The organism is Thermococcus profundus, from assembly GCF_002214585.1.
GTDB lineage: Archaea > Methanobacteriota_B > Thermococci > Thermococcales > Thermococcaceae > Thermococcus > Thermococcus profundus.
The window spans coordinates 170,663-224,080 of sequence record NZ_CP014862.1; the positions used below are offsets into that span (position 1 = coordinate 170,663).

Below are 53,418 nucleotides of genomic sequence, written 5' to 3' on the forward strand. Positions count from 1 at the left end.
TTTATGAAGACGACGATGTCCTTGGGGGCGCTCCGGTAGTGGAAGTCGTAGGTGAAGACATAGCTCCCGTTAAGATACCTCCCCTCCATCCATCCGGAGGGAGGCAGGTTCTTCAGTCTCCCGTACCACTCCGGCGGCATCCCTCTGGGATTTTTGTCCCAGTAGGCGAGGTTGCCCCAGTTCTTGATGTCCTCCCCTTTCAGCGTGTAGGGGCCTATTATTGATGCCAGAGTGTAAAAGAGCACTATAGCAACCGCCGCTTTGATCTTCCACGGGATCCCTGGAGGTTTACTCATGAACCTCCCTCCTTGGGTCGAGGTGGAGGTAGAGGGCCTCAAGAACCGTTGAGTTTATGAAGTAGAGGAAGGCCATCACAAAGGCCACGAAGAAAACCTCGTTTCCATGGAACTGGAATTCAGGTATCGTCGGAATCCCAAACTCGTTGTTTTCGTACGTGACCGTTACTGCCTGAGTCAGAACCCACCCGATACCAGGAACATCGAAGAGCTTCTCCACTGCCATGGCGTTTATCATGAGGTTGAGGAAGTTGTAGCTTGTGAAGGTTAGAAAAGAGGGGAGGACGGTTCTCAAGAGCTTCTTCATTATCCTCCTGTCCGGAAGCCCTTTGAGGAGATCCGCGAAGAAGTGATCCTCGTTGGATTCCCTCTTAACGAGGTTTCGGACGTTGAATGCGTAGACCACGACGTTGGAGAGGGTTAGGGCCAGCACTGGTATGAGGAGGGCACCTAGGTACGTGAGAATAGTAACTCCACCGTGCCGCTTGGCCTCTATGATGTAGCTGGAGTAGTTTATGGAACCTATGTCCCACTTCCACCAGAGGGTCCACAGGAACAGGAGCGACCAGAACCAGGCGGGAACACCTGAAAACAGGGGGGCCAAAGTTGAAAGAATTCTGTCCGACCATCCACCTCTGTACCCGGCTCGAAGACCCCAGTATAGGCCGAATACGAATACCAGCGCCATTGTGAGTGTCAGAAGTGCGAGGGTGAATCCCACCTCCCTAAGGGCATAATCCCTCCTCCGGCCCGTGAACGAGTTCCAGACGAAATGGAAATACCTATCAACGCGGGATTCCAGGGTTTCCTTCTTTTGGGGGGCCATCGTAAGGTTGTCCAGTTCCGAAGGGAGGTCGATGGTGGAGTTCTCCTCTTTAGGAGCTTCCATCGCCGAGATCTTCTCCTCTGCCTCGGCCACGACGGCGGCTGTGAGGAGGAGTGAGATGATTATGAGTGCTAGGTTGGTAGCTATGCTCCTCAGGAGCCTCATAATCCTCCCTGCTGTGGTGTCTCAAAAATTTCTTATAAACTTTCTGGGTAATTTATGCATCAAGGGAAATTATAAAAATTGGAACTTAAAGTTTTGTTTTCTCCCTCTTCACTGCGGGCGCGACGTCCCTTCCAACACGTTTTGCGCTGAACAGCGTCAGCGGATCCATCGTTCTGTACACTGCCAGCTGACAGCCGCTTATCCTCACGTCGATGTACTCCTTGGCCTCCATCGCTGCCTTGAGGAAATCCCTCACACTCTCGGCCCTCTCAAAGTCCAACCCTGCCCTCTTCAGCCTCTCGACGTTGAGCTCGTGGATAGTCAGCGGCTGGAGCATCATCTCGTCAACACTTAGGGAGGCGGCAAGTTCCGCTATTTTTGGGATGTCCTCGTCGTTTATCCCCGGCATGAAGATCGTCCTCACGACCGAGCGGACTGACTTGTCCCCTCCAACTATTCGGAGAGCATTGACAACGGCCTCGAACGTGTCGGCGTTGGTTATCTTCAGGTGCTTCTCCCTGCTCGCGGCGTCAAGGCTTATCATCACGAGGTCGAAGTCGAGCTTCCTCCACAGCTCCTCGGTCAGTAGGGATCCGTTGGTCTGGAGGTCTAACCTTGCATTCGGAAACCTCTCGCGGAGCATCCTGTTAACCTCGACTATGCGCGGGCTTATGAGCGGCTCCCCATACTGGGAGACGGTTATCGCGTAAGGGTTTTCCCAGCCGTAGTAGCCCGGCTTCGGGGCCTTTCCGAGCTTTACCGCTACATTGGAGTAGCAGAAGATGCAGTCGTGGTTGCAGGCAGGAGTCAGCTCGTAGCTCGGATGATGAACGGGGTTTGGATTGCTCAGATCGAGCCCCTGACAGCCCTGACAGTGGGTTGGGAACTTCAGATCCATCACGAACTCCTTAAGGACCCTCGCCTCCCTGTTCTCGAGTATCTGGGGCTCGACCCCCATGCTCCTCGCGAAGTCTTCCCACCTCATCTTTATCCCCATTTTCTCACCGCCCTCCACTCGGAAAACCCTTTTAAAAGGTTGGCTGGACTAATCTGCCCATAGCTCTTTTGAGAACAGTGACGAAAAACGTTAAAATACGCTGAAAGCTACAACCTCACAGGGGATAATTATGGGGAAGGTCATTACGGTCTCTGTGCCCGATTGGGTCGATGAGAGGAAGTTCCGGGAGGCATTCCTGCGGGCGCTGTTGGAAAGCTCACCGGAGAAGGTGAGTATCGATGAGTTGAGGAAGCTCATGGGAATCTCTGAAACGGAGGAGAGCATTGAAATACCCGCGGAAATCGGGAGGATCCGTGAAAAAGACAAAAGGCGGTTGGAATGGTTGTCGTAGATACAAACGTGGTCATTGATCGGATTAGAAATAAGGAGGGCATAACCGAGGCAATAACCGGGGTTACCTTTGTTGAATTCCCTCAGATCGCCAGGTATTCGCGCTTTAATGGGGAGGTTCTATTTCCTACCCTCGACGACTTTCTCTTGGCTCACCAACTTCAGGAGAGGCTCCTTAAAAGGGGCGAACCTCGTGGATTCGCTGATCTCTTAATCGCGGCAATCTGCATAAATCGCGGGGAAGAACTGATAACACGCGATTCTGACTTTATAGCGATAGCTGAGGTCTCAAATCTGAAGCTGATTCTCTTAGAAAAGTGATGCCAAAGTTAGAGAGGTGAGTTGGATGTTCCTCTACACTGAAAACTTCGACGAACAGAAGGGGAAGGCGATGGAGGGCCTGATGAAGGCGCTCGAAGAGGACAAGGTCGATCATGACATAATCCCGCTCCTGGAGAAGATAAACGCACTTCCCAACTACTTCACGACCTCCTCCTGCTCGGGAAGGATTTCAGTTATGGAGATGCCGTACTTCGGGGACAAGGTGAACTCCGTCTGGCTCGGCAAGTGGCACAGGGAAGTGAGCGTTGAGGAAGTCCTTGAGGCCGTTGGAAAGCATCGCTCTGGCCAGCTCTGGTTTTTGGTCAGAAGTCCGATCCTCCACGTTGGAGCTAGAACTCTCGAAGATGCCGTGAAGCTGTTAAACCTCGCGATAGACCTCGGCTTCAAGTACTCCAACATAAAGAGCGTGAGCCACAAGAAGCTGGTAGTTGAGATACGCTCAACTGAGAGGATGGACGTTCCGCTTGGGGAGAACGGAGTTCTCTGGGTCGATGAGGCCTACATTGAGAGAATCGTTAAAATCGCGAACGCACAGGTCAGAAGGTTTAAGGGAAAGCTGAAGAGGCTTGAAGAGGAGATTAAAAGGCTATCAGAACTTTAAAAATTGTTTCAGTTCTTCAAACTCTTCAAGCAGATAAAAGGCAGTTATACCGGCCCTTCTACTGTTTTTGATCATAACTCTATCGTTTGAAACAAGAACGCTGCCGGTAAGTATGGCAGTTGCTATATAGTAGGCATCAACAGCCCTAGGGTGGATGTTCTCCGCAACATAAACTGCTAGATTAAACAGTTCACCTTCGCTCTTGACGTTAAACTCTTCTATGAGTGAGAGCAGGATTTGGTAATCAATTTTAATGCCGAGTCGTCTTGCTATGGAGAGAACCTCCACTATGAAAATCCTTGGAACGTAAACGGGTTTTCCTTCGATGGTTCTAAAGAACTCAATCGCTAGATTTCGACGCTCTGGATTTCTCTCGAAAAGTGCATCTATCAAAACGTTCGCATCAACCACTATCATCTTCTGTCCTCCTCAAGGAGCTTTGAGGGGTTTTGGAATTTTGGAAGGGTTTTGCCGAGCTCTTCAAGCCTCTGAATGAAGTTCTTTGTGAGGACTTTCTCTTTAACGACTATGACAACCTTCTCTTTGTCCTTGAGGTGGGGCTTTTTGAGGGGTTTAAAAACACCGTTCTCGTAAACTGCCTCTATCTCCTCCATCATACCACCATCATGAATTGGGGTTTTGGAACTTAAAAACGTCGTGTAGTCATAAAGTCAAATATTCCAACCTTCACACTTCAAATCCCTTGAACCTCCAGAGGAGAAGTGCCCCAAAGACCGACCAGAAAAGCGAAATCAGGAAAGCTTCTCCCCCTCCCTCAGTCATCAGCCTGGCCGCGCTCACCGTTGGGAGAAGGTTCATCAGGGCAGCGAGCTTTTCCGGGAGAACTCTGGCAGGATAGTAAACCGGTGGAAAGACCGTTAGGACCGTAACGGTTAGGTTAGAGAGTCTCATAATGGTGAGCGGCTCCTTTGTCTTGACTCCCATGAGAAAGCCCATCCCGATACCCCAGAGCCAGAGCGAGACTATTCCAAACAGCATCTTCGGTACCTCTTCCAATCCAAGGTGCCATGAGAGGAGGAACATTAGAAGCAGGACGTAAGGAAAGGCTGGAGTGCTCATGCCGATGGATATCCCCAGGGCCTTCCTCCAGTTTTCTCCGGGAAGGGACATTATTATGTCGTAGAACTTCGAGCGGGCCTTCATTCCAACCAGCTCGATGGAGAGGTCAGCTATCCCGACGCCGGCTATGAAGCTCACGATCGCTCCCGCGAGCGCCCTGTCAAGGAACCTCCCGCCGCTCACGACGTAGACGATGAAGATGAACGAGAGTGGCTGAAGGGCAAAGCTCACCAGCGCGAACTTTCCTTTGGTTAGAGCCCTCGCGTAGTACTCAACCAGCGCCATCATCGATACCACCGACCAGGAAGACGTCCTCTATCGTTACCCCCTCCCTCCTGAAGGGCACCCGAAGCTCCTCAAGCTTCCCGATGATTTCCTTCTCCTCCGCTTTGGAGCGCGCGTAGATGTAGGCCTTCCTTCCGGCCCTCCTCAGGGTAAAACCCTCAAGTGAAACGTCCTCAAAGGCGACGATCTTCGAGGTGAACTTCCTCAGATAGTCCCGCGCTATCTCCTCAGGCTTGCCGTCGGCAACTACCTTCCCCGCTTTGAGTAGGAGCACCCGGTCGCAGACGCTCGATATCTCGTTGAGGTAGTGGCTTGTGAGGATTATCGTGGCTTCTTCGGCCCTTTCTCTAAGCATCTCCCACAGCTTGAGCCTGTTCTGGACGTCGAGGCCGACGGTAGGTTCATCAAGGAAGTAGAGCGGAACCTCCGCCGAGAGAACCATAGCTAGAAGGGCCCTCCTGACCATGCCGCCAGAGAGGGTTGAAAAGAGCTCATCAGCATAGGTTATCCCGAAGGCTTCCATTGCTTCATCAGCCTTCTTCATGGCTTCCCTCTTTGAGAGACCGCGCATCCGGAGGTAGTGGTAGACGTAATCTCTCGGCGTGAGCGTGTAGAAGTGGGCCCTGACGTCCTGGGGCAGGAGTGCAAAGAGCTCCCTGGCTTTCTCGGGTTCTCTCCCGAAGAGCTCAACGTTGCCAGAGTCCGGTCTCAAAAGCCCCGTTAGGATTCTAATCAGGGTCGTCTTCCCAGCGCCGTTGGGACCGATTATTCCTACTATTCCGGGCCCCTCTATAGAGAAGGAAACGCCGTCAAGGGCGCGCTTTGAGTTGAAGGATTTTGAAAGGTTAGTTGCTTTGATCGGGAGCATACGTGGGGTTTAGATGAATCCAGATAAAAAAGTTTTTTTTTCAAAAAATTTTGAAATTCACTTTTAGCCGCATTCCCCCAAAGTCACGTTGGCTTCTGCCTCAAGCCTTCCCCTCCATACCGGCTTGCTTGTATCTACCTTTACGTCCCTTGTGTCGTAGAGGACGAGGAGCGTGTACGTTCCATTCTCCGTAGTCCAGAACTGAGTGTTGAGGGTGAAGGTTTTCTCTAGGGAATCCCCTGCCTTTAAAACTGCTACATCTTGATCCTTCAGGGGGAGATAGGTCGGCTCTGGCCCCCGGTACTCCAGCTCACTTCCATTTTCGTCGTAGAGCTTGAAATGGAGCGTAATCATGCTTATGGGCTTGAGGACAAGTACCGTGTTGTTTCCGACGTTGGTTATTACAACAGTGACTTTGAACCACCCGGAGGCGCAGTCCGGGGCTTTGAGCTCCAGCGAGAGGTTCCCGAAGGGTGAAGCGTCTTCCGGGAAAGTGATCCCTCCGCTTGAGGAGGTCGTCATGCTGCTAGTGTTTTCAGTACTCGAAGTTGTGGGAGAGGTCCCCTTCTCCTCAATGCAGCCTGAGGAAAGAACAGCCAAAATGATGATAAAAGCCGCAAGGGCCTTCTTCTTCAAGAAGATCCCTCCTATCCAAATCTCCCGTTTTGGGATTCGTGGGGTGTCTTTAGTTTCGTAAACTTTCCGTCAATACCTGTAACTGACATTTTTGAAGACCTCATCCTTGGATGAATACCCAACCACGACGGGCTTTCCGTCGAGTTTTGTCTTTGTGGACCTCAGGTAGTACCATTCATTTGGCACCCACACGGTAACGAACACTGCCCTGTCGCTTATGGTGAGAGCGACCATGCTTTCGGGGACGCCTTTGACGCTCCCCCTGAAGGAGTAGATGGGTCTGTCCGTGGCTCCCGGGGCTAGAGTGCTGGTGTCACGGGTTAAGACCAGCTCGAACTTTCTTCCCCTTATCTCGAGAGTTACCGATCCAGTCTCGGCTTTCGCTAGGAGATCGTCTAAATCAACAGCGTAGAGAGAATACCCCTTAAGTCCCTTTGTAGTTGCTTGAAAGCTCAGGTCAGATGTCAATCCTGGTATCTCCGAGGGGTTTACTGTAAGCGGATATATGTCGCCGTGCTGTTGAGGGCTACCGGAGTTAATACTGAGGACCGCGGGGGCCATGAGAAGGGCTGTAAAAACCAGAACTATGGTTATCTTTTTTAGCATCTATATCCCCCCTTGAGGAATGTTGTATAATCATTGTCATTAATGGCATATCAACTTTTCGGTTTCTCAATATTGAACTTGACCGTAGAAAACAATGCTTACGTTTAGCTGGAGCAGGTTGGGGAGATCTGAGAAGAATTGAGATAAGCCGTAGATAAGAGATAAAAGAGCGAAAATTAGGGATTAGAGACTTCAGTCGAGGTCGCTTCCGAAGTCGTTGCTTCCTCCGCCCTCGCCGCCCTTGTCCTTCTCGAGCTTGCTGGCGGCGATGACGTCGTCGATTCTGAGGATCATTATAGCTGCTTCGCTGGCGCTCTTGATGGCCTGCTTGGTCACCCTGACCGGAGCTATAACTCCGCGCTCCATCATGTCGGCTGGCTCGCCCTCGAAGACGTCGACACCGACGGTCGGTCCCTTCTCCTTGTGGGCGGCGATGACCTTCACGAGGGTCTCGATCGGGTCGAGACCGGCGTTCTCGGCGAGCGTCCTCGGGATGACCTTGAGGGCCTCTGCGAAGTTCTCTATGGCGAGAGCCTCCTTGCCGCCGACCTCCTTGGCGTACTCGTCGAGCTTGATGCTGAGCTCGATCTCCGGAGCACCGCCAGCTGCCACGATCTTGCCGTCCTCGACGATGTCCTTGACGACCTTGACGGCATCCTCGAGGGCCCTCTCAACCTCGTCAACGACGTGCTCGGTACCGCCGCGGATGAGTATGGTTACCGCCTTCGGGTTCTTGCAGCCCTCAACGAAGATCATGTTCTCGCCAGCTACTTTCCTCTGCTCGACGAGCTCGGCCTCACCGAGGTCCTCCGGGGTGAGGTCGCGGACGTTGGTGACGATCTTGGCTCCGGTGGCCTTGGCGAGCTTCTCCATGTCGCTCTTCTTGACCCTTCTAACGGCCATTATGCCGTACTTGGCGAGGTAGTGCTGGGCAAGGTCATCAATACCCTTCTGGACGAACACGACGTTAGCTCCAACCTCCTTGATCTTGTCGACCATCTCGCGGAGCATCCTCTCCTCCTGCTCGAGGAAGGCCTGGAGCTGGTCCGGGCTGGTGATCCTGATCTCGGCGTCGGTTTCGGTCTCCTTAACCTCAAGGGCCTCGTTGATGAGGGCGATCTTAGCCCCCTCGACCCTCTTGGGCATGCCTGGGTGGACGACCTCCTTGTCGATGACGACACCCTTGATGAGCTGAGTGTCGCTGACGGCACCGCCTTCCTTCTTCTCGAACTTGATGTTGTCGAGGTCGACCTTGTAGCGGCCGTCGACCTTCTCGGCGACCTGCTTGACGGCCTCAACGGCTATCTCAGCCAGGTACTCCCTCTCCTCCTCGGCGGCCTTTCCGGTGATTGAGGTGACGGCGGCCTTCTTGAGGATCTCCTTGTCCTCCACGTCAACCTCCTTGGCTATCTCGTCGAGGATTTCCTGGGCCTTCTCTGCTGCGAGAGCGTATCCCTTGATGACGATGCTCGGGTGGATGTTCTGGTCGAGTAACTCCTCAGCCTTCCTGAGGAGCTCGCCAGCGATAACAACGGCAGTAGTAGTACCATCACCAGCCTCCTTGTCCTGAGTCTTAGCAACCTCAACCATCATCTTAGCAGCAGGGTGCTGGATGTCCATCTCGTCGAGTATTGTGGCACCGTCGTTGGTGATGACGATGTCGCCGAGGCTGTCGACGAGCATTTTGTCCATTCCCTTTGGACCGAGGGTGGTTCTAACGGTCTCGGCTATGATCCTAGCGGCAAGAATGTTGAGCCTCTGGGCGTCCCTACCAACGTACCTCTGAGTCCCCTCAGGCAGAATAACAACCGGCTGGCCTGCAAGCTGGGCCATCTCCCCTCACCCCCCTTTTCATCTTTTTTTAGGTGGGGAAATGTTTTAGTTACAATTAGTGTTTCCGGGGAATGGTTCCTTTGCTCTATTTATAAAGTTTTCGGTGGATGTACCTACTCTGAGAAATCGTTCACGTGGACCTTAATCCCAATTTCTGTTAGTTTTTCTTTGAGCTTTTCTACCTCTTCTCCGGGCCAGCAGTGCTCAGAGCACCATGCACCATCTCTTGGGCTGGTTAAAGGTGCGCCCACCAGAGGGTTAAGGACAACGTAAAAGTCCGTTCTTACATGTTTCAGACCCTCTTCTATCCACGGCCACTGCTCGAACCCTCTGGCCACTGGTATTCTGAGCTCCAAGGGGATACCATAATCAGAAACCAAGTCAAGACCTCTAAGGAAAAGCTCCCAGAGATGCTTCGAGGCTTCTTGAGGAAGTCCATAGAGCTCCTGGGGTGGGGCCTTCAGGTCGGTCGCTATGTGGTCAACGAATTCGGCTTTTAGGAGTCTCTCCATGGGGCCTACAAGAGTGAGGTTGGTGTTCAGGCTGATCGGGAGGAGTTCCTCGGATTCTGCGAGCAGGGATGAGAGCTCAGCCCACTGCATCAGGGGCTCGCCGCCGGTTATGTGGAAGTAGTCCACGAGGAATGAGCTTGAAGATAGCTCATCCAGTAATGTCACTCTATCGAGGGGGAGGCAATCCCTACCTTCCGCTACCCGCCAGTTGTGGCAGAATGGGCACTTCAGGTTGCAGCCGCAGAGCCAGAGGGTAAAGGTCACCTTTCCGTGTACATCGACCATGCTGACAGTCTTCCAGCCACTTGTGAGCATTGAATCACCTCCAAAAAAGGAATAAGGACATCAGGAAGAGTAGTGTCTCCTGCTCCAGAACTCCCTCTTTCTGTAGGGGTTCCAGTTCTTGAGTGGGCGGTAGTAGCCAATGATCCTACTCCAGATCTCAACGTCTTCGCTTCCGCAGTAAAGGCAAGCCGTGTGGAGTCCTGTTGAGGATCTTCCGCAGGCATTGCAGACAGTTATTGCCGGTGTGTAGCTCCAGTAGACGAGCTTGGTCCTTAGGAGCCTCTTTGTGAGCTTCGCTAGTGCTTCAGGATCGGGTTCCTCTCCGAGGAAGATGTGCATCATGACCCCACCGGTGAAGCTCCCCTGAACTTCTTCTTCGATCCTTATCCTGTCGGCTAGCTCAATCGGACCGTAGTAGGGGGCGATGCTCGTTGAGTATATGGGATTCTCAGGGTCGTCGAGGTAGTCCTTCAGCTCCGGGAACTCGCGCAGGTCCTTGATGGCGAGCTTTGCAGCGGCGCTCTCTCCTGGGACTTCCTCAACGTTCCACGGCGTTCCATTCTCCCTCATCCACTCCCTCGCTTTTTCAACCGCGAACTCCACCATTCTCTTCATCAGCTTCGCGGCCTTTGTCCACTCTGACCTTGAGCCTTCCCTCCACAGATCAGGCTCGTTGAGGTATATGGCGGCCGCCTCCGGGAGGCCGAGAATTCCGATGGTGTTGAAGTGGCTGGACGGGAACTCCTCCAGATAAGTGTGTATCATACTGTACATCTCGCGGTAGTTCGTTAGTAGCCTTACGTATCTCTCTCTGAACCAGTCTGTGGTTTTCCTGACGGTTTCGAGAAGGTTAGCGTACTCCTCCCAGAACTTATCGTCATCCCCTGCCTTCAGTGCCAGCCGTGGCAGGTTCACGGTTGTGACGTTCACTGAACCCGTTATATCTGGCATCGCCCAGAGGCCTCCAAAGCGCTGCCTCTCAAGCCGCTCCATGACCTCTTCCTCGGCGCTCTTGGAGGAAGCGCTGAATGCAAAGGCGAACTCCCTCTTGTCTATGTTTATCCTGCAACACATCGAGTAGCTCGCATCTGGATCAACTACGTTTGTGTTGAGCCAGTAGAAGCTCCCCCTCTTAGCCGCCGTGTTGAAAACTGCCTCGAACACCTCAGGATCGTTCCAGAGCATCTTGGCGGTTCCCATTATTGTTGGTATCGGGAATGTGAATGGCTGACCCTTCGCATCCCCTTCCCTGAGTACATCGATTAAAGCCAAGAAGAACTCCTTGGCTTCCCTCTCGTAATCTCCGAGCGGTTCCACTTCCCTCCCATCATAAACCGCCATATCCCCGGTGAGCATCTCCTTGGGGGCATCAAGCGTCACCGTGAAGTTGGTGAACGGCGTCTGCATCCCGACCCTGCTCGGGTAGTTGAGATTGTAGACGAGCCTCTGAACCTGCTGGCGTATCTTCTCCCTGCTTAGGCCGTCCCTTCTTATGAAAGGTCCCGCGTACCACTCAACGCTAGACAGGGCTTGGGCGCCGCTAAAGTAGTGCTGCATAGTGATTAAATAGTTCGCTATGTGGTCAACGTATGTGTCGAAGTGCCTCGCTGGCCTTGACGTTATTGTGGGCGTTCTCAGACCCTTCTTTAACATCCTCGATGTGCTGTGGCCGGTACAGTATGGTATGTAGATGCTGTAAGGGAGTTTATGAATGTAGATGTCACCTGAGAAATGTGCTTTTCTCCCATTCTCCGGAACTAGAGTGACGCTCTCCTTCAGGGCTTCTTCCATAACGTAGGCAAAGAACCCCGTTGGACCAGGGTAGCGATTGGCGTTTTCAAGTACATCCAGGCTTTCCCAGCCTGCGTATTCACGGATAATATCTTTTTTAACGGTCTCCATTTTCAACACCTGGATAATTTATCCAATTGGAATGAACGAGAGTGTGGTTATAACTGTTGCCATTGGATGAATGGTCACCTCTGCAAAAACAATGTCTTTATATGGATAAATTGTTCACTAAGTTCAGTTAATTACTGTTTGTTGTGCAACTTAAAATGACCAAGAGATATTCTTATCAGACAAATTACGCCAAAATTTTGGTATCTATTCAATATTGATTCTAAATATTTTGGCGAAATGTCCCTAGTTTATAAAGCATAGCTTTTTAACCCCTCTTCTGAGATAGGCCCGGTGGTCAAGAATGAGTGAAATGAAATTCGAATGGGAAAATGCACTCAAAGAGAAAGACTGTGAGAAGCTCCTTGAGCTCTTTGACGATTACTTTGACTCCATAGAGGACGAGGAGACCCTCAGGAAGGAGCTGGAGAGGGTGAAAGAGGTTGCCGTTGAGTGCGAAGACCCCTACGACCTGGCCCATGAGATAGCCCACGTCTACGCGTACCTCGACGATATCGATGGAGGTATAGAGCTCTACAAGAAACTCGTCGAGCTGAAGAAAGACGATCCGGAGGAATATGCAACGGCGCTATACTACCTCGCCGACGCATACGAGCACTTTGGAATGCCCGAGAAGGCTATAGAGACATATCAGAAGCTCCTCCAGCATGAAGAGAACGTCCTGAAGAACGAGAAGGAGATAGGCCTTACCCTTGCCAACTTGGCCGTCAACTACGACGAGCTTGGAGAGACTGAGAAGGCGGTAGAGCTGATGGAGCGCGCTAGGGAGATTTTTGAGCGCCTTAACGACGAGAAGAACCATATGATAAGCCTCCTTGATCTTGCCCACTTTAAGTACGAGCTGGGCGAATACGACGAGGCCGAGGCCCTGATAAAAGAAGTCCTCAGGAGCCCGAGGGACGACGAGGTTGAGATAAACGCCAGGCTTATTGAGGCCGAGATATGGGCGGGCAGGGAAGAGTACGGGAGGGCGTTTAAGGCGCTCCGCGATGCCCTGATAAAGGCGATAAACGTGAACGACGACATCTTTGGGCTGGTTTTTGATACCCTCGTTGACTTCATCGAGGGGCTCTTCAATGAGGGCTCCTACAACGTCGTTGCGGAGAACATGAAGGCCTTTAAGGAGCTCTTTGAGGACGATACCGCGTACTTTTTCGAGGCAATAGCAGAGTTAGCACGCTGGAAGGCTGGAGATGGGGAGGCAAAGAAGCGCTTCGACGAGCTCTACGCTAAGATCGAGAACGAGGAGCTAAGGGAGATCCTTGACGAGTGGAAGAGGCCGAAGCTGACTCTGGAGCTGGGCTTTTAATGCTCCTTCTTTTTACTATTATCTCCTGTTTTCCAGCAACTTGGTGACTTTTAGATGGGGATCCTGAAAAGCCAGAAGATTTTTGTATGCTTCAAAATGTGGAAAAACTGTTGTAGAGGGCAAAAGCCCTCAGATCCTCGAGACGGTCTCAACTTCGGCGCTCTCGACGTTCTCAACCTCACGGAAGATGTCGGCGACAGCGTCGTAGGAGTAGCCCTCTTCGTCCCTCCCGAGGACGTAGAACTTGAGGGCAACGAGGCCGAAGGCTATGGGTTCTCTCTCGACCTTCGCAAGGCCGTACTTCTCAGGGATGACTGCCTTGAGCTTCTCCTCGAGCTCGTCGAGGTTGACATCAGGGTCAGTCGGCATGACCTTTATAACACCAACTAAGTTGAAGTCGCTCATCTTTTCCACCTCCAGACTAATTCACGGCCCCTCCCATCCGCACTTGGGGCACTTGTAGGGGACGCTTAGGACCCTGCAGGATTCGCAGCGCCAGATTATCTCCTCTCCGCAGTTCGGGCAGACGAAGTGAGTGGCGTGCTCCCTAGGGGTTATCTCCTTTCCGCATGATGTGCATACGGGTATCTCGAACTTCATCTCCACTGCGAACACCTCCAAGAAAGGTGTGGTTTTTACCCACTGCTCACCGTTCCGGGATAGCTTTTATAAATCTTTCGAAGGGCTCAGGAAACCTCGCGTCATCACAAAATCAGAAAGGAGAACGCCAATCATCGCTCCTGCCCTCAGATCTCCTCCTTTATCGAAACGAAGGAGACCATAGTTACAGTCTGACCCACGCCCTTTATCTCCCTCAGCTTGTCTATGACGATCCTTCCTATCTCCTCCGAGTTCCTGGCACGGACCTTTATTAGCAGATCCCACTCACCCGTTATTATGTGCACCTCGTAGACTCCATCGAGGGTTGCCACCTTTTTGGCGACCTCCCTCTGGTTGACACCTGATTCCGGGTCGTATCTGGCCAGGATGAACGCTGTTGTTCCGAGGTCGAGCTTTTTGTAGTTTGGCTTTATTGTGAACTTCTCTATCACGCCCTCGTCAACAAGCTTCCTTATCCTGTAGTGGACGGTTGTCCTGGGGATCTTAAGCTTCTTGCTCAGAGCCGCTATGTTCTCCCTTGCGTTTTTTCTCAGCTCTTCAAGCAGTCTCATGTCGATTTCATCAAGCTGTCCCGACATTTGGGATCCCGTCCCTGTCACCTGTCCAATTTTAATTTCTGTATTTTGGTTGTCTTCTGTTATTTAAGGTTTTCTTTTAGCCATGTGGCAAAGGCTTTCAGTGCCAAACCCCTGTGGGATATTCTGTTCTTCTCCTCCGTTGTCATTTCGGCAAAGGTTCTGTTGAATCCCACCGGTTTGAACACAGGATCAAAGCCAAAGCCCCCGCTTCCCCTGGGCTCCAGGGTTATCTCGCCGTCAACCCTGCCGGTGAAGAGGTGGAGCTCGCCGTCCCAGTAGGCTATAACGCTCCTGAAGTGGGCCCCTCTGTTCCCTGCCCCTTCCATCAGCTTGAGGATGCCGTCTATCCCGAGCGTTTTGTAGACGTATGCTGAGTACACCCCCGGAAAGCCCTTCAGGTGGTCGATGAAGAGGCCGGAGTCATCTAGGAAGAAAGGCCCGTCCACCCTCTCCGAGAGCCACTTTGCCCCGTACTCGGCCACCTCTTCTAGGGTATCTGCCTGTATCTCCGGATACGGGAGACGTAGCTGGTAGACCTCAACTCCAAGGGGCTTGAAGTACTTCCTTGCCTCTTCGACCTTCCCGGGGTTGGACGTTACAAAAGCTATCCTCATTTTTGACACCTGAAAACTGGGGGAGAAAAGGGCTAAAAAACTTGCCCTCAGTCGATTTTGTAGCCGATCTTTTCAACGAGCTCGCGTCTCTCCGCCTTCTGTTCTTCCGTTTCAATCTTGTTGGCTGCTTTTCCGTCAACTACTCCGAGAACACTCCTCCCGAGTTCGGTTTCCGCGACTATCACCTGGAATGGGTTCTCGCTGGCTCCATACACCATTGCAACGGCGGGGTGGTTTTTCACCGTGTTGAGGACGTTTATTGGAAAGGCGCCTTTCATGAGGATAACGAAAACATGTCCGGCCCCTATCTTAACCGCGTTTTTGGCGGCGAGCTCTTCTAGCTCCTTATCGTTGCCGGTGAAGCGCGTGAGCTGGGGTTTTGCCTCGTTCATCGCTATGCCGAACTTTATCCCCGGGACCGCCGTTAAGAGGGCCTTTGCCAGATCGTCAACGGTGAATATCGAGAAGTTGCCCTGGCCGATTATTACCTCGGCCCCCTCGGGCTTCTCAATGTCGACTACCTCTATCTTCACCATCTCAACCACCGATAAAGATTTAATGTTTGTCGATTTTAACCTTTTCGTGAAGGCTATGTCCGATGTTAATTGGGATGAAATAGAGTTCCTGGCCGATATTCTGAACAGGCATCCAATTGAAAGCCTTCGGAGAATAGCCGAGATCGAGGGCATTGATTACTACCGCCTCAAGCGCATTTACGATAAGTACTATGGGAAGTACGTCACCGTTAATGCCATGTACAACATAAAGAGAATTGGGTTGAGAAGCTACATAGCTTTTCTCTCCGTTCCAAAAGAACGGCTTAGGGAGACCGCCATCAAACTCCGGAAGAACCCTTTTTTCTCCATGTGGACGCTCTTTTTGGGTTCAAAAACGGCATCTCCGCGATACTTCACGTTCCCAAAGAGCAGGTTGGTCTTCTGGATCGGGTTATGGAGAAGTACTCCGACGACTACGAGTACTATGAGGTGAGGGGGTATCCTCCCTCCGGGGACGACAACTTCGGAGAGTGGGATCTCCCCTACTCCTACGCCCTCCTTATGGACATACTCAAGTGGGATGCCAGAACGCCTTTGGTGGAGATATCGAGGCGCCTCGGAAAGAGCAGGCCTACGATAAGGTACATGATTGACAGGCTGATAAAGAGGGATATCCTTACCGGGTATGTAACCGCCATTGAATCTGAGGGATACGACAGGGGGGTCATTGGAATAACGGGCGAACTTAACGAGGAGGTTTTGACCAAGTTCAAGGAGTACGAGGTTAACGTGGGGGTGCTCGTTGGGGGTGGCTATCTAATAGAGTGGTACTTCTCATCTGAGGACGACCTCGCCGAGAAGCTCCTCGAGTTCAGCGACTATGTGGACCGGCTTGGGATAGAATATTTCGACGTCTTGGCAGATCTGGATGAGATGTACCCGGGTCAGAGGTTCTCTAGAATGGTTAGGAAAGATGGAAAGGGCTATCACTCAATACTGGACTTCTGAGATTCGGATGAGAAGACCAGCGGGCAGTACTCGATTCCGTTAAGGTCTCCCGTCACTTGGTATTCGATAGCCCTGCAGTCGTGGCACAGGTAGCGGAACGGGCAGCTTGAACATCCTTCCACGCTGTCCTTCGTTAGGGTCCAGAACTTCCGGATTTTCCTGGTTTTGTTAACCGTCCACTTCAGCCCCTTATCCCTTACGTCCCCGGCGGCGAAGTTTCTGAGGAGCGGGCAGGGGGTAATGTAACCGTCCCCCGTGACGGCCACCGTACCAGCCAGACAGTCGTGGTACTTCACGCTCGTCGGGTTTTTGTTTCTCCTCAGCTCTATCAGGTTGAAACTGAGATCCCTGGCAGATCTGGGGTATAGGACGTCGAGGTATATCTCGAGTTCGCTGTCTCCCTTAACTTTCCTGATGAACATTTTGGCCTCTTCGAGCCTCTCGGGAGGTACCATGATAAGCAGTCCCTTGACCCACAGCTTCATTGAGGCTGTGATGATCTTCTCCTCGTCGTACTCCATCTCGGCTATGTAATTGATCCCGTCCAGGGGTTCTACTTCCTCCAGATCCTCAAAGAGAACGGTTGCGTTTACGTTTGGAATGCCAAAGCTGAGGGCGATCTGGGCGGCGTACTGAAGCTCTTCGATCCTGTCGTAGCTGTTTATCCAAACCTCTTTTCCCCCCATGACCTTGAACTCCCTCAGTACCGTCCTTATTTCATCGAAAGTCAGCTTCTCCCTCCTGAGGATGAACCTGTTGTTTCCGATGCAACCGATTGACCTGGGTATCCCGTGAACCTCGTCGAACCTGCCCTTTCCGGCTCCAAGCTGCAGGATAAGCCTCTCAATCTTTCCCGTGTGCTCAACTTCTGTCCAGGGAGGTTTTCCCACCGAGATGGTTTTATCCTCGGCGCGGAGCTTCGCAAGCTCGGCGCCCCTTACATCAACCCTGGTTACCTCGGCCATTGAACTCACCAGAAATGAATCAACCCGCATTGTATATATACTTTTTCTATGCGGATTTTAAGTACTACTAAAAATGGTTACAAAAACATGGAAAACTATGTTCTGTGGTAACCCTCTGGGACCAGCCTGTCCCCCTCTATCCAGAATGCACCCTCATCTGTGACCTCCTTCTTCCACACGGGCACCCTGTGTTTGACCTCGTCAACGGCCCATCTGCACGCATCGAAGGCTTCTCCTCTGTGTTTTCCGCCGGCAATGACCAGTATGGTATCCTCCCCCACTTCAAGCTCTCCTACCCTGTGCCAGATTAAGATGTCCAGTATTGGGAACCTTTCAAGGGCCTCCTTCCGTATCCTCTCCATTTCCTCCTCCGCCATCTCCCTGTACGCTTCGTAGATTAGCTTCCTCACCTTTCTCCCCCTGTTTTCATTGCGGACTTTTCCTAGGAATACAACGTATCCCCCTGCCTCTGGAACTGATACGAGCTCCACGGCTTTTTCGATGTTAAAAGGTCCCTCGAGAACCATCACCTTCTTGAGCTCCATGCCACCACCTTAACCCATTCTCCGGGTGACTTAATAGCTTTCCGGAAGGTTTTTGAAAACGATCGCCCCAAGTGGTAGAGGTGATCACATGCGCAGGGTAGCCCTTGCTCTGGTCTTCGTCATGCTCCTCGCTCTCTTTGCCTCCGGCTGTATCTCAGGGGGCCATGGAGAATCCGGGGGCAGTACGACCACAGCGTCTTCCCATTCCCCGAGTTCGTCCATCACTTCTCCAACCACCTCTTCGGTCACAACTCAAACCTCAACAACCCCTTGGACAACAACGCAGGAGGTCACTTCCACCACTTCCACCTTCCGTCCCTCCCCGGCTGAAGACGTTATGGGGATTCTGGATTCGATTTCCAGTTACAGAGCTGAGATCCTGACCACGTTGAACTCATCCGTCTCAGTTACTAGTGGTGGTTCCGTCAGGGTGGAGAACGTCTCCGTTTTTTCAAACACGTCCGCTTTCTTTGACCTCGATGATGGTGAGATGGACGTTAACATGAGCATCCTGACGTATCCAGCTGGAGGGAACACGACGGTCAGGATAGTGCTCATAGGGGACGATGCTTTTGTGAACTCCATGGGGACGTGGAGGCATTTGAAGAGGGGTTCAGACGGCTTTGATGCCGTTTTCAGTGTTTTCAAGTACAACCCTCTGTCGCTGGTGGGCAACGCCCTTAGTTCGGGGCTCTGCAACGTCACAGGCTCGGAGGGGAGTTTTAAGGTTGAGTGCTCCGGTGTCGAGGAGGACTTTCTCAACCTGATAAAAACGACGGTTGGGGCCCCTCAAAACTCTAAGGTCTCGGTATCCTCTCCCAGAATCTCACTTGAGATATCCGGCGGGAGGATCATCTCCGGTGAGCTGGTCGTTGGCTTTGAGATCTCAAAGAACCCCGGGGAGGAATCGTGGTTCCTGAACCAGGTGGGAACGGTGAGGGAGGAGTTCAAGATACTGGGGATAAACGAAGACCTCGACCTCTCCCCCCCAGAGGGAGGTTAGAGGTCTACGATCTCAAAGGTGTTGTATGCCAAATCCACTATCAGAAGTTTGTTGAACAGGGGCTCTCCAATGCCCGTGAGGAGCTTGAGAACTTCCATGACCTGAATTGAACCAACAACTCCTGCCGTTGCCCCAACTATGGGGAACTTTCCTTTTTTCTCCCCCGAAACGTTTGGGAATATCTCCCTCAACCGCTTTGTCTTTCCCGGAACTATCGTAGTGACCTGTCCGTAGGTCTTCTCAACCGCACCGTGTACAAGGGCCTTTCCAGTTTCGTGGACGAAGTCGTCCAGCAGGAATCTGGTCTTAAAGTTGTCCAGGCAGTCAACGATGACATCTGCGTCTCCGAGTACATCCTCCACGTTGTCATCTCCGAGCTTCCCAACGTACGGGATTATCTCAACATCCGAGTTGAACTTCCTCAGCTTCCAGGCTGCGGAGAGCGGCTTTGGCATTCTGCCCACGTCTTCCTCCCAGTGGAGGATCTGCCTGTTGAGGTTGCTCATCTCCGGGGTTTCGGAATCTACGAGGATTATCCTCCCCACCCCTGCTGCCGTTAGGTAATATGCAACGGGAGATCCGAGTCCCCCCACTCCAACGACGGCCACTGTGGCCTTCTTTAGCTTTTCCTGTCCCTCCGTTCCCCACATCATAATCTGCCTATCGTACCTTTCCGTCTCCCATTTGCCCAGCATTCCATCACCCTTTGAGTGTAGCCTCCTCCTTTTATCACCTTTTTGGGGCACTAAAAAGCCCATTAAAGGATCGAGGGAATCATCAATGAAGCAAAATTGCTATATACCCCTAAATCCAAATCGAGAGGGGGTGAAGGGGATGGACGTTGCCAAGTACATTGACCACACGAACCTTAAGCCCTACGCCACTAAAGAAGACATAATAAAGCTCTGTGATGAGGCGATTCACTACGGATTCTACGCAGTCTGCGTTAATCCCTACCGCGTTAAGCTCGCCAAGGAATACCTAAATCAAAAGAACGCCGACGTTAAGGTCGCGAGCGTCATCGGCTTCCCTCTCGGGGCAACCCCGACGGAAGTAAAGGTCTTCGAGGCGAAGAAAGCTCTAGAAGACGGTGCAGATGAGCTCGACATGGTAATCAACATAGGCGCCCTGAAGGATAAAGACTACGAGTACGTCAAGAACGACATAGCCGAGGTCGTAAGGGTTGCCCATGAGAAGGGAGCAAAGGTCAAGGTCATCATAGAGACCTGCTACCTGACGGAGGAGGAGAAGGTCAAGGCCTGCGAGCTTGCAAAGGAAGCCGGGGCTGATTTCGTGAAGACTTCAACCGGCTTCGGGACCGGTGGTGCAACGGTTGAGGACGTTAGGCTGATGAGGAAGGTCGTCGGCCCGGAGATGGGCGTCAAGGCTGCCGGGGGGATAAGAACCTACGAGCAGGCGCTGGCAATGATCGAGGCCGGCGCCACGAGGATCGGTACGTCGAGCGGGGTGAAGATAGTGGAGGGGGCTAAGGATGCCGAGTGAGGAGGAGATCCTGGAGATCATTGAACGGGCGTCTCAGGAGCTTAAAGATGAAGGCCTCTCCCCGGACATACTCCTTGCAGGGCCGGGCTTTGTGGAGCATGCGGGTCATCTCGTTGATGTCCTTGGACTCTCCGTTTACGTGGTGAAGGAGCTGGAGTTCGACGCGGTCATAGCCGACTCCAGGTACCTCGGGCAGATGAGGAAGGCTTCAAAGAGGCTCTCCATAGAACCCCTGCTGGTTGAGGAAAAGGTTTGGGAAGAGATCGAAAAGCTCTGATCACGCCCTTCTCTCTATTGGACTCGGCCATTTTTCCATTTTCCTGGCACCCACAACCAGGGCTGTCGCCAGGAGGACGCCGGTTGTGACTGAGGCCACTAGGGGTGCCAGTGTCTCAGCGACTCCATCAACCGTTAGTCCCTTGAGGAAATGGTAGTAGGCCCACTCCCCGCTCACGAGGGCTGTTCCCCCGATTATGGAGCCCAGAAGCAGCATCGAGAATTCATCCCGCTTCCGTCCCACCCACCCGGTTAGGATTCCGGAAAGCGTGGAGAGGAGCAGCAGGAGGAGCACTCCCTCAGGATTGGGGTTCATTACGTACTCTCCCATTGCGAGCCCCATGGCAGCTGCGACTCCGGCCAGCTCCCCGAAGGAGAGGGAAAAGAAGAACAGGCCAGTGTAACCCAGCGTTAGGAATGACCCGTTCTGGATGTTCTTTCTCGCCTCAACGTAGAGAACCATCGTTATGATCGCGGACGTGACGATTATCGGGATTATATGATCCATTTTGAGGTTGAACTTCTTCCTGTTTTTGAAAACGAAGACTGTGTAGGCTGTGAGCATCAGCAGTGAAACTGCCTTCAGGGCTTCGGCTTCTATTCCCATTCCGATCCCAAAAAAGTATCTTCCCTCGCTTTAAATTTTTTCTGTTTTTCTGAAAAAAGAAGGAGAAAGACATCACTGAAGGGCGGCCTTGAGGGCCTCCTCGAATATCTCCATGGCAACGTCGATCTCTTCCTTGGTGACGATGAGCGGCGGGATGAAGCGTATGCTGTTGTCGCCGCAGCCGAGGAGGACGAGACCGCGCTTTGCAGCCTCTCCGACGATCCTGTCCCTCAGCTCGGGGTACTTCTCCTTGCCCTCCTTCGTCTTGACGATCTCGACTGCTTGAGCCAGTCCAAGACCCCTGGCGTCGCCGATGACTTCATAGCGCTCCTTGAACTCCTCAAGGTACTTGTGGAGGTAGTCTCCAACCTCCTGAACGTGCGGGAGGAGCTCCTTGACGATCTCGACGACCTCTATTCCTGCCGCTATCGCGACCGGGTTTCCTCCGAAGGTGGTGGCGTGTCTTCCGGGCTTGTCAAAGCTTATCTCCTTCCTGTGGACAACACCGGCCAGCGGAAGGCCGCCGCCTATGGCCTTTCCGAACTGGATGAGGTCCGGTGCAACGTCGAAGTGCTCGATGGCCCAGAACCTTCCAGTCCTTCCTATGCCCATCTGGACCTCATCGTCGGCCAGGAGGATTCCGTACTCGTCGGCGAACTTCCTGAGGGCCTTGAAGAAGCCCTTCGGCGGGACGACGTAACCTCCTTCACCCTGTATCGGCTCGAAGAATATCGCGCCAACCTCGTGGGGCGGAACGTGCTTGAAGACGTACTCCTCTATGAAGTCGAGAACCCTGTTGGTGAGCTCGTCAGGCTCCTCGTAGCCGTCTATTCCCCAGAGGTTCCTGTAGGGGTTCGGGTAGGGTATGTGGGTAACTCCAGGCATCGTCGGGAAGAATCCGTCCTGCTGGACCCACTTGCTCGCGGTGAGGCTGAGAACGGCCTGGGTCCTTCCGTGGAAGGCGTGGTAGAAGGCTAGGAACTGCTTTCTTCCGGTTCCGTACTTGACGAGCTTCATTGCTGCCTCGTTGGCCTCGGCTCCGCTGTTGCCGTAGACGACCTTCTTCTCGAAGTCTCCGGGGGCAAGCTCAATGAGCTTCTCAGCCAAAACGACGGCGTTCTCGTAGAAGAAGTCGGTCAGCGAGTAGTGGGTGAACTTCTCGGCCTGCTTCTTTATCGCCTCAACAACGCGCGGGTGAGAGTGGCCCACGTTTATGACGCCGACACCGCTTGCGAAGTCGTAGAAGACGTTTCCATCGACGTCGTAGACCCTTATGCCCTCGCCGTGGTCGATGACTATCGGGAGGTTCTCCGGATCCTGGGTTGTCGTCGCGAGGTACTTGAAGTTCCTCTCGATAACCTCCTTGGCCTTCTTTCCCGGGAGTTCTTTAACACTCGGTCTAACCACCATGCGCATCACCGGGGGAATCTCACCCTTCACCTATATAAGTCTGTGTTCATCGATGAACATTTTTGACCGAAGATTTTTCGAGAAACATCCATGGCCGAGCGAACCAAGCGGTTGTAAAGGTGTGGGAAAAGAAAGGACGGAGTTACTCCCCGTTCTTCTCCTTCCACTCGTCGAGTAGCTCCTTAGCTGAGTTGGCGGCTATCGCTCCCTGACCGACTGCCACCGCTATCTGCTTGAAGACGTTGGTTATGTCCCCAGCGGCGAAGATGCCTGGGACCTTGGTGCGCATGTACATGTCAACTGGTATGTAGCCGTACTCGTCGGTTATGCCGAGGTGCTTGACGAAGTCCGTCTTTGGCTCGTAGCCGATGAAAATGAAGACTCCATCGACCTTCATCTCTGTCTCTTCGCCGGTCTTGACGTTCTTCAGCTTAACACCCTCGACCTTGTCCTTTCCGATTATCTCGGTGACGACCGTGTCGAGTATCGCGGGAATGCCGCTCTCCTTAAAGCGGTCCTGGAGTATCTTGTCGGCCCTGAACTCCTGCCTCCTGTGGACGAGGGTAACGTCAACGCCTATGCTCTTGAGGTAGAGGGCCTCCTGAAGGGCGGTGTTTCCTCCACCTACAACTATGACCTTCTTGCCCTTGAAGAGCGGGCCGTCGCAGGTGGCGCAGTAGGAAACGCCCTTTCCTGTGAGCTCCTCCTCGCCTGGAACCTTGAGCTTCCTCGGTGCGGCGCCTACGGCTATGATTATCGCCCTTCCCTTGTATTCCTTTCCGTTTGCCGTTTTCACGGTGAACTTGCACGGCCCCTCGTAGTATGCGCACTCTGCTGGCTCAATCCTCTCAACCTCGTCGAAGACGACCTCAACGCCGAGCTTCTTGACCTGCTCGTGCATCCTGTTGGTGAGGTCGGATCCGCTTATCCCCTCCGGGAATCCCGGGTAGTTCTCAATGAGGTCGGTCAGTGCCATGTTTCCTCCCAGATCCTTGCTTATGATCAATGTTTCAAGGCCGTAGCGGGCCGCATATATGGCCGCTGTGAAGCCCGCTGGGCCGGCTCCGATGATGAGCACATCCCAGGTCTTCTTCTCGTACTCTCCCCCGCGTGAGAATCCCCCAAGGCTGAACATTTTCTCACCTCCAGTTACGAAGTCCGTGGACACTTAAAAAACATTGCGGGTCATCCGTGTGTAATCAGGGTTAAAAAAATGGGGAATCAGATGAGCTTTACACTCCCGTCCAGTATCAGGTGGAGAGTGTAGCCGCTGAACGCGGAGAACCCGAGGAACAGGCCTTCCCCCGTGCTTATGTGGAGGCCGTATGGACCCAGGAGGAAGGCCAGAAAGCCGTATATCGTTGCGAATAGGAGGGAGTGAACAACCCCCCTGTGGCGCGGCATCACTGCTGTAAACCCATACCAGCCCACAACGGCCCCTACTGCTCCAACTCCCCAAGCGGCGGTTTGGCTCATCCAGGGCTGGCTTAGGTGGATTCTCTCCGCGGCCCACATGTAGACTGCACTTCCCAGGAGCACTGCCACTATCGGCTTGGTTCCGCGGTGAATGAGAGCATTCGGGTGATCCATGTCTGGCAGATCCGCCCCTAGGACGTAGAGGGCGTAGCCCAGTACCATTGCCATCGAGGTTAGCTTGAACGGTATCCCCGCGTAGTCAGCGAGGATCCCAGCGAGGGCCACCGCCAGGGGATAAGTGATTATCCCGGAGAGGACGTGGGCATCGTAGTTCGGCAAGCCTCACTCCTCCCCGCCTTTCTCCTCCAGGAACTTCCTGACGTAGTGAGGTACCTTGTAGTTCCCTCCTGGGTCTCCCACGAGGAATCCTATAGTTACCAGCCTGTTCAGGGCCTCGTAAACCTGATTGGCCGGCTTCTTCAGCTCCTTTGCAACGCTTATGTAGCTGACCGGTCCGCCGTTGAATTTCTCAACGATGACCTCTATGAGGTCGCGGTAGTCCTTCGGAACCCTCCTTATGTACTCCTCGAGGCTCTTGGGCTCTTCGAGTATTGTCGTTACCACGAGCTCATCTATCGGGTCGAAGGCTCTCTTCGCTGCCTCACTGAGGACGTAGTGGAGAAGCCTCAAAATCTGTCTCGGGTTGCCCTTCGCTAGGTCGTGAATAAGTCTTATCGCCTCGTCTGTGAACGGGTAGATCGGGTCGTCGGTGTCCTTCACCCTGACGCGGTTGAGCCTCTTCTTCACGAGCTCGAAGGTCTCCTCCACGCTCATCGGCCTCAGCTTGAACTCGTAGTGGAGCCTCATGAAGAAGGCCGGAAATATCTCCGTGTACTCCTTGTAAGCTTCCGGAATGCAGGCGAAGGCCACCACACAGCCGGGCGGCATCGTGCTTATCACGTGCCTCAGCATCTCGAAGAACTGTATCTTCTCCCTCTCACCGGCCCCCTGCATGTTCTCAAGCTCATCGAGGAGGAGCGCGGAGTACGGATGCTTCTTGAACTGCTCCACGAGGAGTTCGGCTATGTCCCTGCTCTTGTACTCGTTAGTATCGCTCAGCATCTTCTCAAGCCTGTCGATGAAGCCGAGCTTCCTGCTCAGATTTTCCAGGAAGATGTTCGTTCTGCTCCTCGGAGGCTTTAGGGCGTAGAAGATGTCCCTCGTCAGCTTGAGGATGTCGTTGGTGTCGACCTTTATGTATATCGCCTTCCCGCCTTCCCGCTCTATCGCCTTCGCAATGCTCTTCAGCCTCTGGGTCTTTCCCATTCCGAGGGGTCCGACGATGCTCATCGCTATCGAGCTCTTGTTTCCTATGACCTCGGAGAGTATCATTGAGAGCTTCATGTCGACCTCTTGGTAAACGTGGATGGCCTCGACGTCTTCTATTCCCTCGCTCGCGAGCTGTTCGAAGGGGTTCCTTGATAGGCCGTAGATATCGTACGTTTGAACGGGATAAACTTTAAGTTCCTCGTTCTCCATTTAACCCACCCGGGTTAATTTGTCGGTTGGAATATAAAAGTTTGTCCACTGGTGAGCCGAGATGGTGGTTTTGGTGATTACTTGTCCACCCGGAAGGGAGGGGGACGCGATACTGGAACTGGAGTGGGCCCTTAAAAGGGTTCGCGTTCGAGGGACGGACTGGAGGGGGGTTTTAACCGCTGAGACCCCCATGTCAAAGGAAGACGCCATCAAAAACCTCCTCTCCTTTGAGACCCAGGCACTCCAGAGGGTCGTCCCGCTGGATACGATCGTTTCCGCGGACTACGATGCCATCAGGGAGGAGGTACTCAAGCTGATGAAAGGAAAAGAGGGCGCCTTTGCTGTCAGAGCCAGGGTGAGGGGCAACAAGAGGCTGAGCGCGAGGGAGCTTGAGATAAAGCTTGGCTCAGAGATAGTGGAGGCGTTTGGCCTTCCCGTGAACCTGAGCGATCCCGATTGGACCGTGGTGGTAGAGGTCTTCGGGAAGAAGGCCTACGTTGGCGCCCTTGGAAGGAGAGAGATGATGAAGTTTGAGGTGAAGGAGTGAGTTGTCATAGCGGCGCTTGGGGGTCTCTAAGTTTTCCCCCACGACATCTCATTGAGCTCGTTTACACGCTTTTTAGCCTCTTTATACTCCCCCTCGCTCAGGATTCCAGCTATGTGTCTTAATGCATCGGTGTTTTCCTTTCTCTCATTTAACAGCTCCCTGAAGAGATCGTCAAATGAGTTATTGCCTTTGATGCGGAGAAGCTCGCTGTAGACATCATCGGGAGCTGTAATAGTTTTTACCACCGATACCACTCATGCATTGAATTCGTGTATCATATTTAGGCACTGCTCTCTCCAAAAGCTTCTTTAAATAAAATTTTGAGCACATACTTCCTGATGAGTATGATGGAGCTAATTGAAATTGATCCCAGGAAGATGGAAGGAAAACCGGTCATTAAGGGTACGCGAATCCCGGTTTACTTTATACTCTAACTCCTAGCAAACGGATGGAGCTTTGATGACATCCTAAAGAACTACCCTCAGCTGACTAAAGAAGATATACTAGCTGCGAAGACACAATAAGAATAGGAAAGACGTGAAATCAGAGATACCTCTCCTTCACCCAGCGGACGAAATATTCTGGGTTCAGCTCCTCGCCGATGGCCTTCTTTAGGAGCTCCTTCGGCGGGTAGATGCTTCCCCAGCGGTGTATCTTCTCCCTCAGCCAGGCCTTTATCGGTTCGAACTCAGCTTTGGCTATCTTCTCCTCGAAGTCCGGGATGTCGCGCTTGATGTGGTAGTAGTACTGGGCCGCCAGGAGGGTTCCCATGCTGTAGGTCGGGAAGTAGCCGATGGTCCCGTGAGCCCAGTGGATGTCCTGAAGGATTCCCTCGGCGTAGGTCTTCGGCCTTATTCCGAGGAGCCTCTCCATCTCCTCGTTCCAGAGCTCTGGGAGATCCTTCGCCTTGACGCCCTCGTTGAGCATCATCCTCTCGAGCTTGAAGCGCAGGAGAATGTGGAAGTTGTAGGTCACAACGTCCGCCTCGGTCCTTATGAAGTCCGGGCGAACCATGTTGAAGTAGAGGTACACATCCTCGGGGGTGTAGTTTGCCATGAACGGGAGGTTCTCCTTGAGAACCGGATAAATAAGCCCGGCGAACTCCCTTGAGCGGCCGATTATGTTCTCCCAGAAGCGGCTCTGGCTCTCGTGGATTCCTAGGGAGACGCCGCCGGCTATCGGGCTGAACATGAACCTCTCATCCTGCTGGAGCTCGTAGAGCGCATGCCCGAACTCGTGGACGGTGCTCAGTATCGTCCTCCTGAAGTCGTAGCCCTCGTATCTGGTGGTTATCCTGACGTCCCTTATTCCGAACTCGGTCGTGAACGGGTGGGCTGAGACGTCAAGCCTTGAGCGGATCCCGAGCGGGAAGCCGAACTTTTCGAGGATCCAGAGGTTAACGCGCTCCATCCGCTCCTTTTCGTACTTCTCCTTTTCGAGCGGGTGCTCCCTGGGGACTTTGCCCTCTTCCATGATCCTCTCCACGAGAGGCTTAAGCTCCCTCTCGAGCTTGTCGAACATCCGCTCGACTTCTTTGGTGGTGGTACCTTCCTCGAACATGTCGAGGAGGGCATCGTAGGGTTCATTCTCATAGCCGAGGTAGTCTGCGGCCCTCTTTGCCAGATCAATGATCTTGTCAAGCCACGGCTCGAACTTGGAGAAGTCATCACTCCTCTTGGCTTCTTCCCAGGCCTTGGTGGCCTGACTGGTTACCTCGCTCATCTCGCGCAGGAACTCGGGAGGGAACGAGCGGCTTATCCTTATCGAGCGGTCGAGAACGCGAACAACCCCGCGCTCGTATTCGTTGAGGTCCTCGATTCCTTTGGCCTTCTCAACGAGCTCCACAAACTCCGGCTTGAGCAGGAACTCCTGGGAAAGGACGGAAAGCTCTCCCTGGGCCACTGAACGCTCAAGAACTCCTTCCCTCGGCATGTTGACCTCCATGTCCCAGCCGAGGACGCTCTGGGCGTGGTTTATTGCCCATATTCTCCTGTATTTTTCGAGGATAGCCTTTATGGTTTCGTTCTGAAAAACGCTCTCCATTTTGATCACCCCGTATCTTCTGAAAATTTTTCGGAGTCGGGGCTTTTAACCTTTTCGACGGTCATCTAAACGTGAGGGTAAAAACTGATTACTCGACCGGAAACGGCTTAAATGGGTACTCTCAAGGTTCCGCTGGTGGGTGAGGATCATGGAGTTCGATCTCGTTGTGCTGGGCCACGTCTCTATCGATCACATTAGATTTCCCGGCAGGGATGAGATAGTCCTTCCTGGAGGTGCCGCGGCGGCGGTGGCTACTTCTGCAGCCCTAGCCGGTGCCAGGGTTGGGCTAGTGACCAAGGTCGGCGAGGACTTCCCTGAGGAGTGGCTTGGGAAGCTCTCTTCAGTGCTGGACGTTAGGGGAGTTCAAATCCTTCCGGGAAAGACGATCCACATCCACATGATCTACCACGAGGACGGGAGCGTGGATGCGCCGGTTGACATGGGCGTCGCTAGGAGGATGGGCGAAACCCCTATCCCTGAGGAGTACCTCAACGCCAGAATTTTTCACATAGCCCCGATTCCACCGGAGGAGCAGTTGAAGGCCTTGAAAAGGCTCGAAGGGAAGAGGATAAGCCTCGACTTCAATCCAACCTACATGGAGGACTACAGGAAAAGAACAAGTCTCATGAGGGAGGTGGTCTCGAGGGCTGAGATCATCTTCCCCAACGAGAGGGAGGCGCTCACGATAACGGAGGCAAAGACTGTTGAGGAGGCCGCGGAGAGGCTGTACGAATGGGGAGCGGAGATGGTCGTGATAACGCGCGGTGAGAGAGGTGTTCTGATCTACGATGGCTCTTTTCAGGAGTTTCCTGCCCTTCAGATAAGCCCCGAAGAAATCGTCGACCCCACCGGAGCTGGGGATGCGTTCGCGGGCGGCTTTCTCGCTGGCTATTCAAAGGGGATGAAGGTGGAAGAAAGCGTCAGGCTCGGCCTTGAGAGGGCGAGGGAAGTCCTGAAGAAATGGGGGAGCTGGAGCCTCTAACTTTCTCCCGCGAGCTTTGTGAAAGCGTAGAGCGCTAGTATTATCCCGACGGCAACGGCGGTTATTTCAAACCTGGGGAGAAATGGGGAGATTCCCACCATGAGAAGGTAAGTGGGTATGCTCAGGGACGCCGCGAGGGTGAGCACCGCGTAGTGCTCAAGGGGGGCTCTCTCCCTGTCCATCTGCCCGGTCTCAACCGCGAGGAGGGCTAGGATCATTACCCCCAGCCCGTAAAGGCCCCCGACCTCCTTGTAGACCAGGAGTGCTCCGACCCCTATCATGTACAGCATCCCTATGAAGTGCCAGTGGATCCCCATCAAACCAAGGGGCAGGAGAAGGAGGCTCCAGTTGCTCACTGTGTAGAGCATGTACGTGACTGGGACGAGGGGGATGAGGGAATAAAAGCGCCTCTTCGGCATTTTCATATCTTCACCACCTCTGCTATCGCCGCCTTGAGGGGCTTTTTAACGTCCCAGTCGATTATAAGGCCATAGCCCGCCATCTTTTTCAGCAGTGCCTTTCTCTTCAGCTCCAGAAACTTCCTGGCCAGCTCCTCCTCCCTCGTTTTTGGCTCGAAGAGGCTGTACGGGTTGGGGGTAACCACTACAACGCGGTAGCCGTAGGCCGCCATGGTCTTCAGTGCTTCTCTGCTCTCCTCTGTGAGAAGGGTGGAGAAGTAGATGATCTGGGCCCTGGGAGGGAAGCGGGAGTGTATGAGGTGCTCAACCTGGTATGCTATCATGTTGTTCTTGTCGGGCTTCGCGGTGCTGAGGAAGTCTATGCACTTGAAGAAGTGCCTCTTTCCGTAATCCACCCTGACCCACAGGGGAACGGACTCCGCTAGAAGCAGTCCAAAGCTCGTGCCGTTGTTGAGGGCGTTGAGCATCAGTGAGGCCGCCGATCTGACCAGGTAGTCGAAGACGTCCTCCCCCTTGTAGGATGCGTCGACGACGAATATGACGTCCACCTTCCTTTCGCTCTCGTACTCGTTGGCCATGATCTTGCCTGTTCTCGCGGTGGCCTTCCAGTTGATTATCTTAAGCGGATCCCCTGGCTGGTACTCCCTTATCGCGTGGAACTCAACGCCCTCACCCACCCTCGGGGATGGGAGGGGCCCGGCGGTTATCTTGGTTCCCCTCGTGGAGTACGGGGTTGGAACGTCCTCGATAATGGGCATGCCTATAAGCTCCGTGTAGTGCTCGATGAAGCGGTCGAGCTTGAAGAACCCGAAGGGATCGCGGTAGCTCACCCAGACCCCGTTGAACTCGTGTATTCCTCGCTTCACGATCACCTTGTACTTTATCTCCCTTTCTTCGCCTCCCGCTAGTGAAAGGACGTGTTCTTTGCTCCCCTCCACTATCTCAAGATCCTCTGGAAGGTCTTCGACGACCTTGAGGCTGGGTATCCTGATGTTCGACTTTATCCTCAGGACTATCTCCGCGGTTTCACCCTCCAGCATCCTTTCGTGGGGTATCCTCCGGGACACTTCGATCCTTATCTCCGGCCTGAAGAAGAAGATGGAAACGAAGAAGACCCAGATGAACGGGAGTACTAAATAGGCCAGCTCCCAGCGCAGGAGGGCGAACGCTGTAACCAGGATTATCCACATTGCCAGGAGGGTCTCCGCGGCCCTTTCTGTGAGTTCTGGCCTCATCTCAACCTTTCCCGAGCTCACGCTTTCCCCTCACTCAAATTTTGGCACGGGAACCCTTTCGAGGAGCTTCTTCATTATGGCCTCCTGGGAGACCCTTGTGTACCAGAGCTCGCGCTTGAGTATGAGCCTGTGGCTCAGCGCTGGAATAGCAACCGCTTTTACGTCGTCCGGGATAACGTAGTCCCTGCCGTCTAGGGCGGCGTAGGCTCTGGAGAGCTTGAGAAGGGCGAGGGAACCCCTCGGCGACGCGCCGACTTCGATGTCCTTCTTGTCCTCCCTCGTGGCCGTCACGATGTCCGTTATGTACTCCAGGATGGCGTCGCTGACGTAAACGTCCTCAATCGCCCTCTGCATCTCCACGACTTCCTCGGGGGTCGTTACTGGTGTTATGTCAACTTCTTCCTTTTTCCTCTCCATCCTTCTTCTGAGGATCTCGATCTCCTCATCTTTGCTTGGATATCCGACGCGGAGCCTCACAAGGAACCTGTCGAGCTGGGCCTCTGGGAGCGGGTAGGTTCCCTCCTGTTCTATCGGGTTCTGGGTGGCTATGACGACGAAGGGTTTGGGAAGCCCGTAGGTTCTTCCTTCGATTGTGACCTGCCTCTCCTGCATCGCCTCAAGCAGTGCCGATTGGGTCTTCGGGGGGGCGCGGTTCACCTCGTCCGCGAGGAGAACGTTGGTGAAAACTGGTCCCTTCCTGAACTCGAACTCCAACGTTTTCTGGTTGAAGATCGAAACGCCGAGTATGTCGCTGGGGAGCAGGTCTGGGGTGAACTGAACGCGCGTGAACTGAACCCCAAGCGCCTTCGCGAAGCTCTTTGCCATGAGGGTCTTGGCGAGTCCCGGGAGATCCTCCAGGAGGACGTGTCCGTTGGCCATGATCGTCGTCAGTATAAGCTTGAGAACCTCCTCCTTTCCGACTATTGCCTTCTTAACTTCGTTTAGCACCTCGTTACCCTTAAGGCTGACTTCCTCCACCTTCATTTATATCCTCCTCCACTATTTCTAGGGCCCTTTCAAGGTTGTCTAGGAAGTCCCCACCCTTCCTCAGTTCCAGGAGGGCCCTGTTGGGCTCTCTATGGAGCCTCTGGTAGACCTCCGCCGGGTTCTCGGAGAGGGTCATGTAGATCTCTATTATGCCGTCCTCGATGAGGGATCTTGAGACGGCACCTTTGCGGGCTTTCCTTATCATGTTCAACGATCTCTCAAACTCGCTCTTCCTTTGGATTCTCTCCTCTCTCTGGGGGAGTGTGTAACTGATCCTGAGCTCCTGTCCGAAGAGGTAGAAGATAGTCACCACCGAGAGGAAGACCACGGAAATCCAGCGAAGGACGTAGGCTCCAAAGAATATCCCCGCCAGCGCTGGGATTGAGGCCAGGGCCAGAAACGTCTTACTGACCTTCATTGAAGCCACCCCTCAGCTCTTTGTATGCACTTAGGGCCCTCTCCGCGTCCTCCCACGTGACCTTTTCGGGTGCGTACTTGGCCTTCTCGAAAAGCTTGGTCAGTGTCACGAAGGCCTCCCTTTTGTACCTCACGTGCTCTGCGTGCTCCCAGTGCGTCCAGCTTTCTTTGTACGGAAGACCGAGGTATTCAAGCCAGAGGACGGCGTTTTTGTATATGCCAACGACGGCCTCCTTTGGATTCGAGAACATCTCCAGGCCGGTTTCGTTGAGCTTCGTGTCGAACGCTTCCGCCCTCTTCCTTATCGCCTCCCTCTTCCTCCTCTTCACTGCATCGCGGTAGTACCTCACCGTCATCAATGCCACTCCTGCGACGAAGGCCAGGCCGGCGGCGTACCCTATCCAGACTAGGTTTCCCCCGCCGGCCCCTCCGGTTATGTTGTGGGTGGGGGAGAGGTTGGCGGACTGGGGTATCCCTATCTGCCCGGTGCCGTTGGTGGTGTTGTTCGTTAGGTTCGGGATAAACGGCCCGCTGGAGGGCCGGCTTTTTTCTATGAAGTAGATAGATACTACCGCGAGAAGCGCGAAAGCCACCCCGCGTGCTATGTGGGAGGCAAGGCTCTCTTTGTAGAGGTCCTTTCTCCTCAGCTTAATGTCCCTCCAGCTCAGGAAGAGAACGATGAAGAAGAGGATCGAGATTATTACCGCTAGGGATATGATTGTGCCCCATACGGAGGGGCTTGATCCCCCGTGTTTACCCTCGCTTGACCTTACAGTGTAGTTCAGGGACAGGGTCATTAGGGTTAAGAGTATCAGCATGATTGTAAGCGTCTTTGCTCTAATGGACATCTCTATCGATCTCTAGTTGGTTCGGGTCTTAAAAAATTTTACCATGAAGTAAATGAACTATGCCCGAAAGGTTAAAACCCCGGTGGAGCATCTGGGAGGGGTGATGGTCATGGAGAGAATGCCGAGGCTCTACGTTGAGGTTCCCCGCGAGGAGTGTATCAGAGAGGGAAAAGCAGTTGAGGACTGTGTGGTCATCTATGGGAACACTGAAATCTGGCTGGCTAGGGGGGAGGCCATCCCGGATTTTGTGGGGGAGGATGCCGAGTTCCTGAAGAAAGAAGTCTACGACCGCTTCTACCTCTACGTCGACAGGCTTGAGGGAAAGGTGCTCGCCGACGCGATCCTCGTTCTCCCCGATGGAAGGACAAGGATATACCTGAAGAAAGGCGACGAACTTCTTCTCCTGCCGGTGGAGGGCTTCACCAAGACGTTGATAGCGAACGTGGGGAACAGGGTCAGAACCGGTGATGCCTTCGCCGCCGTGACGACCAGGAAGGGGGAGGTTCACTACCTCAAACCGCCCAGAACTGGTACGGTGGTCTTCATCGACGAGATAACCAACAGGCCGCACTACGTTTACTACCTCCTTCCTGAGGAGTGATTCACTCTCCTCTTCTTTTCTTGACGTTTGAGAATTCGGTACCAAAAGCGTTATAAGGGGCCGCATGTAGGGGGCATGAAAGCAATTTTGGAGTTGAAGGAAATGAAAGTTGAGGTTGGAGATTTTGTTATGTTCAACTACACCGGCAGATACGAGAACGGTGAAGTCTTTGACACGTCCTACGAGGACGTCGCCAGGGAGAACGACATCTTTGTTGAAGAGAGGGAGTACGGGCCGATAGGTGTTACCATCGGAGAGGGAGAGATAATCCCCGGTATAGAAGAGGCCCTCCTGGGTATGGAGGTAGGTGAGAAGAAAACCGTTACGGTTCCCCCAGAGAAGGGCTATGGAATGCCCAGGGATGAGCTTGTGGTTCCGATTCCAATTGATCAGTTCACGTCCGCCGGTTTAGAACCCATTGAGGGAATGTACGTCATGACCGACTCAGGGATAGCGAAGATAAAGGCCGTCGAGGGGGACGTTGTCACCCTTGACTTTAACCATCCGCTTGCCGGAAAAACGGCGGTTTTTGAGATAGAGGTTGTGGAGATTAAAAAGAAGGCCGAGGAGGCCTGATTTCTTTTCTTCCTTTAGAAGCCGATGCTCATTAGCTTCGTTCCCTGGAAGACCGCTGCCGCCATCACCACGAGCAGTACCGCGTACTTTGCCCCCGCTGAAAACTTGCCCTCCCTGATAACCCCAATTCCGAGGCCGGAAACTATGGCCTGTATTATGACAAAGCCGAAGAGTATGTTGATGACCGTTGGTATATCCGCCGCCGCTGGGCCCTGGATCATCTGATACATTATCTTTCCGACGATTCCCACGATGGCCGGCCCCACGAAGCCGCTGGTGATTATGAAGAACATCATCTGCATTCCAGTTGAAGCTTTCCTCTCCTTCCTTATCCTGAGTATCTCCCTTACATCGTTGGCAACGTAGACCAGAACGTCGCTCATTGGTGCTCCCCTTTCCAGGGCCTCGATTATTATCATGAGGGAGCGGTAGATGACCGGCGACTTCCTGTTCCTCACCGCCATTGCCTTCAGGGCCTCGACCGTGGAGCGGCCCCTCCGTATCTCGTTTACAACTCTCTTGAACTCGTCCGTCAGCGCCCCAAACTTCGCCGTCGTCAGGTCTTCGAGGGCCTCTGAGAATGATATTCCCGCCCTTAGGGAGCTTGCCAGGTAAAAGAACGCATCGGGGAGGTTCGTCTCCATCTCTTCGGTTTTCTTTGAGATCCTCCAGTAGGGATAGGCGAAGGCCATTCCTAGAAAAACAGTGAGCAGAGTCGCCAGCCCGTACTTGAGGGGGGCCACTATCATAACCGCGGCTCCGAGGATCACCGCCATCAGTATCGACACGAGGAGGTACTCTATGGCGAGGAACTCTATTCCGGCCGAGTAAATGAATATCTCGTACCTCTTCACCCATTTCTCCGGGAGTATTCTCTCCAACAGCTTGGTAAGCAGGAGGCCTACCCTCTGAGATCTTTGCTTTTTCTCCATTACAACTCCCCCCTCACTTGGGCTCACTGCGCTTGATCATCACGACTATTATCACGGACAGCATTGGAAACGCAAACAGGAGTATGGTTGCCAGTGCACTGGGGGACATGGCAAGTCCGCCGCCTCCCCCCGCGGCGCTGAAGGAAGATCCTGCTAGGATGGCAACGATGAACATCGTAGGCATGACTATGCTCATGAACATGTAGATGAAGGCTATACCGTTGACCTTCTGAACGTATTCGACAAGCTTCATCCTGTACTCGAATGCGAAATCCTCCGCCATCTTGTAGAGTATCTCCGCCAGGTTGCCACCGAACTTGATGGCCCTTAGTATCTGCTTGACCACTCTGCTGACGCTCTCCGAGGCCATTCTCTCCTCGAACTTCTCCAGTGCCTCTTCAAAGGAGGAGCCGGTCCTCATGTCCCTTACTATGAGCTCAAACTCCTCTGAGGCGACGCCGTAGTCTGCCTTAGAGACCGACACCAGGGCCTCGGCTATACCAACTCCCGCGCTCAGGAGGGAAGCGATGTGACGCAGCACGTAGGGAAGGGCCTTCTCTACTTCAGTCACTCTCCGCCTCCAGACTATCTTTGGGTAGTTCCTCATGTAGAGGAACCCGCCTATGAACCCCAGGAAGCCCACCATCGTGCTGGTTAACATGTCCATCTCCATTAGAATCGCTATTAGGAAGCTGAACACGGCCACGAAGATGGCGGTTACCACCATCAGCGCCACGTACTTTTCTTTGGACATTCTCATGTTGGCCCTGTAGAGGTCGTAGTCGAGGCCTTTTATTAAATGGGTCAGCGATTGGATCGGCCCCTTGAACCTTGATAGGAACGCCTCCGCCAGCCTATCCCCGAACGAAGATTGGATCTCCTTTCTCCTCCACTCCACGATCTCGTCGAGCTCTCTTTCCTTTTCAGTTTGCTGGGTTTCTTCGATCTCCTTCTGGAGTTCTTTCAGTGATTTGAGCCTCTCCTGGATGCTCTTGCCTTGGGGGATCCTCCGTACAGGGCGCTCGGTCACCTCTATTGTTGTGCCGCCGAGCCTTTCAAGGAAATTGAGGAAAGATTCCATGAGACCCATCCTTTGACCCCCTCACGTTATATTCCTGATCTGCTCCTGAACCTGCGGGGAGCTCTCCCTCTCTATCTTCTCCAGCAGACCGTCCTCATCGATGTAGAACATCTTTATGTAGTGCCCCACGTCGTCTATGCTCCTTATGCCCTTCTCTATCATCCACTCCAGCACTATCTTTCTCTTCTCCCTCTCTATCTCCAGCTCGCTCACGCTCATTCCCGTGTGTCTTGAGAGTTCGTTGAGAACCCTGCTGGGTACCTCCGTCGGCAGGAGTTCGTCTTTGGCAGGATCGTATTTGTAGAGCTTGTTGAGCTGTATGTTCTCACCCTCGACACCGGAGATCTCCGCTATCTCCGTGACCCTTCTGACGGTTCCCTTTTTCCTGCTGTGGAAGCGAACCTGCATCAGGATTATGTCAAGGGCGGGGATCATTATCCTGGGGACGTTCATCGGCGGACTTTCAAGCCTGACTATGGTCTCACGGGCGCTGTTGGAGTGGATCGTGCCCATACAGTTTGAGAGGAGTATACCGTTGGCAACGTAGTTGTGATCCTCGTCGACGGTTAGGTCGTACAGATACTCTATCCCCGCTTCCTCCGGTGCAATCTCCTCAACCTCAACGACCCTGTCCCAGTAAACGTCCCCCTCAGCTATCAGCTCAAGTCTCTTTGCCTTCACCCAGGCATCCTCGTCCCCCACGTCCTCCGCTACCTTTTGGAGGGCGAGGGCTATCCCTCTGAGTGCCGAGCGCCTTATCTCGGAGGTTCTGCCTTTCTCGACGTGCCTTATCAGGCTCTCCGTGACTTTTTCTCCAGCATAGTTCGAGGCCAGTTTTGAAAGCTCAGCAACCGTCAGGTTCAATCTGACACGCAATGGCTTTATCATCTCGGGGGATATCGGAACCCTGTAGGTGTGCCTTCCACGGTACGGCCGCTTCTCCCGGAGGATTCTCCTCAGCTTCTCCCTCTTCCGTGAATGGGAAAGCGGTATTAGTGACTCGAACTTTCTCAGATCTTCAACACCTCTGACGATTACCCTGAATATGGTGCCCTCTTTGAAGCCCCTGTTCTTCACCCGGGAAACTGTGCTTATTATCCCGAGCCTCTGGAAGGCGTACCAGATTTTTCTGGCGGCGCTTTCGCTCTTCGTGGTAATGATCACCGCCGGCCCGTTCTCGTCAACTGAGCCATCGGCATCGAAGAGGCCGGCTATAAAGTACCTCATCAGGTCGTCGTTGGTGAGAACGATGTCCGGTACATCCCACACCGCTGATTTCTTGCCCTTGGGGATTCCAAATATCCTAGACAGCACCTCGCTGAATATCCTGGAGCCGTAGGTTACCACCTTGCTCGTTCCGTGGTCTCTTATCCGAGGTTCTGACTCCGGCAGGAACTTCGAGATCGCGGATGTGAACGCGTTCATATAGCTGGGATCATCAAAGGTGACGGAGAGGTAGTAGCCGTTCGAAGAGAGGTAGCCATCTCCGAGTATCACCCCGGCTGTGTAGGCGAGGCTGTTTCCAACCTCCCGGACGAGTTTTACCGGCTTTGAGTTCTTGGAGAGGAGGTATTCAGCGTTCTTTGGAGGCATGCCTCTGTTTGGGACTTTCTTCATCCCGTTCCCGTTTGGGACAAGGTAGTAATCGCTTATTCCAGCGTAGACTTCGTCGGGAATTATGGCCCGACCCTGGGGAGCCTTCGGGGGCCTCATCATCACCGCGACCCTATCACCGGGCCTGACCTTCTCCGCCTCTTTCCTCACTACATCACCGTCGCTGAAGACGAAGAAGGGGTGGGTTTTCGTCAGGATGACCTCGTTGCCAGTTCTTGTTCTTATCCGCATCAGCTTTTCGCCCTTTCTTACCTTCCTGCGCCACACCGCTGTGACCGTGTGTTTCCCGGCCTTCAAGTCCGGCCCAACGCTAACCACCTCAAAGCGGTCTTCTGGCTCGAGCTCTATATACTCCAGGTCCTTGTAGGTCTTTATTCTGTCCGAGTACTTGCTGAATAGTTCTTCAACGACGTCGCCTATCAGGACGAACTTTCCATCGGAGAGCTGTATTACCGAGAAGTCGTAGAGGGCGCCATTATGCCCCGTGTTCATTGCCGTGAACATCGTCCTTGCCTCTGGACCACGGACCTCACCGACTATGATCCTGTCCGGACGCATACGGAGGGTGTTCTTGACGAGATCGTCCATCGTGACCTCTCCCTTCCCCTCAAGGTTGGGGGGTCTTGTCTCGAGCCTTACCCAGTGCTCCACCGGGAGCTGGAGCTCGGCCGTGTCCTCAATTGAGATGACGCGCTCGCTTGGGGGAATGAACATTGCGAGGGAGTTCAGAGTTGTGGTCTTACCGGAACCGGTACCTCCCGCGACGAGTATGTTGGCGGGCTTTACTCCGAGGCCGTCCACGAGGATCCAGAGGAAGGCAGCTACGTCCGTGTTCATGGTGCCGTATTTTATGAGGTCTATTATCGTGAGCGGATCTCGCTTGAACTTACGGATGGTTATCGTCGGTCCGTCAAGGCTTATCGGCGGGATTGTGGCGTTTACACGGCTTCCATCTGGGAGACGGGCATCCAAGAGGGGGCTCTGCTGATCGATCCTCCTGCCGACCTCCCTCGCTATCCTCTCGATGATGTTGAGTACCTCCCTCTCCTCCTTGAACACGATGTTGGTCTTGCACATGTAGAACCTTCTGTGCCAGACGTAGACTGGCTTCCCGGTACCTATCACCATGATCTCCTCTAGGTTGTCGTCGCGGACGAGGGGGTCAAGGAGGCCGTAACCGAGCATGTTTTGGACTATAAGGTTTGCGAGGAGCTCCAGCCTGCCTTCAGAGAAGTTCGGGGCGGCCTCTTTAAGCATCCTCTTGACTTCCCTTAGGAATATCTTTCTCCGCTCCTCGTAGTTGGGGATGAGCGTTGGATCTATCTGGATTTCCGTTATGGCCCTCTCCCTCACCTGCCTCACGAGGGTTTCCTCTTCCTTGGAGAGCTTCGGAAGTCTGAGCTCGTATATCGGAACGGGTTCGCCCTTTACCTTGAGTATCCTTACGTTTCCATAGGCGTCGAGAACCTTTGCCCTTCCGCCGTAGGACATCTCCTCGGGTTTCGTCTCGCCAATGATGCTCTGGAGGCCCAGTGAAGACCTGGGCTTTGGGAGGGGAAGCGGTGCCTTTGCCGGGGGTTTGGGGGCCGCGGTTGGGGCCGCTGGAGCTGCGGCTTTTGCTCCCCCACCGAGTATCTGGCCGAGAAGATCGACCCCCGTGGATCTGAGAGGTTGCTTCTCCTCGGGCTTGGTAGTTGCTTTCTTCTTGGGTATTGCTCCTTTAAGGGGCCCGGATTTCTTTGGCTGGACTGCTTCGGGGCCCTTTTTCTCCTCCTGTGCCGCCAGGATTTCCTCCAGCGGGTTTGAGGGTTTCTTCGGTAGGGGCGCTTTAGGGGTCTCGGGTTCCTCCTCTTTTCCAAGTATCTCGTCCAGGGGAGATTTTCCTCCACTCACAAACGGAAGGGGGGTTTCCTCCTTCTTCTCCTCCCTTTCCCTTCCGAAAACACTCGCTAGAGGATCGCTCTTTCCACCCAATATCTCATCTATCCAGGATCCGGAGAGGTTTTTTTTCTTCTTCTCCTCCGCCACAAATCTCACCCGGCGTAATTATCCCATCTCACGCTGTATTTTATCTCGAAGCTGTTTACTCCCTCCCCCATGTAGACGACCCAGATGCGGAAATCCAGCGGGTATTTCTTTATCGTAGGAGTTTCTGGAAGTTCGGGCATCGTGGGTCCGGATATTAGCCTGTTGGTGAGCTTAAACAGGCCGCTGTCTTTTCTCTGGGGGATGTCGGCACCGCTGGGAGCTGGGTTCTCAAGGCCGCGGTATCCCAGGATGAAGTTCATATACTCGCTGAAGTTCATGGAGTATGTGGGCTCGTATCCGTAGCTCGTTGCGTTGTAGAATATCACCGGCTCCGACACGGCGAAGAATAGTGGGAATTCCCTGTTGAGCGTGCTGTTGTCGTCCTGGGTGTCGGGGACGTCCGTGAGCTCCATCTTGATAGTTCCTTCATATTTGAGCATCTTTACGTAGCCGTCCATTGAGGGCATTATCTCGTTGAAGCGAACCACGAGGGGGTAGTTGAGGAGCTGCGGATAGACTACCCCGCAGATCGGCTGGCTGAGATCCTCGACGACGTTTATCCTCCCGCCTGTTAGGGTTCCGTTTTCGTAGTTCTGAGACTCAATACCTGCGTCTCCACTGCAGGAGTCCCGGTAGTCTTTCAGTGAGAGGGTGTAGTGGTGTTCCTGAGTTATTCTAAAGGCCACCTTAACGGTCTCGTAGGGGTACACCCAGAAGCCGACACGGTAGTTGAGGGTGTTCTTGGAGAGATCCTGGGGGAGAACGTGAACTATCTCGCCGCTTGTCTCGTTCCTGAACCCGACCATCGCCTCGTCGTTGTTCATGCGGTAGACCTGAAAGTCATAGAATGGGTTGACCACGACGAATTTGGGATATGGGGCGAGGTTGATGAGGGTGACGTTGACGTCAAGAATCAGCTCCCCCCTCACCCCTATGTTATTGTAGTCCTGGCCGGGCAGGGGGTAGTTCTCGGCCAGAGCCGGGAGGGATAAGAACAACAATGAAATCATGAGGAAAGGAAAGAAGCGAGCTGAAGCCATTGTTCTCACCCCTAGGTCTTTTCCTCAACTATCTCCCCTATGTAGACCGTGTTCAGGTGCGTGAGGACGTCTGGGACGTAAACGGATGGTACCTCCACAATAACGAGGAAAGGAACTCCGTTCGGAACGTTCTGAAGCTGGAGGGTTTTTTCCAGGGCCAGAAGGTTGTCGCCGTAGTTTTTAAGCTGCTTCAGGGCCTCTTCCGATCCCTGTATCTTGCCCGAGGATATTGCCTTCATGATCTCGCCGAGGTCGACGGAGTAATAGTACGATGCTGATGATGAGTCTGTGTAGCTCTGGCTCGAGCTTGATGAGCTGCTCGAACTTCCTCCGGTTGAGACGGTGGTATCGCCGGCGTTGGCCGAGTTCTGGGAGCTTGAGCTGGATGAGCTGCTCGAACTTGAGCTGCTGGAGCTGCTGCTGCCCTGCTGTTCGTTCAGGTTTATTATCCCGGCGTCGGCAGGCAACAGAACAGTATCAACGTACCCGAAGTCGGCTATTTGGAGGTACCGCTTTCCTGTGAGGTTCTGAGCGAATATCATAACTTTAGCCCCTGGCTCGAGGAACCCTCCGACCACCCTGTCCCTGGTGAGGAGGAGCGCCATCTTGACGAACTTAACCTCATCGACGCGGTATCCCATCAGCTTGGTGTAGTTCATGATGCTTCCTATAACGGCCTTCGCCTGCTCCTTGGTGTAGATCCTCTTTGCTCTATTGAACTCGAGAACAACGTAGTCACCGCTTATTGAGTCGACTTTGTAGTCGTAGTATTCTCTCCAGAGCTGGAGGAGGTACGGGGTCGGGTCGGTACCGTTCACATCGGCGACGGAGTTCGCGCTCTCGACCTGGTCTATGAGGGATTCCTTCACCTGGAGGGCGTGGCTCCTTACTTCGTCAGGCAGGGGCTGGGAGAGGAGGGGCTGGAATGCCAGCTCTATCTCTTCCTTCTTCTTTTCTTTTGCCTGGTTAAGAATTCTAAGCTCCTCCTGCTTTCTCTTCTCCTCGAGCTCCTGCTGGTACTTCTGGTAAACCTGCTGATACGCGGACTTAATATCTATCGCCCTCACCTGATCCACCGATGATGCCGTCACTATCTCCCTCTTGAGTTCGTTGTACTTCGCGGCTCCATAGCTGGTGTTCATAATAGGGCCCTTAAAATACGCGTTGAGCTCGTTGAGCTTGCTCTGCTTGGCTTTTGTGAGCTCATCAGCCTTTTTATTTGAGTACCAGGAGTATGCGGCAAAAGAGGCTATTAGAATGATGATAACGAGAATCGAGGCGCCTATGATGATCCTCTTTCTCCTCTCACGCTCCCTAATATTGCTGAGACGTCTTACGCGGCGTGGGGGTCTTGCCTTGGGTGAAGGTCCAGGGGTAGGAGTCGGGGGAGCCTCGGGCTCGGCACTCGTTGCCTTACCCAGCTCTCTCAATCTTCGAATTTTGGCTTCTATATCCTCAGCCACCGTTAACACCACCGTAGGGGTTATCGTAATACCCTTTCTTTAAGTCAATTAGCTTTTTGAACTTCAATCTTTATTTAGATTTCGGTGAGAGAAATGGAAAAACTAGAGATTCGCGTTGTGGAAATCCGGGGAAAATGTCCTGTCTTTCGGGTGGGGGACAGGATAGTGATCGAAGGACCGGCGATAAACCTCAAAGAGACCGATGCCGTGTGCACCCACGCCTTTGCTTCCTTCCTCCCCTACATAGTTGCCCTCCGAAAGGGTATTAAGCCGAGTGAGTTAGGCCTCGGTGGGCGGGATAAGGCCTACGTTCAGTGCCTCGATCCCGGGCCGCCCTACACGGACGGCGGGACTGTGATCTTTGAGATAACGGTGGTGCGAGATGAAGGCGAGAAAGGCATGGCGAGTGGTGAGGGAGGTAGTGGATGAGGCTGACATCGTCGTTGAGGTAGTTGATGCTCGTGATCCAATTGGAACGAGGAACAGGAAGCTCGAGAGGCTGATCCAAGAAGAAGGAAAGCCCCTGCTCATAGTCATGAACAAGGCTGACCTAGTCCCCAAGGAGTGGGCTGAAGAATACAAACGGAAGAGCGAGATCCCGGTCGTTTTCATCTCCGCTAGGGAGAGGAAGGGAACGGGAATACTAAGGAGGGAGATCAAAAAGCTCGCAAAACCTTTCCTCGACGAGAAAGAACGGGTTAAGGTGGCCCTCATAGGCTACCCGAACGTCGGCAAAAGCACGATAATCAACACCCTGAAGGGAAGGAAAGCCGTAAAAACTGCACCGATTCCGGGCTACACGAAGGGAAAGCAGTTGATAAGGCTGAGCAAGAAAATATGGCTTCTAGACAGCCCTGGTGTTATTCCGATAGATGATTTCGACGAGCTGGTCATCAGGGGCGGCTTTCCCGCTGACAAGATAGAAGAACCCGTAAAACCGGCGGTAAAGCTCATCGGGAGAATCCTCGAAACTAGGAAAGAGGCCATAACGGAGAAGTTTGGGATAGAGGAGTTCGAGAGCGAGGAGGACATCCTGAGGAGGATAGGCGAGAGAAGGGGCCTTATAAAGGCGGGCGGTGAGGTTGACATAGAGGAAACGGCCAGATGGTTCCTCCGCGAATGGCAGACCGGAAGGTTCACTCTCTTTGGGAACGAGGAGGAAAAGAAGAGGGATTTCCTCTGGGACTTTGAGGACATCCTCGACGGAATAGAAAAGGACCTCCTTCTCGACCCTAGGAGGATTCTGTGGAAGTACGGAGACGAGCTGAGGGCGAAGTTCGACGGCCAGAAACGCGTTGGAATCCGGGAGATTGAGGGCTTCACCGTTGGCATAGCAACTGGCTTCAAGAAGTGCGACGGGGGGATAAAGCTCTTGGAGGAGCTGACCGGGAAGCACGTTCTGGCGAGCGAGTGCTTTGGGAAGAAGTGGAAAGGTGTAGTGGCGGTGATGGAGTGATGAGACTCTTACTCACAACCTCCCAGGGAATTGAAGACCTAGCCGCAAGAGAGATCACCTCGCTGATGGAGGGGCTTGGAGTTCCGTTTCGAGTGGAGGAGAAGCCCTTAGGTGTTGAGGGAAGACTGCTCCTTGAGGCTGGTGAAGCCTATTACACCGATGAGAAGGGCAGAAAGAGGGAGCTGAGCATAGCAACCTACCTCAACGAGAACTCGAGGCTCCTCCACAGGGTTATCCAGGAGATAGCAAGAGAGAGGTTTGAGGGAATTGAAGAGGAAGAACCTGAAACTGCCCTCAGGAGGATAGAGGACTTCGTTTCAGGGCTTCCGGTGGAAAGGTACGTCAAGACGAGTGAGCCCTTTGCAGTGAGGCCCTTCAGGAAAGGCGAACACAGGATAACGAGCCTCGACATCTCAAGAACCGTTGGAAAGGCCATCTTTGAGAGATTGGAACGCTTCGGGACTCCAAAGGTGAACCTCGACCACCCGGCGGTGATATTCAGGGCGGAGCTTGTTGGGGACGTCTTCTTCGTCGGAATAGACACCACTGGTGACAGTTCACTCCACAAGAGGCCCTGGCGCGTCTACGACCACCCTGCGCACCTGAAGGCGAGCATAGCCAACGCACTCATAGAGCTGGCAGAGCCAGACGGAGGGCCCTTTATGGACCCCTTCTGCGGGAGCGGGACTATTCCGATAGAGCTCGCCCTCAGAGGGTACCAGGGAAGGATAATCTGCCTGGAGAAGTACCGCAGGCACCTGCGGGGGGCCGAGATGAACGCCCTGGTAGCCGGAGTTCATGATAGGATGGAGTTCGTCCTCGGAGATGCGACGAGGCTGAGCGAATACGTTGAGAGCGTAGACTTCGCCGTTAGCAACCTTCCCTACGGCCTGAAGATAGGGCGGAAGAGCATGATACCCGGGCTCTACCGGGGGTTCTTCAGCGAGCTCGCCAAAGTCCTCGAGAAGCGTGGAGTTTTCATAACGACCGAAAAGAGGGCAATAGAGGAGGCCATAGCCGAGAACGGGTTCGAAATAGCTCACCACCGGCTCATCGGCCACGGAGGACTGATGGTGCATACCTATGTAGTCAAGTGATTCCTTTGCGAACTTGTAGGAAATCGTAATTCCTGGAGTGACTCAGCACAGTATAGATCCCTCGCTTAAAACGTCGAACTCCACCTTTCCTATCCCCTCTATCCACGCCTCCACGTGGTCTCCGTGCCTGAGCGGGCCGACGCCGGCCGGCGTTCCTGTGGCTATTATATCCCCCGGTTCCAGCGTCATCACCGAGCTTATGTACTCTATCAGCTCCGGGACTTTAAATACCATCTCGCTCGTCCTTCCAAGCTGTCTCAGCTCTCCATTAACCTTGAGGCCGATTTCAAGGTCATCTATCTTTAACTCGCGCTTATCAACGACCCTAGGCCCGACGGGGGCGAAGGTATCGAAGCCCTTCGCTATCGTCCAGGGAAGGCCCTTTTTCCTTGCCTCTGCCTGGAGATCGCGAGCGGTAATGTCGAGCATTATGGTGTAGCCTATGACGTAGTCCATCGCCTTCTCAGCAGGAACGCGCTTTGTCCTCTTTCCTATGATGACAGCCAGTTCGACCTCGTGGTCAACGCGCTTGCTCATCCTGGGAAGGATTATCGGGTCTCCAGGGCCTATTAGGGCGCTCGGCGGCTTGAGGAAGAAGACCGGCTTCTCTGGAACGTCGCTTTTCATTTCCTTTGCGTGCTCCTCGTAGTTTTTGGCCAGCGCTACTATCTTGCTCGGCCTGAGTTCGTAAAAGCCGTCGCGGAAGGGGAGGCGGAGCATTTCTGCAGCACCGTCAGTCCTTGGCCTTCGAGGTATAAAACTTTAGTTGCGTCAAGCTGAAATAGAGAAAAAGGGAGTAAATCAGTCTACCTTCACTGCCACGTCGTTTACTCTTGATTCCCTGTTCACGTTTGCCATAACTTCCTCGGGGTCAATGACGATCTTAACCGGTTTGCCCGGCAGTTCAAGGCTTACTGTGGCAGTACCGTTCACCCAGATTCTCTCGTCCAAATATTCACCGTTTTCCAGGTAGATTCTGATCGGAACTGGCATCGTGAAGTTGTTGGCGTCGGTTATGGTGAAAGTTAGGTTATATCCGCCTCCGTTCTCCGAGATTTTCAGCTGGGTAACTTTGTAATCGGGCAGTGCAATACTGTTGATCCACTCATCAAAGAACCAGTCGAGGTCCTTGCCACTCGCTTTTTCGAAACTCTTTTGAATATCTGTGAGGGTGTACTCCTTTCCATGACACCGTTCGAGGAGGGTATGGATTCCTTTTGAAAACGTCTCATCGCCGAGGAGGTACTGAAGGGAGCGCAGGAAGAAGTTGACTTTCTGGTAAATAACCACGCTAACACTCATGTTGAGAGCATGTTGTCCTGTTTCCGTCAGCTTATAAGCCTCGTTGATACTAATCGTTCCGTATTTTTCGATGTTATCCTCTTGTCTTTTGAGATAAAGCTTCCCCCAGGGGGTAAACCTCTGAATGGCCAAGGTTTCAAAGTACGTGGCAAAGCCCTCGTTAAATGGGCTCTCCCCAACATAACCTGCAAACCAGAGGTGGGCAAGCTCATGGGGTAAGCTATTCGGTTTTCTTTCATATAGAATTCTGATATTGCTCCTTCCACCGATGATAATAATGCCCATTTCTGGTTCTGGTGCAAAGGAACGACTAAAGTCCGGGTTGAACACTATATAAGTGCTGTTAACGGGCCTAACCCCCGTAATGTTGTAGTATAAGCCTATCGCTTGTTTTATGAGGGCTATTGTCTTGTTCCACCCCTCCGGTACGTACTGACTGGAGGCCAGGTAAACGGTGACGTTGATGCCACTAACGCTGAACTTTTCCGAGACTATCTCACCCCTCCGGATGAACGAGCAGTGGAGGGAATCCATCAACCTATCGCCGGATATTCTTCCGGAGCCTGTAAGGACGCCGTAACCTGGGATCACTAAACTGTACCCTTCGGGCAGTGAATACGTGAGGTTTAACCCAAAGGACTTGGAGTTGGTGATGGAGAACCCCATAATTGGAGAGCCTGCATACTGCCAGAAATCGTCAAGGAACAGGGGATACTTTAGCGAATACGTGATTGTCCCTTTTATTGAACTCTTGGAAGAATCCACGGGGATCTCGTATACGATAAGGTAACTCGGCTTTATTCTGGTGCCGTAGACCTCTTCACTCCCGGCTCTGTACCCTTTTAGGCGTGATAGGTTCAGGGGAGTGCCTTCGATGCTCACGTTCAGGATTAAAGCCGTTGGGTCATCTGGGAGTCCCATTGCACCAAGGTAGAAGACGCTCTCGGACAGATTGCTGATGACGAAGTCATAACGACCGTGTATCCTCTTCCCGTCGTATTCTATCGTAAGATTGCCTTTCTCAATGACCGTTGGATTTAATGAAAGTTGAATTACCTTTGAAAATAATTCTGAGAAATTTACTGTCTTCAGGTTTGTTTGGTCTTGTGCTTCCCTTTGGGTATTCGTCGGAGCTGATGAGGTTGTTTGGGTTTCAGATTGCTCGTGAGGTTGCGACGTAGCTGAGGGTGTGCTCTTCTCCTGTGTTCCTCCGCCTATACACCCGCTGACGACAACAAGAAGGGCAACCAGAAGAGCAACTACTGCTTTTGTTTTCAACTTCGATCCCTCCGAGGGGTCTCTGTTCTAACTTTTACAAGTCAGAAAATAAAAATGTTTCGGGAATATGAAAACGTTTGAAGGAGGATACAGGGTAACTTTAATTTTTAAGTTTTCAGCGGTTCAGGAATCGCCTTGTCCCACTGCTCCTGAGCGAGCTCACCCGTGTACTTGAACTTCTCGACCTTCTTTTCCGCCTCTTTCCTCTTCTTCTGGTGCTCCTTGAGGAACTTCTGGACGCGCTCGATCAGCTCGCGCTTGCACTGGCCGCAGAGAAGCTCGCCGGATTTACAGGCTCTATAGCGCTCCATGAGCTTCTCGTCGTCCGGTTCGAAGAATATCTCGAACCACTTGAAGACGACGCACTTCTCAGGCTGACCTCCCTTCTCGCGCTGCTCCTTGGCGGTGGCCCTCCCTCCAGTGAGGGCGAACTTCCATATCTTTTTGCCAGCCTCCTCAGGATCGTCGGTGAGGTAAACGGCCGTCTCGGGCTTGCTCGCGCTCATCTTGCCGCCCATGCTCGTCAAACCGGGCACGAACTTGGAGTGTATTGCCGCGGTCTTGTAGTAGCCAAGACTCTCAGCGAAGTCCCTCTGGAGCCTCCAGTAGGGGTCCTGGTCAATAGCGGCAGGAATCAGACAGCGCTTCTTCTCGAAGAACGTTGGAGCCGCTTGTATGGCAGGGTAGAAAATCATTCCGATCTTGCTCTGGTCTGTGAAGCCGAACACCGCGCGGGCCATCGAGAAGTTTATCTTCTTAGCTATTGGAATGGCCATCTCGTATATCTTGGTAAATTCGCTGTTCTGGAAGATGAAGGTCTTGTCCGGGTCGAAGCCGACCGCTATGATGTCGAGGATGTTTTCATAGGCCCACCTCTTGGTGTCTTCAAAGCTCAGCTTCTCCTTGAATAGGAACTTCTCGTCGTCGGTTATCTGGATGTAGAGATTGACGCCGAACTTCTCCTGGAGCCACTTGGTCGCGAAGAACGGGATTATGTGGCCGATGTGCATCGGACCGCTCGGACCCCTCCCCGTGTAGAGGAAGAAGCCCTTCCCGTTTTCATAATCGGCCAGAACCTTGTCGTAGTCTCTGTGGGAGAAGAAAAACCTTCTCCTGAAGAATATAGGCAGCTCGCTCTTCGTGAGCTCTGCGGTCTTCTCTATAAGCTCGTCCGTCAGCGGGCTCGTCCCGAACTGTTCTATCAGCTTGTTGTAGTCCACGACACCCTCAACGTCCCATGGGGTAACCTTAAAGTCGTCCATTCAAACACCTCCGTTTCCAGTGGAAAGGAAACTCCAGACTAAGGCGGTGCAGAAGAGATGGACTTCACCAAGGCCAAAAACGACCACCGAGCATGAAGAAAGAAAGGGTGGGGAGATTTTAAAGTTTTTTGGTATGGCCTAAACTTTTTATCTGCAGTTTTCTCTAATCTTCTCCATGAATCCTGAAACAGAAGGCACTCTCCTCGCTTTCCTCGTTCTCCTTGCTCTAGGCCTTGAGTCGGCCGTTATAAAGGCCAATCCCTCCAATCCAATCGGGTTCATAACTTTGTCCATCTTCTTCGCGGCCCTTATCCTGTGGGTGGTTCTTTTAGCGACTGGAAAGTTCAGAGAAATTAGAAAAAAGCCCGGCGAGCTTAAGAAGGCCTTCCTCACTGGTCTCTTCGCCACCACCATTGCCTACTCCCTCTACTCGCTCGGAACCAGCATGAGCACGGCCACAAATTCGGCTATAATAACACGCCTTGAGGTGTTTTACTCCCTCGCCATCGGCTGGCTCTTCTTAAGGGAGAGGGTGAGTGGAAAAGCCTTAACCTCTTCTCTCCTGCTCTTCGGCGGGGTCTTCCTAGTACTCACGCAGGGAAAGTGGATAACGCCAAGGAAAGGTGACTTCCTGCTCCTCCTTACGCCCCTCTTCTGGCAACTGGGACATACTGTTGCAAAGTTCACCGACTACTCGCCGCTGACGATAGCTACACTCAGGAACACCTTTGGCTTTCTCCTCCTGCTCCCACTCGCGTTCCTGAGCGGAATTCGGCTAACCAAGCTCGCCGTTGCAGAAGGGGTCATAATAGCAACGACTCAAACCCTATGGTACGCCTCAATCTCAAGGATAAACCTCTCAAAGGCCACCGTGATACTCACCCCAGCTCCGGCCGTCACGATAGCGGTAGCTATAGCCTTCCTCGGGGAGAGTGTTGGGGTTTATCATTTACTCGGCTTCCTCCTTGTGGTCATCGGAACGCTTATGATAGCCTTTGAGGAAAGCGGAAAGAGGTGATACTATGAAGGTCGTCGTCCTCGGCTCAGGTTCCTACAGCGGGACTCCAAAGCCCCTCTGCACCTGCGAGAACTGCTCGAGGGCGAGGATAAACCCAGCGTTGAGGAGGACGCGCTTCTCTCTCTACATCGAGGGCGGAATCCTCGTTGATCCGAGTCCGGATTTACACTACCACCTTGAACGGCTGAACAAGAGGATTGAGAAAGTATTCATAACCCACGCCCACTTCGACCACATAGCAGGCTTTCCGGAGCTTCAGGTTTTCAGGGAAGTGGACGTCTACTCCCACAGACAGGCGGTCGAGATGGCGAGGCACCTCTCAGCGATTTTCCTCGGCGGAGCGTCTCCAGAAAACAGGGACTGGCGCTACCACGAGCTTGAATTTGGGAGGTGGTACGAGATTGAAGGGATGAGAGTCTATCACTTCAGAACTGTACACAAGTCAATCGAGAACTCCGGCGGCTTCGTCTTCGAGATCAGAGGAAAGAGAATAGCCGTAACCGGCGACACCGGGCCGGAGATACTGGAGGATAAGGATACCCTTAAGCTCATCGAGGGTGCTGACCTCCTCATAGCGGAAATGACCCACAGGGAGTCAATTCCCGGAACGCACCTCGGCGTGGAAGACGCCATTAAGCTGGCCGAACTTACGGACGCTTCCTACACTCTCTTCGCCCACATAAGCCACAGCAACTACACGCACGAGGTTCTTGAGAAAAGAGTAAGGGAGAGCGGAATAAGGGGGAAGGTGGCGAGGGACTTCACCTGGATTGAGGTTTAATTCTGGAACAACCAAAAACGGCTTAAGAGGAGCCATTCAAAAGGCACCGGTGGTGGGGATGAGGAAACTGGACTATGAAAAGGTCATCGAGATTCTGACGGGCTTCATCTCGGAGAAGGTTAATGAGGCAGGGGCAGATGGAGTCGTTTTGGGAATCAGCGGCGGGGTGGACAGCGCCACCGTTGCCTACCTCGCGGCAAAGGCCCTTGGGAAGGAGAAGGTTTTGGGATTGATAATGCCCTATTATGAAAACCGCGACGTTGATGATGCCAGGCTCGTCTGCGAGAGCCTTGGAATCGAGTACAAAATCATAAACATCCAACCCATAGTCGATGCCTTTGCCTCCCAGCTCGGCTTTCAACCGGACAGCCGCTCCCTCGGCAACATAATGGCAAGGACGAGGATGATACTCCTCTACGCCCACGCCAATCAGCTCAACTGCTTGGTCTTAGGAACGAGTAACAGGAGTGAATTTTTAGTCGGCTACTTTACAAAATGGGGTGATGGGGCGAGCGACTACGCACCGCTCATAAACCTCTACAAGACTGAGGTCTGGGAGATAGCGAAGCTCCTTGGCGTTCCGGAGAGGATAATTCAGAAGAAGCCCACAGCGGGCCTCTGGGAGGGGCAGACGGATGAAGACGAGCTCGGGATAAGCTACCGCCTGCTGGACGAGATACTCTGGCGGCTCGTTGACCTGGAGATGCCGAAGGACAGAATCGCGGGGGAGCTTGGGGTGGGCGTTGAGAAGGTCGAGCACGTCGAAAGGCTTGTGAGGGGAAGCGAGCACAAGAGAAGGCTTCCTTTGGGCCCTGAAGTCCTCTGAATTCTTCACCCGATCCTCTTTTCCAGATTTTGGACCCAAAGCTTTATATACTCTCCCGAGAACCGGTTTTGGGACTCTTCTGGAGTCTTTCCCGGAGAGCCCTGAAAGTTGAAAGAGTTGGTGTTGGATATGTATGGAGACAGATTTGGTGGATATGGACAGGAAGCCCCGGTTAAGGTTGGGGAGAGATACAGGGTTAGGATCGAGAGCCTTGGTAAGGGCGGTGACGGCATCGCCAAGATAAAGGGGTTCGTTATCTTCGTCCCGAACACCCAGGTCGGGGACGAGGTTGAGATAGTTATCAACTCCGTTAAGAGGAAGTTCGCCTTCGGCGAGGTCATCTGACGGTTTAATCTCACGACTCACGCCCTCTTGGGCTTTTAACATCTTTTTTGGAAACTTTTTTTAGGTCCTTTCTGAACTCTCTTCGGTGAAGGAGGATGAGAGTTACTGTAAGGTACTTCGCACGCTACCGGTCTCTTGTCGGGAAGGGCGAGGAAGAGGTAGAACTCCCCGATGGGGCAACTGTCATGGATCTGATAGAGCTCTTAAAGGAGAGGCACCCTGTTCTGAAGAACGAGGTCTTCGCCGAGGATGATGATTTAGCCGACGTCAACGTTTCAAGAAACGGCCGCTACGTCAGGTTCGATGAAATATTAAAAGACGGAGACATCGTTGCCCTGTTCCCGCCCGTTAGCGGGGGGTAAAAAATAAAGGGTCATTTTTTCTTCTTTTTCAATAGGAGCGGCAGGGCGGTTAGGGCGAGCAGCGATGCGGGGCCGCATATCCCTCCGGTGGAGGCATCGTCTTTTTTCTGCGGCGGGTCTGTTCTCTTATTGAGTGTTTTTGTCCCTGGGGAGGTTTTGTTTCCGGGGGATGATGACGTTGTCGTTAGGTTATCCTGGAGGGCACTCAGATTAACGCCCCCACACATCTCGGCTCCATTCTTGACGATTTGGTAAATCTCGTCCAGCTTCTCTGGTTTTATCTTGTTGTTAACTGCAAAGCTGAATATCATATTGGTCAGATTGTTCTGAACCTCGTTTTCTATGTAATCAACGCAGGAGTACGTTTTGTTCCACTCCTTCAGCTGGAGATCCTCCGGGGAGAAGAACGTGGGGTCGTAGCGCACGTGGAAGTATCCCTTTGCAAAATCAAACGCCGAGATTACCAGATAGCTCGCGTTCAGCATCCTCCGGTATTCCCCCGGAAGCGGAACAGTGAGCAGTTCTGAATCGTTCTGGTATTGGAAGGGCGGAAAGAGCACATCCGCGAGGGCATACATATCACCCACACCGTACTCCATTGGGGTGGGGGTGTAAATGACGAGAGCCTCTTTTATAGCTGGCTTTAGGGCGTTCCCGTCCCCAGTGGAGAGGTACCTCTTGAGCGAGTCGGTTGTGATGTTCTTCGGTATCCGGTCGAACCATTCTATGTGAACGGTGGTGGCTTTGAGGGGATCTAGGGGCCTTGATAGGCCTCCGTACTCGAGGGGATGGCCGTACCTCATGCTGAAATACAGGGGGGCCCCGAGATAGGCAGACTTGTCCTGGAACATCTGGGGGGTTACGTTTAACACGAAGTTCCAAACGAGCGTTGAGGCCGCCTCGGTGTCGTTTGAGAGCCGGACTTTCTGGACGAGATTCTCAATTATCCAGGGGTTCTTCTTCAGGGAGTCTATCGTTGACCTGGTTGAATCCAGGATCCTCCTCCAGAAATCTTGGGGGCTCTTTGCAAAGGGGACGAGAGGAAGGAAGCCCACGGGGGTCTTCTTGTCCCCGTCTATAAGGTAAGCTTCGCCGCTTTTCTTGTTCGCGAGGAACTTAACGACTATCCTGCTGGGGAGTGGGTAAGAGGCTCCGGTATCGTTCAAGATATCTCCAAAATCGAGTCCGAGGGTGGTGTTTGAAATCGAGACCTCGACTAACTCGTGAGTGGAGTTGTAGGAAGAATATGAGATAGTGATGTTCTCAGAACGTAGTTCTACTGGGATGGTGTATGGGGTATCAGTGTACACCTTCACGTGGATTGCCTTCACTGGAGAATTGTTCCCGAGATGGAAGTAATCCCTGAGGAACGAGGCAAGTTTTT

62 protein-coding genes and 1 pseudogene (2 of these 63 only partly in view) are annotated in these 53,418 nt (G+C 53.2%); 22 read left to right on the forward strand and 41 right to left on the reverse strand.

Going from position 1 to position 53,418, the window contains the following annotated elements; genetic code table 11:
• The 3 genes from A3L09_RS00890 to A3L09_RS00900 all read right to left on the reverse strand — a co-directional run.
• Window positions 1-296, reverse strand: the start of a protein-coding gene (locus A3L09_RS00890; protein ID WP_088857185.1) for an ABC transporter permease subunit. It extends 1,060 nt beyond the left edge of the window; 296 of the gene's 1,356 nt are visible here — the first part of the coding sequence; it begins with the start codon at window positions 294-296; the stop codon falls past the left edge of the window.
• Window positions 289-1,287 carry an ABC transporter permease subunit gene (locus A3L09_RS00895; protein ID WP_088857186.1) on the reverse strand — a complete coding sequence of 333 codons (999 nt, stop codon included), beginning with the start codon at window positions 1,285-1,287 and terminating at the stop codon, window positions 289-291. The genes A3L09_RS00890 and A3L09_RS00895 overlap by 8 nt, the downstream gene beginning before the upstream one ends.
• A gap of 85 nt (window positions 1,288-1,372) precedes the next feature.
• A complete protein-coding gene (locus A3L09_RS00900; protein ID WP_088857187.1) occupies window positions 1,373-2,284 on the reverse strand; it encodes a radical SAM protein in 912 nt (303 codons plus the stop codon).
• Window positions 2,285-2,414: 130 nt separating this feature from the next.
• On the opposite strand from A3L09_RS00900, the gene A3L09_RS00905 reads away from it, so the two are divergent.
• From A3L09_RS00905 to taw3, 3 genes are read left to right on the forward strand one after another with little or no spacing between them, the layout of a single operon-like run.
• Complete coding sequence (locus A3L09_RS00905) at window positions 2,415-2,636, forward strand: hypothetical protein (protein WP_088857188.1); 222 nt, start codon at window positions 2,415-2,417, stop codon at window positions 2,634-2,636.
• Complete coding sequence (locus A3L09_RS00910; protein ID WP_088857189.1) at window positions 2,624-2,956, forward strand: PIN domain-containing protein; 333 nt, start codon at window positions 2,624-2,626, stop codon at window positions 2,954-2,956. The genes A3L09_RS00905 and A3L09_RS00910 overlap by 13 nt, the downstream gene beginning before the upstream one ends.
• A 25-nt stretch (window positions 2,957-2,981) precedes the next feature.
• Window positions 2,982-3,578, forward strand: a complete 597-nt coding sequence (taw3, locus tag A3L09_RS00915; RefSeq protein ID WP_088857190.1) for a tRNA(Phe) 7-((3-amino-3-carboxypropyl)-4-demethylwyosine(37)-N(4))-methyltransferase Taw3 — start codon at window positions 2,982-2,984, stop codon at window positions 3,576-3,578.
• On the opposite strand, the gene A3L09_RS00920 is transcribed toward taw3, so the two are convergent.
• The 9 genes from A3L09_RS00920 to A3L09_RS00960 all read right to left on the reverse strand — a co-directional run bounded on the left by A3L09_RS00920 (window position 3,567) and on the right by A3L09_RS00960 (window position 11,585).
• Window positions 3,567-3,995: a type II toxin-antitoxin system VapC family toxin gene (locus A3L09_RS00920; protein WP_088857191.1), complete on the reverse strand. Its 429-nt coding sequence runs from the start codon at window positions 3,993-3,995 to the stop codon at window positions 3,567-3,569. The two genes, taw3 and A3L09_RS00920, sit on opposite strands and share 12 nt — an antisense overlap.
• Window positions 3,992-4,195, reverse strand: a complete 204-nt coding sequence (locus A3L09_RS00925; protein ID WP_335755335.1) for an antitoxin family protein — start codon at window positions 4,193-4,195, stop codon at window positions 3,992-3,994. The genes A3L09_RS00920 and A3L09_RS00925 overlap by 4 nt, the downstream gene beginning before the upstream one ends.
• Window positions 4,196-4,265: 70 nt before the next feature.
• Window positions 4,266-4,946, reverse strand: a complete 681-nt coding sequence (locus A3L09_RS00930; RefSeq protein WP_088857193.1) for a multidrug transporter — start codon at window positions 4,944-4,946, stop codon at window positions 4,266-4,268.
• A complete protein-coding gene (locus A3L09_RS00935; protein WP_088857194.1) occupies window positions 4,930-5,811 on the reverse strand; it encodes an ABC transporter ATP-binding protein in 882 nt (293 codons plus the stop codon). Before A3L09_RS00935 ends, A3L09_RS00930 begins: the two co-directional genes overlap by 17 nt.
• 63 nt (window positions 5,812-5,874) lie before the next feature.
• Window positions 5,875-6,447 carry a hypothetical protein gene (locus A3L09_RS00940; RefSeq protein WP_088857195.1) on the reverse strand — a complete coding sequence of 191 codons (573 nt, stop codon included), beginning with the start codon at window positions 6,445-6,447 and terminating at the stop codon, window positions 5,875-5,877.
• Between the two features lie 69 nt (window positions 6,448-6,516).
• A complete protein-coding gene (locus tag A3L09_RS00945; protein WP_088857196.1) occupies window positions 6,517-7,053 on the reverse strand; it encodes a hypothetical protein in 537 nt (178 codons plus the stop codon).
• Between the two features lie 192 nt (window positions 7,054-7,245).
• Window positions 7,246-8,886 carry a thermosome subunit beta gene (gene thsB, locus A3L09_RS00950; RefSeq protein ID WP_088857197.1) on the reverse strand — a complete coding sequence of 547 codons (1,641 nt, stop codon included), beginning with the start codon at window positions 8,884-8,886 and terminating at the stop codon, window positions 7,246-7,248.
• Window positions 8,887-8,999: 113 nt separating this feature from the next.
• Window positions 9,000-9,713, reverse strand: coding sequence for an anaerobic ribonucleoside-triphosphate reductase activating protein (locus A3L09_RS00955; protein WP_088857198.1), 714 nt, complete (start codon window positions 9,711-9,713; stop codon window positions 9,000-9,002).
• A gap of 30 nt (window positions 9,714-9,743) precedes the next feature.
• Window positions 9,744-11,585: an anaerobic ribonucleoside triphosphate reductase gene (locus A3L09_RS00960; protein ID WP_088857199.1), complete on the reverse strand. Its 1,842-nt coding sequence runs from the start codon at window positions 11,583-11,585 to the stop codon at window positions 9,744-9,746.
• A gap of 301 nt (window positions 11,586-11,886) precedes the next feature.
• On the opposite strand from A3L09_RS00960, the gene A3L09_RS00965 reads away from it, so the two are divergent.
• Window positions 11,887-12,912, forward strand: coding sequence for a tetratricopeptide repeat protein (locus tag A3L09_RS00965; protein WP_088857200.1), 1,026 nt, complete (start codon window positions 11,887-11,889; stop codon window positions 12,910-12,912).
• 129 nt (window positions 12,913-13,041) lie between these two features.
• On the opposite strand, the gene A3L09_RS00970 is transcribed toward A3L09_RS00965, so the two are convergent.
• From A3L09_RS00970 to A3L09_RS00990, 5 genes are all read right to left on the reverse strand, one after another.
• Window positions 13,042-13,317 carry an elongation factor 1-beta gene (locus tag A3L09_RS00970; protein ID WP_088857201.1) on the reverse strand — a complete coding sequence of 92 codons (276 nt, stop codon included), beginning with the start codon at window positions 13,315-13,317 and terminating at the stop codon, window positions 13,042-13,044.
• A gap of 21 nt (window positions 13,318-13,338) precedes the next feature.
• Window positions 13,339-13,512, reverse strand: coding sequence for a zinc finger domain-containing protein (locus tag A3L09_RS00975; protein ID WP_198362293.1), 174 nt, complete (start codon window positions 13,510-13,512; stop codon window positions 13,339-13,341).
• A 146-nt stretch (window positions 13,513-13,658) separates the two neighbouring features.
• Window positions 13,659-14,111 carry an Lrp/AsnC family transcriptional regulator gene (locus A3L09_RS00980; protein WP_088857203.1) on the reverse strand — a complete coding sequence of 151 codons (453 nt, stop codon included), beginning with the start codon at window positions 14,109-14,111 and terminating at the stop codon, window positions 13,659-13,661.
• A gap of 59 nt (window positions 14,112-14,170) precedes the next feature.
• Window positions 14,171-14,725 carry an XTP/dITP diphosphatase gene (locus A3L09_RS00985; protein WP_088857204.1) on the reverse strand — a complete coding sequence of 185 codons (555 nt, stop codon included), beginning with the start codon at window positions 14,723-14,725 and terminating at the stop codon, window positions 14,171-14,173.
• A 47-nt stretch (window positions 14,726-14,772) separates the two neighbouring features.
• Window positions 14,773-15,261, reverse strand: coding sequence for an adenosine-specific kinase (locus A3L09_RS00990; protein ID WP_088857205.1), 489 nt, complete (start codon window positions 15,259-15,261; stop codon window positions 14,773-14,775).
• Window positions 15,262-15,307: 46 nt separating this feature from the next.
• On the opposite strand from A3L09_RS00990, the gene A3L09_RS11100 reads away from it, so the two are divergent.
• Both A3L09_RS11100 and A3L09_RS11105 read left to right on the forward strand, forming a co-directional pair.
• Window positions 15,308-15,715, forward strand: coding sequence for a hypothetical protein (locus A3L09_RS11100; RefSeq protein WP_335755336.1), 408 nt, complete (start codon window positions 15,308-15,310; stop codon window positions 15,713-15,715).
• Window positions 15,676-16,230: an Lrp/AsnC family transcriptional regulator gene (locus A3L09_RS11105; RefSeq protein ID WP_335755337.1), complete on the forward strand. Its 555-nt coding sequence runs from the start codon at window positions 15,676-15,678 to the stop codon at window positions 16,228-16,230. Before A3L09_RS11100 ends, A3L09_RS11105 begins: the two co-directional genes overlap by 40 nt.
• Here the strand turns inward: A3L09_RS11105 and A3L09_RS01000 are convergent.
• Together A3L09_RS01000 and A3L09_RS01005 are read right to left on the reverse strand one after the other, a co-directional pair.
• Window positions 16,209-17,195 (reverse strand): SPASM domain-containing protein, encoded by a 987-nt coding sequence (locus A3L09_RS01000; RefSeq protein ID WP_088857206.1) that lies wholly within the window; start codon window positions 17,193-17,195, stop codon window positions 16,209-16,211. The genes A3L09_RS11105 and A3L09_RS01000 overlap by 22 nt on opposite strands.
• Before the next feature lie 95 nt (window positions 17,196-17,290).
• Complete coding sequence (locus A3L09_RS01005) at window positions 17,291-17,740, reverse strand: molybdenum cofactor biosynthesis protein MoaE (protein ID WP_088857207.1); 450 nt, start codon at window positions 17,738-17,740, stop codon at window positions 17,291-17,293.
• 88 nt (window positions 17,741-17,828) lie between these two features.
• On the opposite strand from A3L09_RS01005, the gene A3L09_RS10810 reads away from it, so the two are divergent.
• A complete protein-coding gene (locus A3L09_RS10810) occupies window positions 17,829-18,743 on the forward strand; it encodes a hypothetical protein (RefSeq protein ID WP_157727171.1) in 915 nt (304 codons plus the stop codon).
• Here A3L09_RS10810 and A3L09_RS01015 read toward each other — a convergent pair.
• The gene (locus A3L09_RS01015; RefSeq protein ID WP_088857209.1) at window positions 18,740-19,438 is read right to left on the reverse strand and encodes a ThiF family adenylyltransferase; all 699 of its coding nucleotides are present in this window, start codon (window positions 19,436-19,438) and stop codon (window positions 18,740-18,742) included. The genes A3L09_RS10810 and A3L09_RS01015 overlap by 4 nt on opposite strands.
• Window positions 19,439-19,577: 139 nt before the next feature.
• On the opposite strand from A3L09_RS01015, the gene deoC reads away from it, so the two are divergent.
• Both deoC and A3L09_RS01025 read left to right on the forward strand, forming a co-directional pair.
• The gene (gene deoC / locus A3L09_RS01020; protein ID WP_088857210.1) at window positions 19,578-20,246 is read left to right on the forward strand and encodes a deoxyribose-phosphate aldolase; all 669 of its coding nucleotides are present in this window, start codon (window positions 19,578-19,580) and stop codon (window positions 20,244-20,246) included.
• On the forward strand, window positions 20,236-20,523 hold the full coding sequence (locus tag A3L09_RS01025) for a family 4B encapsulin nanocompartment shell protein (RefSeq protein ID WP_088857211.1): 288 nt from the start codon (window positions 20,236-20,238) through the stop codon (window positions 20,521-20,523). The genes deoC and A3L09_RS01025 overlap by 11 nt, the downstream gene beginning before the upstream one ends.
• Here the strand turns inward: A3L09_RS01025 and A3L09_RS01030 are convergent, their stop codons facing one another.
• The 5 genes from A3L09_RS01030 to A3L09_RS01050 form a co-directional block, all read right to left on the reverse strand.
• The gene (locus tag A3L09_RS01030; RefSeq protein WP_088857212.1) at window positions 20,524-21,129 is read right to left on the reverse strand and encodes a hypothetical protein; all 606 of its coding nucleotides are present in this window, start codon (window positions 21,127-21,129) and stop codon (window positions 20,524-20,526) included.
• Window positions 21,130-21,201: 72 nt separating this feature from the next.
• Window positions 21,202-22,539 (reverse strand): ornithine aminotransferase, encoded by a 1,338-nt coding sequence (locus tag A3L09_RS01035; protein ID WP_088857213.1) that lies wholly within the window; start codon window positions 22,537-22,539, stop codon window positions 21,202-21,204.
• 142 nt (window positions 22,540-22,681) lie between these two features.
• A complete protein-coding gene (gene trxB / locus A3L09_RS01040) occupies window positions 22,682-23,674 on the reverse strand; it encodes a thioredoxin-disulfide reductase (RefSeq protein ID WP_088857214.1) in 993 nt (330 codons plus the stop codon).
• A gap of 86 nt (window positions 23,675-23,760) precedes the next feature.
• Complete coding sequence (locus A3L09_RS01045; RefSeq protein ID WP_088857215.1) at window positions 23,761-24,294, reverse strand: metal-dependent hydrolase; 534 nt, start codon at window positions 24,292-24,294, stop codon at window positions 23,761-23,763.
• A gap of 3 nt (window positions 24,295-24,297) precedes the next feature.
• Entirely contained in the window at window positions 24,298-25,494 is a 1,197-nt protein-coding gene (locus A3L09_RS01050; protein WP_088857216.1) for an ATPase, read from the reverse strand.
• A gap of 61 nt (window positions 25,495-25,555) precedes the next feature.
• On the opposite strand from A3L09_RS01050, the gene A3L09_RS01055 reads away from it, so the two are divergent.
• Window positions 25,556-26,041 carry a THUMP domain-containing protein gene (locus tag A3L09_RS01055; protein ID WP_088857217.1) on the forward strand — a complete coding sequence of 162 codons (486 nt, stop codon included), beginning with the start codon at window positions 25,556-25,558 and terminating at the stop codon, window positions 26,039-26,041.
• 26 nt (window positions 26,042-26,067) lie between these two features.
• On the opposite strand, the gene A3L09_RS01060 is transcribed toward A3L09_RS01055, so the two are convergent.
• Window positions 26,068-26,286, reverse strand: coding sequence for an antitoxin VapB family protein (locus A3L09_RS01060; RefSeq protein ID WP_088857218.1), 219 nt, complete (start codon window positions 26,284-26,286; stop codon window positions 26,068-26,070).
• A gap of 132 nt (window positions 26,287-26,418) precedes the next feature.
• Here A3L09_RS01060 and A3L09_RS11140 point away from each other — a divergent pair.
• Window positions 26,419-26,565: pseudogene (locus A3L09_RS11140) on the forward strand (DUF433 domain-containing protein).
• A 19-nt stretch (window positions 26,566-26,584) separates the two neighbouring features.
• On the opposite strand, the gene A3L09_RS01070 reads toward A3L09_RS11140, so the two are convergent.
• A complete protein-coding gene (locus A3L09_RS01070) occupies window positions 26,585-28,084 on the reverse strand; it encodes a carboxypeptidase M32 (RefSeq protein ID WP_088857219.1) in 1,500 nt (499 codons plus the stop codon).
• 148 nt (window positions 28,085-28,232) lie between these two features.
• Here A3L09_RS01070 and A3L09_RS01075 point away from each other — a divergent pair, with 148 nt between their 5' ends.
• The gene (locus tag A3L09_RS01075; RefSeq protein WP_088857220.1) at window positions 28,233-29,066 is read left to right on the forward strand and encodes a carbohydrate kinase family protein; all 834 of its coding nucleotides are present in this window, start codon (window positions 28,233-28,235) and stop codon (window positions 29,064-29,066) included.
• On the opposite strand, the gene A3L09_RS01080 is transcribed toward A3L09_RS01075, so the two are convergent.
• From A3L09_RS01080 to A3L09_RS01100, 5 genes are read right to left on the reverse strand one after another with little or no spacing between them, the layout of a single operon-like run.
• Window positions 29,063-29,491, reverse strand: a complete 429-nt coding sequence (locus A3L09_RS01080) for a hypothetical protein (RefSeq protein WP_088857221.1) — start codon at window positions 29,489-29,491, stop codon at window positions 29,063-29,065. The genes A3L09_RS01075 and A3L09_RS01080 overlap by 4 nt on opposite strands.
• Window positions 29,488-30,720 carry a DUF58 domain-containing protein gene (locus tag A3L09_RS01085; RefSeq protein WP_088858939.1) on the reverse strand — a complete coding sequence of 411 codons (1,233 nt, stop codon included), beginning with the start codon at window positions 30,718-30,720 and terminating at the stop codon, window positions 29,488-29,490. Before A3L09_RS01085 ends, A3L09_RS01080 begins: the two co-directional genes overlap by 4 nt.
• A gap of 30 nt (window positions 30,721-30,750) precedes the next feature.
• Window positions 30,751-31,704 carry an AAA family ATPase gene (locus tag A3L09_RS01090; protein WP_088857222.1) on the reverse strand — a complete coding sequence of 318 codons (954 nt, stop codon included), beginning with the start codon at window positions 31,702-31,704 and terminating at the stop codon, window positions 30,751-30,753.
• Complete coding sequence (locus A3L09_RS01095; protein WP_088857223.1) at window positions 31,679-32,125, reverse strand: hypothetical protein; 447 nt, start codon at window positions 32,123-32,125, stop codon at window positions 31,679-31,681. Before A3L09_RS01095 ends, A3L09_RS01090 begins: the two co-directional genes overlap by 26 nt.
• Window positions 32,112-32,972 carry a DUF4129 domain-containing protein gene (locus A3L09_RS01100; protein WP_088857224.1) on the reverse strand — a complete coding sequence of 287 codons (861 nt, stop codon included), beginning with the start codon at window positions 32,970-32,972 and terminating at the stop codon, window positions 32,112-32,114. Before A3L09_RS01100 ends, A3L09_RS01095 begins: the two co-directional genes overlap by 14 nt.
• 109 nt (window positions 32,973-33,081) lie before the next feature.
• Between A3L09_RS01100 and A3L09_RS01105 the strand changes: the two genes are divergently transcribed.
• Window positions 33,082-33,573, forward strand: a complete 492-nt coding sequence (locus A3L09_RS01105) for a DUF2118 family protein (protein WP_088857225.1) — start codon at window positions 33,082-33,084, stop codon at window positions 33,571-33,573.
• A gap of 102 nt (window positions 33,574-33,675) precedes the next feature.
• On the forward strand, window positions 33,676-34,149 hold the full coding sequence (locus tag A3L09_RS01110) for an FKBP-type peptidyl-prolyl cis-trans isomerase (RefSeq protein WP_088857226.1): 474 nt from the start codon (window positions 33,676-33,678) through the stop codon (window positions 34,147-34,149).
• Window positions 34,150-34,163: 14 nt separating this feature from the next.
• Here the strand turns inward: A3L09_RS01110 and A3L09_RS01115 are convergent, their stop codons facing one another.
• The 5 genes from A3L09_RS01115 to A3L09_RS01135 are packed head-to-tail and all read right to left on the reverse strand — an operon-like array spanning window position 34,164 to window position 42,307.
• Window positions 34,164-35,081, reverse strand: a complete 918-nt coding sequence (locus A3L09_RS01115) for a type II secretion system F family protein (RefSeq protein WP_088857227.1) — start codon at window positions 35,079-35,081, stop codon at window positions 34,164-34,166.
• A 13-nt stretch (window positions 35,082-35,094) separates the two neighbouring features.
• Complete coding sequence (locus A3L09_RS01120; RefSeq protein ID WP_088857228.1) at window positions 35,095-36,171, reverse strand: type II secretion system F family protein; 1,077 nt, start codon at window positions 36,169-36,171, stop codon at window positions 35,095-35,097.
• 12 nt (window positions 36,172-36,183) lie between these two features.
• Window positions 36,184-39,804 carry an ATPase, T2SS/T4P/T4SS family gene (locus A3L09_RS01125; RefSeq protein WP_088857229.1) on the reverse strand — a complete coding sequence of 1,207 codons (3,621 nt, stop codon included), beginning with the start codon at window positions 39,802-39,804 and terminating at the stop codon, window positions 36,184-36,186.
• 5 nt (window positions 39,805-39,809) lie between these two features.
• A complete protein-coding gene (locus A3L09_RS01130) occupies window positions 39,810-40,844 on the reverse strand; it encodes a hypothetical protein (protein WP_088857230.1) in 1,035 nt (344 codons plus the stop codon).
• 11 nt (window positions 40,845-40,855) lie between these two features.
• Window positions 40,856-42,307, reverse strand: coding sequence for a DUF515 domain-containing protein (locus A3L09_RS01135; RefSeq protein ID WP_088857231.1), 1,452 nt, complete (start codon window positions 42,305-42,307; stop codon window positions 40,856-40,858).
• Window positions 42,308-42,400: 93 nt separating this feature from the next.
• Between A3L09_RS01135 and A3L09_RS01140 the strand changes: the two genes are divergently transcribed.
• From A3L09_RS01140 to trm14, 3 genes are read left to right on the forward strand one after another with little or no spacing between them, the layout of a single operon-like run.
• On the forward strand, window positions 42,401-42,736 hold the full coding sequence (locus tag A3L09_RS01140; RefSeq protein WP_088857232.1) for a TIGR04076 family protein: 336 nt from the start codon (window positions 42,401-42,403) through the stop codon (window positions 42,734-42,736).
• A complete protein-coding gene (locus tag A3L09_RS01145; protein ID WP_088857233.1) occupies window positions 42,690-43,763 on the forward strand; it encodes a GTPase in 1,074 nt (357 codons plus the stop codon). The genes A3L09_RS01140 and A3L09_RS01145 overlap by 47 nt, the downstream gene beginning before the upstream one ends.
• On the forward strand, window positions 43,763-44,860 hold the full coding sequence (gene trm14 / locus A3L09_RS01150; RefSeq protein WP_088857234.1) for a tRNA (guanine(6)-N2)-methyltransferase: 1,098 nt from the start codon (window positions 43,763-43,765) through the stop codon (window positions 44,858-44,860). The genes A3L09_RS01145 and trm14 overlap by 1 nt, the downstream gene beginning before the upstream one ends.
• 42 nt (window positions 44,861-44,902) lie before the next feature.
• Here the strand turns inward: trm14 and A3L09_RS01155 are convergent, their stop codons facing one another.
• The 3 genes from A3L09_RS01155 to A3L09_RS01165 form a co-directional block, all read right to left on the reverse strand.
• Window positions 44,903-45,580, reverse strand: coding sequence for a fumarylacetoacetate hydrolase family protein (locus A3L09_RS01155; protein ID WP_088857235.1), 678 nt, complete (start codon window positions 45,578-45,580; stop codon window positions 44,903-44,905).
• An 81-nt stretch (window positions 45,581-45,661) separates the two neighbouring features.
• Window positions 45,662-47,440, reverse strand: a complete 1,779-nt coding sequence (locus tag A3L09_RS01160; RefSeq protein ID WP_088857236.1) for a M1 family aminopeptidase — start codon at window positions 47,438-47,440, stop codon at window positions 45,662-45,664.
• A gap of 107 nt (window positions 47,441-47,547) precedes the next feature.
• Window positions 47,548-48,702, reverse strand: a complete 1,155-nt coding sequence (locus A3L09_RS01165; RefSeq protein ID WP_088857237.1) for a tryptophan--tRNA ligase — start codon at window positions 48,700-48,702, stop codon at window positions 47,548-47,550.
• Between the two features lie 175 nt (window positions 48,703-48,877).
• Here A3L09_RS01165 and A3L09_RS01170 point away from each other — a divergent pair, with 175 nt between their 5' ends.
• From A3L09_RS01170 to A3L09_RS01190, 5 genes are all read left to right on the forward strand, one after another.
• Window positions 48,878-49,720, forward strand: a complete 843-nt coding sequence (locus A3L09_RS01170; protein WP_088857238.1) for a DMT family transporter — start codon at window positions 48,878-48,880, stop codon at window positions 49,718-49,720.
• A gap of 4 nt (window positions 49,721-49,724) precedes the next feature.
• A complete protein-coding gene (locus A3L09_RS01175; protein ID WP_088857239.1) occupies window positions 49,725-50,501 on the forward strand; it encodes an MBL fold metallo-hydrolase in 777 nt (258 codons plus the stop codon).
• 58 nt (window positions 50,502-50,559) lie between these two features.
• Window positions 50,560-51,327 carry an NAD+ synthase gene (locus A3L09_RS01180; RefSeq protein WP_088857240.1) on the forward strand — a complete coding sequence of 256 codons (768 nt, stop codon included), beginning with the start codon at window positions 50,560-50,562 and terminating at the stop codon, window positions 51,325-51,327.
• A gap of 129 nt (window positions 51,328-51,456) precedes the next feature.
• The gene (locus A3L09_RS01185; protein WP_088857241.1) at window positions 51,457-51,672 is read left to right on the forward strand and encodes a TRAM domain-containing protein; all 216 of its coding nucleotides are present in this window, start codon (window positions 51,457-51,459) and stop codon (window positions 51,670-51,672) included.
• A gap of 95 nt (window positions 51,673-51,767) precedes the next feature.
• Window positions 51,768-52,034 (forward strand): ubiquitin-like small modifier protein 1, encoded by a 267-nt coding sequence (locus A3L09_RS01190; protein WP_088857242.1) that lies wholly within the window; start codon window positions 51,768-51,770, stop codon window positions 52,032-52,034.
• Window positions 52,035-52,045: 11 nt separating this feature from the next.
• Here A3L09_RS01190 and A3L09_RS01195 read toward each other — a convergent pair whose 3' ends face one another.
• Window positions 52,046-53,418, reverse strand: the 3' portion of a protein-coding gene (locus A3L09_RS01195) for a CGP-CTERM sorting domain-containing protein (RefSeq protein ID WP_088857243.1). The gene runs 304 nt beyond the window's last position; the window shows 1,373 of its 1,677 coding nt (coding positions 305-1,677); the start codon falls outside the window, past its right edge; its stop codon occupies window positions 52,046-52,048.

Excerpts from the sequence above, each read along its gene's own strand:
- A3L09_RS00895 (WP_088857186.1), bottom strand. The coding sequence starts at position 1,287 with ATGAGGCTCCTGAGGAGCATAGCTACCAACCTAGCACTCATAATCATC.
- A3L09_RS00900 (WP_088857187.1), bottom strand. The coding sequence starts at position 2,284 with ATGGGGATAAAGATGAGGTGGGAAGACTTCGCGAGGAGCATGGGGGTC.
- A3L09_RS00905 (WP_088857188.1), top strand. The coding sequence starts at position 2,415 with ATGGGGAAGGTCATTACGGTCTCTGTGCCCGATTGGGTCGATGAGAGG.
- A3L09_RS00910 (WP_088857189.1), top strand. The coding sequence starts at position 2,624 with ATGGTTGTCGTAGATACAAACGTGGTCATTGATCGGATTAGAAATAAG.
- taw3 (WP_088857190.1), top strand. The coding sequence starts at position 2,982 with ATGTTCCTCTACACTGAAAACTTCGACGAACAGAAGGGGAAGGCGATG.
- A3L09_RS00920 (WP_088857191.1), bottom strand. The coding sequence starts at position 3,995 with ATGATAGTGGTTGATGCGAACGTTTTGATAGATGCACTTTTCGAGAGA.
- A3L09_RS00925 (WP_335755335.1), bottom strand. The coding sequence starts at position 4,195 with ATGATGGAGGAGATAGAGGCAGTTTACGAGAACGGTGTTTTTAAACCC.
- A3L09_RS00930 (WP_088857193.1), bottom strand. The coding sequence starts at position 4,946 with ATGATGGCGCTGGTTGAGTACTACGCGAGGGCTCTAACCAAAGGAAAG.
- A3L09_RS00935 (WP_088857194.1), bottom strand. The coding sequence starts at position 5,811 with ATGCTCCCGATCAAAGCAACTAACCTTTCAAAATCCTTCAACTCAAAG.
- A3L09_RS00945 (WP_088857196.1), bottom strand. The coding sequence starts at position 7,053 with ATGCTAAAAAAGATAACCATAGTTCTGGTTTTTACAGCCCTTCTCATG.
- thsB (WP_088857197.1), bottom strand. The coding sequence starts at position 8,886 with ATGGCCCAGCTTGCAGGCCAGCCGGTTGTTATTCTGCCTGAGGGGACT.
- A3L09_RS00955 (WP_088857198.1), bottom strand. The coding sequence starts at position 9,713 with ATGCTCACAAGTGGCTGGAAGACTGTCAGCATGGTCGATGTACACGGA.
- A3L09_RS00960 (WP_088857199.1), bottom strand. The coding sequence starts at position 11,585 with ATGGAGACCGTTAAAAAAGATATTATCCGTGAATACGCAGGCTGGGAA.
- A3L09_RS00965 (WP_088857200.1), top strand. The coding sequence starts at position 11,887 with ATGAGTGAAATGAAATTCGAATGGGAAAATGCACTCAAAGAGAAAGAC.
- A3L09_RS00970 (WP_088857201.1), bottom strand. The coding sequence starts at position 13,317 with ATGAGCGACTTCAACTTAGTTGGTGTTATAAAGGTCATGCCGACTGAC.
- A3L09_RS00975 (WP_198362293.1), bottom strand. The coding sequence starts at position 13,512 with ATGAAGTTCGAGATACCCGTATGCACATCATGCGGAAAGGAGATAACC.
- A3L09_RS00980 (WP_088857203.1), bottom strand. The coding sequence starts at position 14,111 with ATGTCGGGACAGCTTGATGAAATCGACATGAGACTGCTTGAAGAGCTG.
- A3L09_RS00985 (WP_088857204.1), bottom strand. The coding sequence starts at position 14,725 with ATGAGGATAGCTTTTGTAACGTCCAACCCCGGGAAGGTCGAAGAGGCA.
- A3L09_RS00990 (WP_088857205.1), bottom strand. The coding sequence starts at position 15,261 with ATGGTGAAGATAGAGGTAGTCGACATTGAGAAGCCCGAGGGGGCCGAG.
- A3L09_RS11105 (WP_335755337.1), top strand. The coding sequence starts at position 15,676 with ATGGAGAAGTACTCCGACGACTACGAGTACTATGAGGTGAGGGGGTAT.
- A3L09_RS01000 (WP_088857206.1), bottom strand. The coding sequence starts at position 17,195 with ATGGCCGAGGTAACCAGGGTTGATGTAAGGGGCGCCGAGCTTGCGAAG.
- A3L09_RS01005 (WP_088857207.1), bottom strand. The coding sequence starts at position 17,740 with ATGGAGCTCAAGAAGGTGATGGTTCTCGAGGGACCTTTTAACATCGAA.
- A3L09_RS10810 (WP_157727171.1), top strand. The coding sequence starts at position 17,829 with ATGCGCAGGGTAGCCCTTGCTCTGGTCTTCGTCATGCTCCTCGCTCTC.
- A3L09_RS01015 (WP_088857209.1), bottom strand. The coding sequence starts at position 19,438 with ATGCTGGGCAAATGGGAGACGGAAAGGTACGATAGGCAGATTATGATG.
- deoC (WP_088857210.1), top strand. The coding sequence starts at position 19,578 with ATGGACGTTGCCAAGTACATTGACCACACGAACCTTAAGCCCTACGCC.
- A3L09_RS01025 (WP_088857211.1), top strand. The coding sequence starts at position 20,236 with ATGCCGAGTGAGGAGGAGATCCTGGAGATCATTGAACGGGCGTCTCAG.
- A3L09_RS01030 (WP_088857212.1), bottom strand. The coding sequence starts at position 21,129 with ATGGGAATAGAAGCCGAAGCCCTGAAGGCAGTTTCACTGCTGATGCTC.
- A3L09_RS01035 (WP_088857213.1), bottom strand. The coding sequence starts at position 22,539 with ATGGTGGTTAGACCGAGTGTTAAAGAACTCCCGGGAAAGAAGGCCAAG.
- trxB (WP_088857214.1), bottom strand. The coding sequence starts at position 23,674 with ATGTTCAGCCTTGGGGGATTCTCACGCGGGGGAGAGTACGAGAAGAAG.
- A3L09_RS01050 (WP_088857216.1), bottom strand. The coding sequence starts at position 25,494 with ATGGAGAACGAGGAACTTAAAGTTTATCCCGTTCAAACGTACGATATC.
- A3L09_RS01055 (WP_088857217.1), top strand. The coding sequence starts at position 25,556 with ATGGTGGTTTTGGTGATTACTTGTCCACCCGGAAGGGAGGGGGACGCG.
- A3L09_RS01070 (WP_088857219.1), bottom strand. The coding sequence starts at position 28,084 with ATGGAGAGCGTTTTTCAGAACGAAACCATAAAGGCTATCCTCGAAAAA.
- A3L09_RS01075 (WP_088857220.1), top strand. The coding sequence starts at position 28,233 with ATGGAGTTCGATCTCGTTGTGCTGGGCCACGTCTCTATCGATCACATT.
- A3L09_RS01080 (WP_088857221.1), bottom strand. The coding sequence starts at position 29,491 with ATGAAAATGCCGAAGAGGCGCTTTTATTCCCTCATCCCCCTCGTCCCA.
- A3L09_RS01085 (WP_088858939.1), bottom strand. The coding sequence starts at position 30,720 with ATGAGGCCAGAACTCACAGAAAGGGCCGCGGAGACCCTCCTGGCAATG.
- A3L09_RS01090 (WP_088857222.1), bottom strand. The coding sequence starts at position 31,704 with ATGAAGGTGGAGGAAGTCAGCCTTAAGGGTAACGAGGTGCTAAACGAA.
- A3L09_RS01095 (WP_088857223.1), bottom strand. The coding sequence starts at position 32,125 with ATGAAGGTCAGTAAGACGTTTCTGGCCCTGGCCTCAATCCCAGCGCTG.
- A3L09_RS01100 (WP_088857224.1), bottom strand. The coding sequence starts at position 32,972 with ATGTCCATTAGAGCAAAGACGCTTACAATCATGCTGATACTCTTAACC.
- A3L09_RS01105 (WP_088857225.1), top strand. The coding sequence starts at position 33,082 with ATGGAGAGAATGCCGAGGCTCTACGTTGAGGTTCCCCGCGAGGAGTGT.
- A3L09_RS01110 (WP_088857226.1), top strand. The coding sequence starts at position 33,676 with ATGAAAGTTGAGGTTGGAGATTTTGTTATGTTCAACTACACCGGCAGA.
- A3L09_RS01115 (WP_088857227.1), bottom strand. The coding sequence starts at position 35,081 with ATGGAGAAAAAGCAAAGATCTCAGAGGGTAGGCCTCCTGCTTACCAAG.
- A3L09_RS01120 (WP_088857228.1), bottom strand. The coding sequence starts at position 36,171 with ATGGGTCTCATGGAATCTTTCCTCAATTTCCTTGAAAGGCTCGGCGGC.
- A3L09_RS01130 (WP_088857230.1), bottom strand. The coding sequence starts at position 40,844 with ATGGCTTCAGCTCGCTTCTTTCCTTTCCTCATGATTTCATTGTTGTTC.
- A3L09_RS01140 (WP_088857232.1), top strand. The coding sequence starts at position 42,401 with ATGGAAAAACTAGAGATTCGCGTTGTGGAAATCCGGGGAAAATGTCCT.
- A3L09_RS01145 (WP_088857233.1), top strand. The coding sequence starts at position 42,690 with ATGAAGGCGAGAAAGGCATGGCGAGTGGTGAGGGAGGTAGTGGATGAG.
- trm14 (WP_088857234.1), top strand. The coding sequence starts at position 43,763 with ATGAGACTCTTACTCACAACCTCCCAGGGAATTGAAGACCTAGCCGCA.
- A3L09_RS01155 (WP_088857235.1), bottom strand. The coding sequence starts at position 45,580 with ATGCTCCGCCTCCCCTTCCGCGACGGCTTTTACGAACTCAGGCCGAGC.
- A3L09_RS01165 (WP_088857237.1), bottom strand. The coding sequence starts at position 48,702 with ATGGACGACTTTAAGGTTACCCCATGGGACGTTGAGGGTGTCGTGGAC.
- A3L09_RS01170 (WP_088857238.1), top strand. The coding sequence starts at position 48,878 with ATGAATCCTGAAACAGAAGGCACTCTCCTCGCTTTCCTCGTTCTCCTT.
- A3L09_RS01175 (WP_088857239.1), top strand. The coding sequence starts at position 49,725 with ATGAAGGTCGTCGTCCTCGGCTCAGGTTCCTACAGCGGGACTCCAAAG.
- A3L09_RS01180 (WP_088857240.1), top strand. The coding sequence starts at position 50,560 with ATGAGGAAACTGGACTATGAAAAGGTCATCGAGATTCTGACGGGCTTC.
- A3L09_RS01185 (WP_088857241.1), top strand. The coding sequence starts at position 51,457 with ATGTATGGAGACAGATTTGGTGGATATGGACAGGAAGCCCCGGTTAAG.
- A3L09_RS01190 (WP_088857242.1), top strand. The coding sequence starts at position 51,768 with ATGAGAGTTACTGTAAGGTACTTCGCACGCTACCGGTCTCTTGTCGGG.